The 55,547-nt window shown below is 56.8% G+C and carries 60 protein-coding genes and 1 tRNA gene (1 of these 61 cut by a window edge); 38 read left to right on the top strand and 23 right to left on the bottom strand.

Annotated features, from left to right (window positions below):
- Both nifJ and SCD_RS11015 read left to right on the top strand, forming a co-directional pair.
- Window positions 1–1,937, top strand: partial view of a pyruvate:ferredoxin (flavodoxin) oxidoreductase gene (gene nifJ, locus SCD_RS11020; RefSeq protein ID WP_009205232.1) — the 3' portion only. 1,669 nt of this gene lie to the left of the window's left edge; 1,937 of the gene's 3,606 nt are visible here — the last part of the coding sequence; its start codon lies off the left edge, out of view; the stop codon is at window positions 1,935–1,937.
- A 285-nt stretch (window positions 1,938–2,222) separates the two neighbouring features.
- A complete protein-coding gene (locus SCD_RS11015; protein ID WP_009205231.1) occupies window positions 2,223–3,296 on the top strand; it encodes a mechanosensitive ion channel family protein in 1,074 nt (357 codons plus the stop codon).
- 93 nt (window positions 3,297–3,389) lie between these two features.
- Here SCD_RS11015 and SCD_RS11010 read toward each other — a convergent pair whose 3' ends face one another.
- Complete coding sequence (locus tag SCD_RS11010) at window positions 3,390–4,055, bottom strand: energy-coupling factor ABC transporter permease (protein ID WP_009205230.1); 666 nt, start codon at window positions 4,053–4,055, stop codon at window positions 3,390–3,392.
- Between the two features lie 51 nt (window positions 4,056–4,106).
- Here SCD_RS11010 and SCD_RS11005 point away from each other — a divergent pair, with 51 nt between their 5' ends.
- The 11 genes from SCD_RS11005 (at window position 4,107) to panD (ending at window position 13,499) form a co-directional block, all read left to right on the top strand.
- A complete protein-coding gene (locus SCD_RS11005) occupies window positions 4,107–4,772 on the top strand; it encodes a histidinol-phosphatase (RefSeq protein ID WP_009205229.1) in 666 nt (221 codons plus the stop codon).
- Window positions 4,773–4,781: 9 nt separating this feature from the next.
- Window positions 4,782–5,744 (top strand): FecCD family ABC transporter permease, encoded by a 963-nt coding sequence (locus SCD_RS11000; protein ID WP_009205228.1) that lies wholly within the window; start codon window positions 4,782–4,784, stop codon window positions 5,742–5,744.
- Window positions 5,744–6,502 carry an ABC transporter ATP-binding protein gene (locus tag SCD_RS10995; protein WP_009205227.1) on the top strand — a complete coding sequence of 253 codons (759 nt, stop codon included), beginning with the start codon at window positions 5,744–5,746 and terminating at the stop codon, window positions 6,500–6,502. Before SCD_RS11000 ends, SCD_RS10995 begins: the two co-directional genes overlap by 1 nt.
- Window positions 6,499–7,521: an MBL fold metallo-hydrolase gene (locus SCD_RS10990; protein WP_009205226.1), complete on the top strand. Its 1,023-nt coding sequence runs from the start codon at window positions 6,499–6,501 to the stop codon at window positions 7,519–7,521. The genes SCD_RS10995 and SCD_RS10990 overlap by 4 nt, the downstream gene beginning before the upstream one ends.
- A gap of 149 nt (window positions 7,522–7,670) precedes the next feature.
- A complete protein-coding gene (gene pcnB / locus SCD_RS10985) occupies window positions 7,671–9,044 on the top strand; it encodes a polynucleotide adenylyltransferase PcnB (RefSeq protein WP_009205225.1) in 1,374 nt (457 codons plus the stop codon).
- A 4-nt stretch (window positions 9,045–9,048) separates the two neighbouring features.
- Complete coding sequence (gene folK / locus SCD_RS10980; protein WP_009205224.1) at window positions 9,049–9,546, top strand: 2-amino-4-hydroxy-6-hydroxymethyldihydropteridine diphosphokinase; 498 nt, start codon at window positions 9,049–9,051, stop codon at window positions 9,544–9,546.
- Between the two features lie 6 nt (window positions 9,547–9,552).
- The gene (locus SCD_RS10975) at window positions 9,553–10,194 is read left to right on the top strand and encodes a deoxynucleoside kinase (protein ID WP_009205223.1); all 642 of its coding nucleotides are present in this window, start codon (window positions 9,553–9,555) and stop codon (window positions 10,192–10,194) included.
- 3 nt (window positions 10,195–10,197) lie between these two features.
- Entirely contained in the window at window positions 10,198–10,989 is a 792-nt protein-coding gene (panB, locus tag SCD_RS10970) for a 3-methyl-2-oxobutanoate hydroxymethyltransferase (protein WP_009205222.1), read from the top strand.
- Window positions 10,990–11,085: 96 nt separating this feature from the next.
- Complete coding sequence (locus SCD_RS17010) at window positions 11,086–12,213, top strand: methyl-accepting chemotaxis protein (RefSeq protein ID WP_009205221.1); 1,128 nt, start codon at window positions 11,086–11,088, stop codon at window positions 12,211–12,213.
- 22 nt (window positions 12,214–12,235) lie between these two features.
- A complete protein-coding gene (gene panC, locus SCD_RS10960; RefSeq protein ID WP_009205220.1) occupies window positions 12,236–13,081 on the top strand; it encodes a pantoate--beta-alanine ligase in 846 nt (281 codons plus the stop codon).
- A 37-nt stretch (window positions 13,082–13,118) separates the two neighbouring features.
- Window positions 13,119–13,499, top strand: coding sequence for an aspartate 1-decarboxylase (gene panD, locus SCD_RS10955; RefSeq protein ID WP_009205219.1), 381 nt, complete (start codon window positions 13,119–13,121; stop codon window positions 13,497–13,499).
- A 52-nt stretch (window positions 13,500–13,551) separates the two neighbouring features.
- Here panD and SCD_RS10950 read toward each other — a convergent pair.
- A tRNA-Leu gene (locus tag SCD_RS10950) sits at window positions 13,552–13,638 on the bottom strand.
- Window positions 13,639–13,719: 81 nt separating this feature from the next.
- Here SCD_RS10950 and queA point away from each other — a divergent pair.
- From queA to SCD_RS10905, 9 genes are all read left to right on the top strand, one after another.
- Window positions 13,720–14,748: a tRNA preQ1(34) S-adenosylmethionine ribosyltransferase-isomerase QueA gene (gene queA / locus SCD_RS10945; RefSeq protein WP_009205218.1), complete on the top strand. Its 1,029-nt coding sequence runs from the start codon at window positions 13,720–13,722 to the stop codon at window positions 14,746–14,748.
- A 107-nt stretch (window positions 14,749–14,855) separates the two neighbouring features.
- Window positions 14,856–15,272, top strand: a complete 417-nt coding sequence (locus SCD_RS10940) for an NfeD family protein (RefSeq protein ID WP_023506966.1) — start codon at window positions 14,856–14,858, stop codon at window positions 15,270–15,272.
- A 15-nt stretch (window positions 15,273–15,287) separates the two neighbouring features.
- Complete coding sequence (locus SCD_RS10935; RefSeq protein ID WP_009205216.1) at window positions 15,288–16,193, top strand: SPFH domain-containing protein; 906 nt, start codon at window positions 15,288–15,290, stop codon at window positions 16,191–16,193.
- A gap of 255 nt (window positions 16,194–16,448) precedes the next feature.
- Complete coding sequence (gene tgt, locus SCD_RS10930) at window positions 16,449–17,552, top strand: tRNA guanosine(34) transglycosylase Tgt (RefSeq protein WP_009205215.1); 1,104 nt, start codon at window positions 16,449–16,451, stop codon at window positions 17,550–17,552.
- A gap of 39 nt (window positions 17,553–17,591) precedes the next feature.
- On the top strand, window positions 17,592–17,918 hold the full coding sequence (gene yajC, locus SCD_RS10925; RefSeq protein ID WP_009205214.1) for a preprotein translocase subunit YajC: 327 nt from the start codon (window positions 17,592–17,594) through the stop codon (window positions 17,916–17,918).
- Window positions 17,919–18,019: 101 nt separating this feature from the next.
- The gene (gene secD / locus SCD_RS10920; protein ID WP_009205213.1) at window positions 18,020–19,837 is read left to right on the top strand and encodes a protein translocase subunit SecD; all 1,818 of its coding nucleotides are present in this window, start codon (window positions 18,020–18,022) and stop codon (window positions 19,835–19,837) included.
- Between the two features lie 85 nt (window positions 19,838–19,922).
- The gene (gene secF / locus SCD_RS10915) at window positions 19,923–20,861 is read left to right on the top strand and encodes a protein translocase subunit SecF (protein ID WP_041674010.1); all 939 of its coding nucleotides are present in this window, start codon (window positions 19,923–19,925) and stop codon (window positions 20,859–20,861) included.
- A complete protein-coding gene (locus SCD_RS10910; protein WP_009205211.1) occupies window positions 20,861–21,496 on the top strand; it encodes a DedA family protein in 636 nt (211 codons plus the stop codon). Before secF ends, SCD_RS10910 begins: the two co-directional genes overlap by 1 nt.
- A gap of 65 nt (window positions 21,497–21,561) precedes the next feature.
- Complete coding sequence (locus SCD_RS10905) at window positions 21,562–21,825, top strand: hypothetical protein (protein ID WP_148290773.1); 264 nt, start codon at window positions 21,562–21,564, stop codon at window positions 21,823–21,825.
- Window positions 21,826–21,933: 108 nt separating this feature from the next.
- Here the strand turns inward: SCD_RS10905 and purB are convergent, their stop codons facing one another.
- Window positions 21,934–23,304, bottom strand: a complete 1,371-nt coding sequence (gene purB, locus SCD_RS10900; RefSeq protein WP_009205209.1) for an adenylosuccinate lyase — start codon at window positions 23,302–23,304, stop codon at window positions 21,934–21,936.
- A 53-nt stretch (window positions 23,305–23,357) separates the two neighbouring features.
- Here purB and nfi point away from each other — a divergent pair, with 53 nt between their 5' ends.
- The gene (nfi, locus tag SCD_RS10895; protein WP_009205208.1) at window positions 23,358–24,029 is read left to right on the top strand and encodes a deoxyribonuclease V; all 672 of its coding nucleotides are present in this window, start codon (window positions 23,358–23,360) and stop codon (window positions 24,027–24,029) included.
- Between the two features lie 16 nt (window positions 24,030–24,045).
- Here the strand turns inward: nfi and SCD_RS15790 are convergent, their stop codons facing one another.
- The 5 genes from SCD_RS15790 to SCD_RS10870 form a co-directional block, all read right to left on the bottom strand.
- Window positions 24,046–24,393 (bottom strand): general secretion pathway protein GspB, encoded by a 348-nt coding sequence (locus SCD_RS15790; protein ID WP_161626934.1) that lies wholly within the window; start codon window positions 24,391–24,393, stop codon window positions 24,046–24,048.
- Between the two features lie 356 nt (window positions 24,394–24,749).
- Window positions 24,750–26,360 carry an ExeA family protein gene (locus SCD_RS10885; RefSeq protein WP_009205206.1) on the bottom strand — a complete coding sequence of 537 codons (1,611 nt, stop codon included), beginning with the start codon at window positions 26,358–26,360 and terminating at the stop codon, window positions 24,750–24,752.
- Between the two features lie 53 nt (window positions 26,361–26,413).
- Window positions 26,414–26,830: a DUF2784 domain-containing protein gene (locus tag SCD_RS10880; RefSeq protein ID WP_009205205.1), complete on the bottom strand. Its 417-nt coding sequence runs from the start codon at window positions 26,828–26,830 to the stop codon at window positions 26,414–26,416.
- A gap of 7 nt (window positions 26,831–26,837) precedes the next feature.
- Complete coding sequence (locus tag SCD_RS10875) at window positions 26,838–27,185, bottom strand: SpoIIAA family protein (protein WP_009205204.1); 348 nt, start codon at window positions 27,183–27,185, stop codon at window positions 26,838–26,840.
- 45 nt (window positions 27,186–27,230) lie between these two features.
- The gene (locus tag SCD_RS10870) at window positions 27,231–28,064 is read right to left on the bottom strand and encodes a DMT family transporter (protein WP_009205203.1); all 834 of its coding nucleotides are present in this window, start codon (window positions 28,062–28,064) and stop codon (window positions 27,231–27,233) included.
- Window positions 28,065–28,279: 215 nt separating this feature from the next.
- Between SCD_RS10870 and SCD_RS10865 the strand changes: the two genes are divergently transcribed.
- The 5 genes from SCD_RS10865 (at window position 28,280) to SCD_RS10845 (ending at window position 33,238) form a co-directional block, all read left to right on the top strand.
- Entirely contained in the window at window positions 28,280–28,528 is a 249-nt protein-coding gene (locus SCD_RS10865; protein ID WP_009205202.1) for an exodeoxyribonuclease VII small subunit, read from the top strand.
- Complete coding sequence (locus SCD_RS10860) at window positions 28,521–29,411, top strand: polyprenyl synthetase family protein (protein WP_009205201.1); 891 nt, start codon at window positions 28,521–28,523, stop codon at window positions 29,409–29,411. Before SCD_RS10865 ends, SCD_RS10860 begins: the two co-directional genes overlap by 8 nt.
- A 105-nt stretch (window positions 29,412–29,516) precedes the next feature.
- On the top strand, window positions 29,517–31,388 hold the full coding sequence (gene dxs, locus SCD_RS10855) for a 1-deoxy-D-xylulose-5-phosphate synthase (protein ID WP_009205200.1): 1,872 nt from the start codon (window positions 29,517–29,519) through the stop codon (window positions 31,386–31,388).
- A gap of 58 nt (window positions 31,389–31,446) precedes the next feature.
- Window positions 31,447–32,289 carry a GTP cyclohydrolase FolE2 gene (gene folE2, locus SCD_RS10850; protein ID WP_009205199.1) on the top strand — a complete coding sequence of 281 codons (843 nt, stop codon included), beginning with the start codon at window positions 31,447–31,449 and terminating at the stop codon, window positions 32,287–32,289.
- Between the two features lie 22 nt (window positions 32,290–32,311).
- Window positions 32,312–33,238 (top strand): tetratricopeptide repeat protein, encoded by a 927-nt coding sequence (locus SCD_RS10845; protein WP_332370303.1) that lies wholly within the window; start codon window positions 32,312–32,314, stop codon window positions 33,236–33,238.
- Window positions 33,239–33,312: 74 nt separating this feature from the next.
- On the opposite strand, the gene SCD_RS10840 is transcribed toward SCD_RS10845, so the two are convergent.
- A complete protein-coding gene (locus tag SCD_RS10840) occupies window positions 33,313–33,963 on the bottom strand; it encodes a retropepsin-like aspartic protease family protein (protein ID WP_009205197.1) in 651 nt (216 codons plus the stop codon).
- A gap of 26 nt (window positions 33,964–33,989) precedes the next feature.
- Here SCD_RS10840 and SCD_RS10835 point away from each other — a divergent pair, with 26 nt between their 5' ends.
- On the top strand, window positions 33,990–34,697 hold the full coding sequence (locus SCD_RS10835; protein WP_023506960.1) for a type 1 glutamine amidotransferase: 708 nt from the start codon (window positions 33,990–33,992) through the stop codon (window positions 34,695–34,697).
- Window positions 34,698–34,750: 53 nt separating this feature from the next.
- On the opposite strand, the gene SCD_RS10830 is transcribed toward SCD_RS10835, so the two are convergent.
- The 10 genes from SCD_RS10830 to SCD_RS10780 form a co-directional block, all read right to left on the bottom strand.
- Complete coding sequence (locus tag SCD_RS10830) at window positions 34,751–35,788, bottom strand: FAD-binding oxidoreductase (protein ID WP_009205195.1); 1,038 nt, start codon at window positions 35,786–35,788, stop codon at window positions 34,751–34,753.
- A gap of 256 nt (window positions 35,789–36,044) precedes the next feature.
- Window positions 36,045–36,530 (bottom strand): YajQ family cyclic di-GMP-binding protein, encoded by a 486-nt coding sequence (locus SCD_RS10825; protein WP_009205194.1) that lies wholly within the window; start codon window positions 36,528–36,530, stop codon window positions 36,045–36,047.
- A 12-nt stretch (window positions 36,531–36,542) separates the two neighbouring features.
- Window positions 36,543–36,878: a pyrimidine/purine nucleoside phosphorylase gene (gene ppnP, locus SCD_RS10820; protein ID WP_009205193.1), complete on the bottom strand. Its 336-nt coding sequence runs from the start codon at window positions 36,876–36,878 to the stop codon at window positions 36,543–36,545.
- 16 nt (window positions 36,879–36,894) lie between these two features.
- Complete coding sequence (locus SCD_RS10815) at window positions 36,895–38,118, bottom strand: argininosuccinate synthase (RefSeq protein ID WP_009205192.1); 1,224 nt, start codon at window positions 38,116–38,118, stop codon at window positions 36,895–36,897.
- Between the two features lie 86 nt (window positions 38,119–38,204).
- Window positions 38,205–39,122 (bottom strand): ornithine carbamoyltransferase, encoded by a 918-nt coding sequence (gene argF, locus SCD_RS10810; protein ID WP_009205191.1) that lies wholly within the window; start codon window positions 39,120–39,122, stop codon window positions 38,205–38,207.
- Window positions 39,123–39,141: 19 nt separating this feature from the next.
- Complete coding sequence (locus tag SCD_RS10805) at window positions 39,142–40,317, bottom strand: aspartate aminotransferase family protein (RefSeq protein ID WP_009205190.1); 1,176 nt, start codon at window positions 40,315–40,317, stop codon at window positions 39,142–39,144.
- Between the two features lie 269 nt (window positions 40,318–40,586).
- A complete protein-coding gene (gene rpsT, locus SCD_RS10800) occupies window positions 40,587–40,850 on the bottom strand; it encodes a 30S ribosomal protein S20 (protein WP_009205189.1) in 264 nt (87 codons plus the stop codon).
- Between the two features lie 343 nt (window positions 40,851–41,193).
- Complete coding sequence (locus SCD_RS10790) at window positions 41,194–41,475, bottom strand: nitroreductase family protein (RefSeq protein ID WP_009205187.1); 282 nt, start codon at window positions 41,473–41,475, stop codon at window positions 41,194–41,196.
- Between the two features lie 197 nt (window positions 41,476–41,672).
- Complete coding sequence (locus SCD_RS10785; protein ID WP_009205186.1) at window positions 41,673–41,876, bottom strand: cold-shock protein; 204 nt, start codon at window positions 41,874–41,876, stop codon at window positions 41,673–41,675.
- A 244-nt stretch (window positions 41,877–42,120) separates the two neighbouring features.
- Complete coding sequence (locus SCD_RS10780; protein WP_009205185.1) at window positions 42,121–42,633, bottom strand: hypothetical protein; 513 nt, start codon at window positions 42,631–42,633, stop codon at window positions 42,121–42,123.
- Between the two features lie 339 nt (window positions 42,634–42,972).
- On the opposite strand from SCD_RS10780, the gene SCD_RS10775 reads away from it, so the two are divergent.
- A complete protein-coding gene (locus tag SCD_RS10775; RefSeq protein ID WP_009205184.1) occupies window positions 42,973–43,191 on the top strand; it encodes a hypothetical protein in 219 nt (72 codons plus the stop codon).
- Window positions 43,192–43,242: 51 nt separating this feature from the next.
- Here SCD_RS10775 and SCD_RS10770 read toward each other — a convergent pair whose 3' ends face one another.
- Window positions 43,243–45,042 carry an ABCB family ABC transporter ATP-binding protein/permease gene (locus tag SCD_RS10770; RefSeq protein WP_041674006.1) on the bottom strand — a complete coding sequence of 600 codons (1,800 nt, stop codon included), beginning with the start codon at window positions 45,040–45,042 and terminating at the stop codon, window positions 43,243–43,245.
- Window positions 45,043–45,211: 169 nt separating this feature from the next.
- Between SCD_RS10770 and SCD_RS10765 the strand changes: the two genes are divergently transcribed.
- Complete coding sequence (locus tag SCD_RS10765; RefSeq protein WP_009205182.1) at window positions 45,212–45,487, top strand: hypothetical protein; 276 nt, start codon at window positions 45,212–45,214, stop codon at window positions 45,485–45,487.
- Between the two features lie 52 nt (window positions 45,488–45,539).
- On the opposite strand, the gene SCD_RS10760 is transcribed toward SCD_RS10765, so the two are convergent.
- Window positions 45,540–45,902 carry a translation initiation factor Sui1 gene (locus SCD_RS10760; RefSeq protein WP_009205181.1) on the bottom strand — a complete coding sequence of 121 codons (363 nt, stop codon included), beginning with the start codon at window positions 45,900–45,902 and terminating at the stop codon, window positions 45,540–45,542.
- Window positions 45,903–46,121: 219 nt separating this feature from the next.
- Between SCD_RS10760 and SCD_RS10755 the strand changes: the two genes are divergently transcribed.
- Window positions 46,122–46,598 carry a YbhB/YbcL family Raf kinase inhibitor-like protein gene (locus SCD_RS10755; RefSeq protein ID WP_009205180.1) on the top strand — a complete coding sequence of 159 codons (477 nt, stop codon included), beginning with the start codon at window positions 46,122–46,124 and terminating at the stop codon, window positions 46,596–46,598.
- A gap of 10 nt (window positions 46,599–46,608) precedes the next feature.
- Here the strand turns inward: SCD_RS10755 and SCD_RS16620 are convergent, their stop codons facing one another.
- Entirely contained in the window at window positions 46,609–46,779 is a 171-nt protein-coding gene (locus SCD_RS16620; RefSeq protein WP_009205179.1) for a hypothetical protein, read from the bottom strand.
- A gap of 379 nt (window positions 46,780–47,158) precedes the next feature.
- Here SCD_RS16620 and SCD_RS15785 point away from each other — a divergent pair, with 379 nt between their 5' ends.
- The 3 genes from SCD_RS15785 to SCD_RS10740 all read left to right on the top strand — a co-directional run bounded on the left by SCD_RS15785 (window position 47,159) and on the right by SCD_RS10740 (window position 52,349).
- On the top strand, window positions 47,159–50,872 hold the full coding sequence (locus tag SCD_RS15785) for a PAS domain S-box protein (protein ID WP_009205178.1): 3,714 nt from the start codon (window positions 47,159–47,161) through the stop codon (window positions 50,870–50,872).
- A 238-nt stretch (window positions 50,873–51,110) separates the two neighbouring features.
- On the top strand, window positions 51,111–52,046 hold the full coding sequence (locus SCD_RS10745) for a DnaJ C-terminal domain-containing protein (RefSeq protein WP_009205177.1): 936 nt from the start codon (window positions 51,111–51,113) through the stop codon (window positions 52,044–52,046).
- Window positions 52,047–52,049: 3 nt separating this feature from the next.
- Window positions 52,050–52,349, top strand: a complete 300-nt coding sequence (locus tag SCD_RS10740) for a chaperone modulator CbpM (protein WP_009205176.1) — start codon at window positions 52,050–52,052, stop codon at window positions 52,347–52,349.
- Between the two features lie 26 nt (window positions 52,350–52,375).
- On the opposite strand, the gene SCD_RS10735 is transcribed toward SCD_RS10740, so the two are convergent.
- On the bottom strand, window positions 52,376–52,963 hold the full coding sequence (locus SCD_RS10735; protein WP_009205175.1) for a hypothetical protein: 588 nt from the start codon (window positions 52,961–52,963) through the stop codon (window positions 52,376–52,378).
- A 140-nt stretch (window positions 52,964–53,103) separates the two neighbouring features.
- Between SCD_RS10735 and SCD_RS10730 the strand changes: the two genes are divergently transcribed.
- The 3 genes from SCD_RS10730 (at window position 53,104) to SCD_RS10720 (ending at window position 55,509) form a co-directional block, all read left to right on the top strand.
- A complete protein-coding gene (locus tag SCD_RS10730; RefSeq protein ID WP_009205174.1) occupies window positions 53,104–53,301 on the top strand; it encodes a hypothetical protein in 198 nt (65 codons plus the stop codon).
- 173 nt (window positions 53,302–53,474) lie between these two features.
- On the top strand, window positions 53,475–54,431 hold the full coding sequence (locus SCD_RS10725) for a hypothetical protein (protein WP_009205173.1): 957 nt from the start codon (window positions 53,475–53,477) through the stop codon (window positions 54,429–54,431).
- 142 nt (window positions 54,432–54,573) lie between these two features.
- Entirely contained in the window at window positions 54,574–55,509 is a 936-nt protein-coding gene (locus tag SCD_RS10720; protein ID WP_009205172.1) for a hydrogen peroxide-inducible genes activator, read from the top strand.
- Window positions 55,510–55,547 lie beyond the last annotated feature (38 nt).

Raw genomic sequence — 55,547 nt, 5'->3', positions numbered from 1 at the left:
ACGCCATCGCCAAGGCAACCGGCATGGGCAACCGCATCAACACCATCATGCAGACCTGCTTCTTCGCCATTTCCGGTGTGCTGCCGCGCGACTTGGCGATCGAGAAGATCAAGCATGCCGCCGAAAAATCGTACAGCAAGAAGGGCATGGAGGTGGTGGAAGCCAACTGGAAGGCGATCGACGAAACCATCGCCAACCTGCACCAGGTGGAAGTGCCGGCGCAGGCCACCAGTACCCACAAGATGCCGGAGACCGTGCCGGCCTTCGCTCCCGAGTTTGTCAAGAAGATCACTGCCGAAATCATGGCCGGCTATGGCGACCGACTGCCGGTCAGCGCGCTGCCCAACGATGGCACCTGGCCCACCGGCACTTCCCAGTGGGACAAGCGCAACCTGGCGCAGGAAATCCCGGTGTGGGACGAGGAATTGTGCATCTATTGCGGCAAGTGCCCATTCGTTTGTCCGCACACTGCCATCCGCTCCAAGGTTTTCCCGGCCAGCATGGCCAAGAACGCCCCTCCCACTTTCAAGCACATTCAGGTCAAGGGCAAGGAATTCGAGCAGGGTATGCACATCAGTTACCAGGTTGCGCCCGAAGACTGCACCGGTTGCACCTTGTGCGTGGATATTTGTCCGGCGGTTTCCAAGGTCGATGGCCACAAGGCGCTGGAAATGCGGCCGCAGGCTGCACTACGTGAACAGGAGCGCGAGAATTTCAAGTTCTTCCTGACGCTGCCGGAGTTCGATCGTACCAAGCTGCGCACCTCCACCATCAAGGGAGCGATGGTGATGGAGCCCTTGTTCGAATTCCCCACCGCCTGCATCGGTTGCGGAGAAACGCCCTACATCCGCCTCGCCAGCCAACTGTTCGGCGACCGCATGGTGATTGCCAACTCTACCGGTTGCTCCTCGATTTACGGCGGCAACTTGCCAACCACGCCCTACAGCCAGAACGCTGAAGGACGCGGCCCGGCCTGGGCGAACTCGCTGTTCGAAGATAACGCCGAATTCGGCCTGGGTTTCCGCGTCAGCATCGACAAGCATGCCGAGCATGCGGGTGAATTGCTGGAGAAGCTGAAGGGCCGTATCGACGGCGCGTTGGTGGATGCCATTCTTAATGCGGATCAGACCACGGAAGCCGGTATTTTCGCCCAGCGCGAGCGCGTCGAGCAGCTGCGCCAGGTTCTGGCCGGCATCGATGCAGCTGAGGCGCGGCAGCTGGAAAGCCTGGCCGATTACCTGGCGAAGAAAAGCGTGTGGATTATCGGCGGCGACGGCTGGGCCTACGACATTGGCTTCGGCGGTCTGGATCATGTCATCGCCACCGGTCGCAACGTCAATATCCTGGTGCTGGATACCGAGGTCTATTCCAACACCGGCGGCCAAGCCTCCAAGGCCACACCTCGCGGCGCCATGGCCAAGTTCGCCGCCGGCGGCAAGCACACCGGTAAGAAGGATCTGGCGCAGATCGCCATGAGCTACGGCCACGTCTACGTCGCCCATGTCGCCTATGGCGCGAAGGACATTCACACCCTGAAGACCTTCCTCGAAGCGGAATCCTTCGACGGACCGTCGCTGATCATTGCCTACAGTCCTTGCGGCGAGCACGGTTACGATCTGAGCAAGCAGCACCAGCAGCAGGAACTGGCGGTGAGCTCAGGTCATTGGCCGCTGTTCACCTTCGATCCGCGGCGCGAACAGGAAGGCAAGAATCCGCTCAAGCTGGATTCGCAGAGGCCGTCTGTGTCCTACCGCGAGTTCGTCCAGAACGAGCCGCGCTTCCGCGGACTGGTGAAGGAAATGGATAGTGACGGCGGGGAAGTGCTGGCGTTTTACGAGAATGAACTGCAGAAGCGCTTCGCTTTTTATGAGCAGATGGCGGGCGTTTCCAGCAAGGGGGCCGAAACTGGCGTAAAGAAGGAACCAACTGAAACCTGATTGGTCTCAGTTAGTGTGTTTCCTCCCCTTGGCCGTGCCGGCATTTTTGGCGCGGCTTTTTTTTGGGAGATTTGTAATCCATTCGGAGAATCAGTGAATCGCAGGGTGATGTCCTGGAATTATGTCGCTCAAAACGGGTGTTCCAGATTTTGATCCGCCGAAATTCCTGCATGGAGGAAAATCCCACTAGCAGCATTCGATATGCAACAATAACTTTATCCGCTATTTATTCATGAGGCGGCATAGCGATTGGATTATAGGTAATTTCTACTGATGGAGTGGCATATGGACGTCTGGCTGGAATTGCTCTCGGCTTTGCATTCGCATATTCCCGTCCTGGTGGCAGTAGCGGTTGTCGCGCTACTGCTGTGGGGCATGAACTGGCTCCTGCTCGACCGCCACCCTGAATTGGGGGCGGAGTTGCGGTTGCCGCGCCAGCTCATCATGCTGCTGCTTACTCTGGCTGGCGTGCTGGTAGTGCTTCTGCTTATCCCGATGTCGGATACGACACGAGGCCAGGTGCTGAGCCTGGTCGGTCTGGTTCTGACCGGCGTTGTCGCGCTTTCTTCAACCACATTTGTTTCGAACGCCATGGCTGGCCTTATGTTGCGAACGGTGGGCAGCTTTCGCTCAGGGGACTTTGTCCGTGTCGGAGAACAGTTTGGCCGGGTGACGGAAAGAGGGTTGTTTCATACCGAAATCCAGACGGAAGATCGCGAACTGACAAGCTTGCCGAATCTGTACCTGGTCAACAATCCGGTGACGGTCGTTCGTACCTCCGGCACCATCGTTTCCGCCACGCTGTCGCTGGGCTACGATATCTCCCGCATACGCATTGAGGCATTGCTGAAAAAAGCGGCGGAAGATGCCGGGCTGGAAGAGCCCTTCGTCCAGATCAGGAATCTGGGAGATTTCTCGGTTTCATATCGAATTGCGGGGTTTCTTGCCGAGGTCAAGCAACTCCTGACGGTAAGGTCGAACCTGCAAAAAGGCATACTGGACGAACTGCACGGTAATGGCATCGAGATCGTTTCCCCTGCGTTCATGAACCAGAGGCGGTTGCCGGAGGGGCGCGTGATGATTCCACAGGAGGATCATGCGGAAAGAATAACGCATGAAGCGGCCGCGGAGGAAGAGCCGGAAACCCTGATTTTTGACAAGGCGGATGAAGCGGAAAAACTGGAAATGGAGAAAAACGAGCCGCTGCACCTCAAGCAGCGTCTTGAGGAACTCGAGGCGCTCAAGGAGGCGGCGGCGGAAACCGAACATCCCCAAATTGCAGCTGAAATCGATGCAACCAGGCAACGCCTGGAAGCGCTTACTATCCAGTTGGACAAAAACCCAAAAAAGTCAGTTTAGCCGCTGAATAATTGCTTTAAGGCGGGGTTAATTGATGCTCACATCAGCCGGCAACCTTACAGCAGCAAATACCCAATGGTTATTGCGCGCCATTTATTTTCGCCTCAAATAGCGCGCATCGTCGAAGGTGCTGAGCCAGAGCGGGCTGTAAACCGCCATCAGGGTGATGGCCATGCCGGTGGTGACTGCCTCGGACCAGGCTATCAGGATGAAGTAGGGCAGGTAGTCGTGGTAGAGGTAGGCGGGCGGGTAGGCACCAGACAGTTGCAGCAGCAGTGTTCCGCCCAGGCCCGCAGCTGCCATTGCCAGTGCGCCGCCGAAAAAAGCGTTGAGAAAAATGTAGACGAAAAGATGGTTGGGCAGCTTACGGTCTGCCAGCCAGTAAATGCCGTAGCTCACGGCCACAGGCAAGGCGCCCATGATGAGGCCGTTCCAGCCGTATCCTTGCCATCCGCTCATGCCCGCCAGGGTGACGGCAGTCAGGACGATGCTGAGTCCGATCAAGGCCAGTCGCGGGCCGAACATCAGCGTCATGGCGGTAGTGCCGAGCAGGTGAAAGTTCAGCCCCGGCTTGATCCCGGTCTTGACGCTCCAGAGCGCCATGAGAAGTACGCAGGCTCCCAGCCACACATTCAGCGGGCTGGCATCCCTGAGTTTGCGCCAGGGTGCGGTCAGGATTGCCCAGAGCAAGATCAGTGCGTAGAGCCCCTGTCCGGTCCAGTACCAGCCTGAAGGCAGGAGATTGTCAGGTAAATTCATCTTGTTATTTTAAGCTATACTCCGCCTTATTTTAGTTTGTGGAGATTGATTTTGCGACTGGTACTATTTGATCTGGACAATACGCTGCTTTCCGGGGACAGCGATTTCGAGTGGGCGCAGTTCCTGATAGAGCGCGGCGTGCTCGACCGCGAGGTGTACGAGGCGCGCAATCAGGCGTTCTACGATCAGTACAAGGCTGGCACGCTGGATATCCACGAGTTCCTCGATTTTCAGCTCAAGCCGCTGTCCCGCCACACGCGGACTCAGCTGGATAGTTGGCATGGCCAGTTCATGCGCGAAAAGATTTTGCCGATCATTAACCAGAAGGCACGCGATCTGGTCGACCGGAGCCTGCGCGAGGCGGATCTGGTGGCGATCATCACCGCCACCAACAGCTTCGTTACGATGCCGATCGCCAGAGCGTTCGGGGTCGAGCACCTGATTGCGACGGAACCGGAACAGAACGGTGGTGAATTCACCGGCAAGGTGGACGGCACGCCTTGCTTCCGCGAGGGGAAAATCACCCGGCTCGAAGCCTGGTTGAAACAGCGCGGAGTGGATTGGGGCGGCGTGAAAGAGAGCTGGTTCTACAGCGATTCCCTCAATGATCTGCCGCTGCTGGAGCGGGTCAGCAACCCGGTGGCGGTGGACCCCGATCCTACCCTGAAGGCGCATGCCGAGAACAGCGGCTGGCCGATCATTTCCCTGCGGAATTAAGCTGCACTCGTGTCGCGTCCCTTCCTGCTGACCCTGTTCCTGATCCTGACGCCACTCAGTCTGCTGGCTGGCGTCGCTTTTGGCAGCGTCGACCTGTCCCTGGGTGAGGTGATGTGCGCGCTTGCCGGCAAGGAAGCTGGACTGGCGACGGATATCGTGTGGCAGCTGCGCCTGCCGCGCGTGGCCAGCGCCTTCGCCTGCGGCGGCCTGCTGGCTTTGGCCGGCGCGCTGTTGCAGGCGTTGCTGCGCAACCCTCTGGCCGATCCTTACGTCCTGGGCATTTCCGGCGGGTCGGCCGTGGCGGCTCTGGCGGCGATGCTGTTTGGCCTGGCAGCTGCGGCGGTAAACCTTGCCGCTCTCGGCGGGGCGCTGGCCGCGGTCGGACTGGTGTTTGCCCTGGGCTTTGGCCGTGGAGGGAACATGGTGCGCCTGCTGCTTACCGGCGTGGTGCTGTCGGCGGGGTTCAGTGCGCTGATCAGCCTGCTGCTCACCCTGGCGCCGGGGGCTCAGGTGCGCGGCATGCTGTTCTGGCTGATGGGTGATCTTTCCCAGGCGCAGGCTCCGGGCCTGGCCTTGGGCGTACTGATAGCGGCGCTGGCACTTGCCTGGTGGCAGGCAAATAGCCTGGACATCCTTGGCCTTGGCGAACTCAAGGCCCGGTCACTGGGTGTGGCGGTGAGGCCGCTGCAGTTAGGTATATATTTTACCGCCTCCGCCGCCACTGCGGCGGTGGTGGTTGAGGCCGGAGCGATCGGCTTCGTTGGCCTGATCGTGCCGCACTTCGTTCGCCTGCTTGGCGTCAGCGGCCATCGCTGGCTGTTGCCGCTGGCCGTGCTGGCCGGCGGCAGCTTCCTGACCCTGGCCGATACTCTGGCGCGCACGGCCATTGCACCGCAACAGCTGCCGGTAGGGGTGCTTACCGCACTGCTCGGCGTACCGTTGCTGCTGTTTCTGCTGACGCGGAGAACCTGATGCTGCGCGCCGAAGGCCTGAACCTGTCTGTCCCTGGCAAAGTCCTGTGCCGCGACCTGAGTATCGCGATCAAACCCGGCGAATGCTGGGGTATTCTGGGGCGCAACGGCAGCGGCAAAACCACCCTGCTGCACGCCTTGAGCGGGCTGCGAGCACCCGATGCCGGCCTGGTTACCTGGGACAGCAAACCTCTGCCGGATTATCCCCGTCGCGAACTGGCCCGGCAGATCGGCGTGCTCCCCCAGGACGAAGGCCACGAATTCTGGGGGACGGCGCTGGAATACGTGCTGCTCGGGCGTTATCCCCATAGTCGCGGTTTCGGCATCACGGACGGTGACGAGGAAGCTGCGCTGGCAGCGCTGCAACAGATGGGCATGGCCGATATGTCGCACCGAACACTGATTACCCTTTCCGGCGGAGAGAGGCAGCGTGTGAGGGTTGCCATGCTGCTGGCCCAGGCGCCTCAGCATTACTGCCTCGACGAGCCCCTGCAGCATCTGGATCTGGGTCACCAGGCGGAGGCATTGCGGCTGCTGCAGCGCCTTGCCGTTGAGGAAGGCAAGGCGGTGCTGATGGTGCTGCACGAGACGCTGTGGGCCGGACGTTATTGCGATCACATCCTGATGTTGTATGATGGGGGAAGAGTGTTGGCCGGCAGCGCTGCCGAGCTGATGACACTAAAGAATCTGGAGGAGCTCTACCAGTGCGGATTGCGGGAAATCGAAACGGAGGTTGGCAGTTATTTTCTGCCGGCATGAGGTTAGCCGTCTGCAGTCTGTTTGCCTTATCGTTCGCCTCACATGCCGACCGTTTGCCCCAGCAGGCGGTGGATACTGTAGAAGTCCCTGAAATTATCATCTCCGGCAGGGATTCCGACAGCAAGCCTTTGCCCTATTATCGCATTGCTCCTGACGTTTATTTCCTCTACGCCAATATAGCCGAGGTCGATGGCAAGAACCGCGGTTTCAACGGCAACGCCGGCTTCGTCGTGACCGACGAGGGGGTGGTGGTGATCGATAGCCTGGGAACGCCCAAGCTGGGTCGGCGGCTGATTGTCACGGTGCGCAAGGTGACAGACAAGCCGATCAGGTATTTGATTCTCACCCACAACCATCCCGACCATTCCTATGGCGCGGTGGCATTTCGGCGGCTTCCCGGCATCAGGATCGTCGGCCACGTGGGTACGCTGGAATATCTTGGTTCAGACAATCTGCCGGCTTCGGTTGCCTTTCGCCGCCGCATCCTGGGCGCGGACATGAAGGGATTCGAGGGCGTAGAGCCCGACATCCTGGTGGGCGGCGAGATCTATAGCCACTATGATTTCACTTTGGGCGGCAAAACCTTCGCCGTGTATAATGCCGACCACCACCATTCGTTCGGCGATCTCGTGGTGCATCAGGTGGAAGACCGGGTTCTGTGGATTTCCGACCTCGCCTTCAACAACCGTTCCACTTTCATGGGCGATGGACATTCAGGTGCCGCTCTGGAGGCGATAGACTGGATGCGGAAAACTTTTCCGGATACTCGGCTGATGATTCCGGGCCATGGCAGCGCCCAGACACCGCCGTTCCCGATGGTGGAAAAGACTTACAGCTACATCCAGCGACTGCGCGATGAAATGGGCGCCGCTGTGGAGGCGGGGCAGGATCTCGAAAGCGCGGTGCGCCTGTCCGATTTTGCGGACTGGCACGCAACTCCGCTTTACCATGAGAACCATAAAAAAAATGCCAATTTCATTTACCGCGAGATGGAACAAGAAATCTATTTCGGCAAATAAATAAAGGGTGAGGCGTGAGGGGTTAGAGGGTGAGGCGTGAGGGGGTTAGGGGTAAAATCGGAGTCGGCACCGCTTTTGACTTTTCCCCTCACGCCTCACCTCTTACCCCTCACCTCTTAACTCCTAGCCACCCAGAGACTACTTAAAGAATGATCCGTAAACTTATCAGCCGCGTTTTCCAGAAAAAATCACCAAAAAATGGTGAGCCACGCATCTTTAAACTGAAATCTCACGGCATCACCGCCGACCAGCTCACTCCGTGTGCGCTGAAGACGGTGAAGGCGCTGCAGCAGGCAGGCTTCAAGGCCTTCGTTGTGGGTGGCGCGGTGCGTGACCTGCTACTGGGCAGGGAACCCAAGGATTTCGACGTAGCCACCGATGCCGATCCGGACGAAGTGCGTCATCTGTTCCGGCGTTCCCGCATCATCGGGCGGCGCTTCCGCATCGTCCATGTGATGTGCGGACCCGAAACCATCGAGGTGTCCACCTTTCGCACCGTCGCTGTCGCCACCAACAACGACAGCGATGATCGCCAGACCGATCAGCAAAGTGGGCGCATCCTGCGCGACAACGTATTCGGTTCCCAGGTGGAGGACGCGATGCGCCGCGATTTTACGATCAACGCGCTGTATTACGACCCCGTAAGCCAGGAAATCTGGGATTACCACAATGGCGTGGCCGATCTCAAAGCCGGGGTGATGCGCATCATCGGCGACCCGGCCCAGCGTTACCGCGAGGACCCGGTGCGGATGCTGCGCGCCGTGCGTTTTGCCGCCAAACTCGGGCTGAAACTGGACCCGGCGGCGATCAAGCCGATCCGGGAACTGGCCGAGTTGCTGGAGGATGTTCCAGCGGCGCGGCTGTTCGACGAAATGCTCAAGCTGCTTTTTTCTGGTCATGCGGTACAAAGTATCCTGCTGCTGCGCAAGAAGGGTCTGCATCATGGCTTATTGCCGATGCTGGACGTGATCCTGGAGCAGCCGATGGGCGAACGCTTCGTCATGCTGGCGCTGGCCAAAACCGACCAGCGCATCGAGGAAGGGAAGCCGGTTTCGCCTGCCTATCTGTTCGCGGCTCTGCTCTGGCATGAAGTGCTGGTTGCCTGGCAGCAATCCCAGGCTGAAGGGGAAAAGCCGGTTCCGGCACTGCACCTGGCGATGGATGTGGTGTTGGCGGCGCAGAGCGAGAAACTGGCGATCCCCCACCGTTACGATGCGGTGATGAAGGAAATCTGGACTATGCAGCCGCGCTTCCTGCAGCGCGCCGGCCAGCGTCCGTTTCGCCTGCTCGAACACCCGCGCTTTCGCGCCGCGTACGATTTCCTGATGATGCGTTGCGAGAGTGGCGAGGTCGATGCCGAGGTTGGCCGCTGGTGGGATGATTTTCAGGACGCTGGTGATCACAAACGCGGCGAGATGCTGATCAAGGACGAAGCCCCCGCTGCCAAGAAGCGACGGCGCCGTCGCAAGCCCAAGGCTGCCGGAGAGGCAGGAGAAGTATCAATCGCTGAGCCGCAGGACTAAGTTTATGTTGCATTCGCTTTTCAAGCGCGCCTATATTGGCCTCGGCAGCAACCTGTCCGACCCCGGCGCGCAGATCCTCAAGGCTTGCGATGAACTCGGTAATCTGCCGCAGACCCGGCTGCTGTCGTGTTCCTCACTCTACCGCAGCGAACCGGTGGGCTACGCCGATCAGCCGGACTTCATCAATGCCGTGGCCGAGATCGAAACCGGCCTTGCGCCGCATGCGTTGCTCGAAGCGCTGCTCGACATGGAACATCGCCACGGGCGGGTGCGCGAATTCCGCAATGCGCCGCGCATCCTCGACCTGGATATCCTGCTCTACGACGACCTGAGCTGTCACGAACACGGGCTGACCTTGCCGCATCCGCGCATGCACGAGCGTGCCTTCGTGCTCCAGCCTTTGCATGAAATCGCGCCAAGTCGCATCATAGGTGGGTATGGATCGGTGGGCGAGTGTCTGGAAAAGTGTGCCGGCCAGCGTGTAGAACGGATGGAGGAATAAACCAGGATGCTGTTCGAAAAATACCATTATGTAGTGATTGCCGGGCCGATCGGGGTTGGCAAGACCAGTCTGGCTCAACTTCTTTCAGAGCGTTTTCAATCTGCTCTGATGCTCGAGAATGCGGACGCAAATCCTTTTTTGCCGCGCTTCTATCAAGATGCGGAACGCTATGCTCTGCCTACTCAACTGTCTTTCCTGCTTCAGCGCGCATCCCAGGTTCAGGAGCTGAAGCGGATGGGTGCGTTCGGCGGTGCTGCCGTGGCTGATTTCATGCTCGACAAGGACTTGTTGTTTGCAAAACTCAATCTGAGCGAAGAGGAATATCATCTTTACCGGCAGATTTACGACAACTTGCAGTTGCAGACACCCAGGCCCGATCTGGTGATCTATCTGCAGGTGCCGCCGGAAGTGCTGGCCGAGCGCGTTCGGCGTCGCGGGGTGGAGTACGAAAGCACGGTCTCGGTGGAGTATCTGACGCGGGTAGCGGACAGCTACAGCGAGTATTTCTATCATTACGAAGCTTCGCCACTGTTGATCATCAACAGCGAGAACCTCAATTACGTCGACCAGTCGCAGGATTTGGAGCTGCTGATCGAGCGTGTTGGCCAAATGCGTGGCGGCCGCGAATTTTTCAACTGGGCAGGGTAGCCGATGAGAGTTACCTTGAGCAATTTGCAGAAGATGGCCGGCAGCGGCGAGAAAATTGCCGTGCTCACCTGCTACGATGCGAGCTTTGCCACCCTGCTGGAAAATGCGGGCGTGGATGTGCTGCTGGTCGGAGATTCGCTCGGCATGGTAGTGCAGGGCGAGGAAACTACCCTGCCGGTGAGCATGGACGACATGGTTTACCACACCCGCTGCGTCGGGCACGGAGCGAAGAAACCTTTTGTCGTCGCCGACATGCCCTTCGGCAGTTATCAGCAAGGACCAGCCCAAGCCATGCGTAATGCCGCCAAACTGATGGCGGCAGGCGCACAGATGGTCAAGCTGGAAGGCGGCGCGGCGATGGCGAAGACAGTGGCCTTTCTGGTAGAGCGCGGCATCCCGGTGTGCGGCCATGTCGGCCTCACGCCCCAGTCCGTGCACCAGCTCGGCGGCTACAAGGTGCAGGGCAAAGGCGACGCGGCGGCGCAGAAGGTGATCGAGGATGCGCTTGCATTACAGCAGGCCGGCGCTGGCCTGCTGGTGCTGGAGGCGATTCCGGCGGCGCTGGCGCAGCAGGTGACGCAGCAACTGACGATCCCCACCATCGGCATCGGTGCCGGCCCGGATTGCGCCGGCCAGGTGCTGGTGCTGTATGACCTGCTCGGCATTTATCCCGGCAAGCCACCCAGATTTGCCAAAAATTTCCTGGCCGGTACCGACAGCATCCAGGAGGCGGTCAAGAATTATGTTCGAGCTGTAAAGGATGGGCTGTTCCCAGCATCAGAGCATTGTTTCTAAGTGGTTTTTTCTGCTGTTGACGACAACAACATTCAACGCCGTATAGTTGTGCAGTAGATGCCTTGTTGAGAAAAAACAAATAAGGAGGGACGTATCATGTTTTGCGGAAAATATAAGGCGGAGTTGGCTGGGTTGATTACCAGAAATCGGCTTCTGGAAGTGGAAAGCAATCACCTGAAGGCGCAGGTTGAAAGTATGCAGGCTGAAAATGCCGCTTTGCAACAGGACCTCGCGGAAAAATCCCTGCAGGGTGATATGAGAGAGTTATTTCAGTACCTGGGCCTGTACGGTCAGAGCGCTATGGATGTCCAGAAAACCATGGCGGCGCTGGCGATGGCAATGAAGGACGAGAAAGAGCGAACGGTGACAGCAGTTGCACAGCTGAGCGCCAATTCGGCCGCTCTGGGCCGGATTGCCAGCAATATGCACGAAATGTCGGCACGTACCCAGGAAACTGCGCGCAATGTCGAAAGCCTGAATGAGCGTGCCAGCCAGATCGGCGGCATCGTCAACCTGATCAAGGAAATTGCCGACCAGACCAATTTGCTGGCACTCAATGCCGCCATTGAAGCTGCGCGTGCTGGTGAACAGGGGCGCGGCTTTGCGGTGGTGGCTGATGAGGTGCGCAAACTGGCTGAGCGCACCACCAAGGCCACCAGCGAGATTTCCACCCTGGTGGTAGCGATCCAGACCGAAACTTCTCAGGCCAAAGCCCAGATCGAGCTAAGTCCGCGCCAGGCCGAGGCATTCATGCAAGATGTCAACGATGCCTCCGGCAATATGCAAAACCTGATGAACCTGACTCACGACATGGAAGCCGCCATCGCTGCCAGCGCGCTGCGCAGCTTTACCGAGGTGGCCAAGATCGATCACCTGGTCTACAAGTTCGAAATTTACAAGGTGTTTCTCGGTATTTCCAGCAAGCAGCCGGGCGAGTTCGCGCCGCATACTGGTTGCCGGCTCGGAAAGTGGTATTACGAGGGCGATGGACATGGCTGTTTCTCCAAGCTTGAGGGCTACAAGGAGATTGAACCGCCGCACAAGGCATTTCATGCCCAAGGTCTGGCCGCAGTTGAACATTATTATGCTGGCGAGATCCAAAAAGGTCTGGAGAAGGTCAAGGCAATGGAAGACTCCAGTGTGCATGTTCTCCATGAACTCAGCCACCTGGCCGAAAGCGGCAAGAATAATGCCGCTCTATTGTGTGCACCCGGGAGCCTCTGACCGGTTATCAGGAAACCCGTGCATGCAGATTGTAGCGGCTGTTCAGACTATACGGGAACGACTGAAATCCGAGCCTTCAGTCGCTTTCGTGCCCACCATGGGCAACCTGCACCAGGGGCATCTGGCTCTGGTTCGGCAGGCGCGCGAGCATGGTCGTTGCGTGGTGGTGAGCCTCTTCGTCAATCCCCTGCAGTTCGGTCCGAACGAAGATTTTTCCAGCTATCCGCGCACTTTCGATCAGGACTGCGCCAAGCTTGAAGGTCTGGCTGATATTGTTTTCGCGCCTGCGGTGGAAGACTTATACCCCGAGCTGCAGCAGATTTACGTCGAACCGTCGCCGCTGGCGGACGAACTGTGCGGCGCCTTTCGCCCCGGTCATTTTCGCGGCGTGGCGACGGTGGTGCTGAAGCTGTTCAACATTGTCCAGCCGCAGGCGGCGGTGTTCGGCAAGAAGGATTACCAGCAGTTGCACGTGATTCGCGCCATGGTGCGGCAGCTCAATTTGCCGGTAGAGATCGTAGCGGGGGAAACCCTGCGTGCAGAGGACAACCTCGCTCTCAGCTCGCGCAACGCCTATCTCAGTGCGAAAGATCGCACCGATGCGGTGCGGCTGTACCGGAACCTTGCTTTAATCCGGGAGTCTATTGTTGCGGGTAACCGCGATTTTCTGGCTCTGGAATGCGCCGCCATTGCCGACCTGAAAGCTCACGGCTGGCGTGTCGACTATGTTTCGGTACGGGCCGCCAAATCCTTGGAACCGGCGAAGGCCGGCGATATGAGTCTGGTGGTGCTGGCAGCGGCATGGTTGGGTAAGACCCGATTGATCGATAACCTGGAAATTTGTCTCAATGCGGACAAAGACTTATAATGCCAGTCCTTTTTCACCGACTATGGGGTGAGTCTTCATGCAAAGATTGATGCTCAAATCCAAGCTGCACCGTGTCACCGTCACGCATTCCGAACTTCATTACGAAGGTTCGTGCGCGATTGACGAAAATTTGCTGGAGGCTGCGGACATCCGCGAATACCAGCAGATCGACATCTACAACGTGAGCAATGGTGAGCGTTTCACCACTTATGCCATCAAGGCGCAGCGCGGTTCGGGCATTATTTCCGTGAACGGCGCTGCGGCGCACAAGGCCAATCCCGGCGACCTCGTCATCATCGCTACCTATGCCATGTACAACGAGCTGGAATTGCAGAAGTTCGAGCCCGAACTGGTGTATGTGGATGCGGACAACCGCATCGTCGACCAGCGGCGGCAGATTCCGGTTCAGGCGGCATAACCGGTGCCAGGCAGAAATACGAAAGGGCAGCTGAGGCTGCCCTTTGTTTGTGTGGTGCCGGGAGCCGGAATCGAACCGGCACGCTATTGCTAGCGCGGGATTTTGAGTCCCGTGCGTCTACCAGTTCCGCCATCCCGGCTAGAAGTCCGGATGAAACATCCGGACTGTCTGGAAGTCGCGAATTATCAACCAAAAACATTTTCCCGGCAAGTTTCTTCGTATGAAAACCAGTGATTTCGATTTCGATCTACCCCCCGAACTGATCGCCCAGTTTCCCACCCAAGAGCGCAGTCAGAGCCGTTTGCTTCATCTCAACGGCGTGAGTGGCGCGCTGGCGGATGGCCGGTTCTGCGATTTGACGCAATTGCTCAAGCCCGGCGATTTGCTGGTGTTCAACGACACGCGCGTGATCAAGGCCAGGCTGTTCGGTGTGAAGGATAGTGGTGGCAAACTGGAGGTGCTGATCGAGCGGGTGCTGGACGAGCATCATGCGCTCGCCCAGATCCGCGCCAGTCATGCGCCCAAGCTTGATTCTGGCCTGCTGCTGGCGGGCGTGATCGCGGCGACGGTGGAGGAGCGGCAAGGCGAACTCTACCGTCTGCACTTTGCCGGGGAAACACCGCTGCTGGAACTGCTGGAACAGTATGGCAGCCTGCCGCTGCCGCCTTACATCACCCATGCTCCTGAAGCGCTGGACGAATCCCGCTATCAGACCGTTTACGCACGCCAGCCCGGCGCAGTGGCCGCGCCTACAGCGGGCCTGCATTTCGATCCAGCGATGCTGGAAAGCCTGGAAAAAATGGGGGTAAAAATTGCCTATGTCACGCTGCATGTCGGCGCAGGGACTTTTCAGCCAGTGCGCGTGGAAAACATCGCCGAGCACCATATGCACAGCGAGTGGTACACCGTGCCGCAACGCACTGTGGATCTGATCCGGCAAGCCAGGACGGCGGGTGGGCGCGTTATGGCCGTGGGCACTACCTCATTGCGGGCGCTGGAATCTGCGGCGGCGAGCGGCGAGCTGGAAGCCGGGAGCAGCGAGACGAATATCTTTATTTTTCCCGGCTATCGCTTCAGGGTCGTGGAGAGGCTGTTGACCAATTTCCATCTGCCGAAATCCACCCTGCTGATGCTGGTGTCGGCTTTCGGTGGCATGGAAAACATCCGCTGTGCTTACCGTCATGCGGTGGAGCAGCGTTACCGTTTTTTCAGTTATGGCGATGCCATGCTGATTGAGAGGAAAGAGTAGCCCCGAGTTTAAAATTTCTGAGTCCAAAGCATTATCGCGTCGCGATACGACGAACTCAGGACTCATTAATCTGTTAGGATTTGGGCTGGAAAAAACAGGTGGAAGAAATGGCGCCTTATATTTACTGGTTTTTGTTAGCCCTGGTTTTGCTGGCGCTGGAGATGGCGACCGGTACGTTTTATATGCTGGTGTTGGGCCTTGCGTTGGGCGTTGGCGGTATTGTGGCGTTACTTGGAATGAGCCTGCCACTGCAACTCACGCTTTGTGCGGTGACCGGTATAGTCGGCACGGTGATTCTGCGTCGTTCGAAATTCGGGCGTCCCGATGCGGCATTGAATCAGGGCCTGGATATCGGTCAACCGGTTCAGGTCGTGGTCTGGAAAGAGGACGGCACTGCACGTGTGCATTACCGTGGCGCAGAATGGGACGCCGAGCCCGAGTCCACCGATACGCCGCGCGACCAGACGCTCTACATCAAGACGATGCGCGGATCGATTCTGATTCTGACGCACCTCAAACTGTAACAATTAGGGGATAACATGGAAATCGCAATTTTCATTCTGCTGGCAGCCGTCATTTTTGTCATCAAGGCGGTCAAGGTGGTGCCGCAGCAATACGCGCTAGTGGTCGAACGTCTTGGCAAATACCATTCCACCCTTGCGCCGGGGCTGAATATTGTGGTGCCGTTCATCGATCGCGTGGCCTACAAGCACATGCTCAAGGAAGTCCCGCTCGATGTGCCCAGCCAGATATGCATCACCAGGGACAACACACAGTTGCAGGTGGACGGCATCCTGTATTTCCAGGTGACCGAGCCCAAGCTGGCCTCTTACGGCACCAGCAATTACGTCGTCGCCATTACCCAGCTCGCACAGACCACGCTACGCTCGGTGATCGGCAAGATGGAGCTCGACAAGACTTTCGAGGAACGCGAACATATCAACAGTGCCGTGGTTGCCGCGCTGGACGAGGCGGCTTCCAGTTGGGGCGTGAAGGTGCTGCGCTACGAGATCAAGGATTTGACGCCGCCCAAGGAGATCCTCCATGCCATGCAGGCGCAGATCACCGCCGAGCGTGAAAAGCGTGCGCTGATCGCTGCCTCCGAAGGGCGTAAGCAGGAGCAGATCAACATCGCCACCGGCGAGCGGGAGGCATTCATCCAGCGGTCGGAGGGCGAAAAACAGGCAGCTATCAACAATGCTCAAGGCCAGGCCGAGGCCATCAAGGCCGTGGCCGATGCCAACGCTCAGGCAATCCGCATGGTGGCTCAAGCGATCGAATCTCCCGGCGGGATGAATGCGGTCAACCTCAAGGTGGCGGAAAAATATGTGGAAGCCTTTGCTAATGTCGCCAAGGAAGGCAACACCTTGATCCTGCCGGGAAATATGGCGGAGATGGGTTCGATGGTGGCGGCGGCAATGAGCGTGGTCAAGGCTCAAAAATAAAAAAGGCATAATCCTAGAAACCTCAGTTGACCGCTCGACTGGATATTTACCACTGTGATTCCAATAAACTTGTTCATGATTCATTGTTTCACCCGGTTGGTGAATCCGCTACGGGGCGGATTGCACAATTTTTGCAGCGCATGGCTGCGTTACAACTCCTTGGAATGGAACAACCATTCCGCGTCGTTGCGCCTTGCCCTGCACCCCAAAAACCGCACACTCCACCCCGTCCAACTGAGGTTTCTAGGATAGTGAATGAAGTTTGATTTGCATGCTACCGACGGCCCTGCCCGTCGCGGCACCCTGACCCTGGCCCATGGCACAGTCGAAACCCCGGCTTTCATGCCGGTGGGCACCTATGGCACAGTGAAGGCGATGTCTCCCGCCGAGCTGAAGGAAATCGGCGCCCATATCGTGCTCGGTAATACCTTTCACCTGTGGCTGCGCCCCGGTCTGGAGGTGATAGAAGCGCATGGCGGGCTACACCGCTTCATGGGCTGGGACGGGCCGATTCTCACGGATAGTGGTGGTTTTCAGGTGTTCAGCCTGGGCGAACTGCGCAAGATCACGGAAGAGGGTGTGAAGTTTCAGTCACCGGTCAACGGCGACCGCTGCTTCCTGACGCCGGAAGAGTCGATGCGGATACAGAAGGTGCTGAATTCCGACATCGTGATGATCTTCGACGAATGCACGCCTCATCCCGCCGATTTGCAGCAGGCCGGGGATTCGATGCGTCTTTCCCTGCGTTGGGCGGAGCGTTCGAAGCGTGCTCACGAGGGCAATCCCAATGCGCTGTTCGGCATTGTCCAGGGCGGCATGCACGAGAGTCTGCGTGATGAATCTCTGGCCGGGTTGGTGAATATCGGCTTCGACGGTTATGCCATCGGCGGATTGTCGGTGGGCGAGCCGAAGGAGGATATGCTGCGTATTCTCGACCACGTTGGGCCGCAGATGCCGGCGGAAAAGCCGCGCTACCTGATGGGGGTGGGCACGCCGGAGGACCTCGTGGATGCGGTGTCGCGCGGGGTAGACATGTTCGACTGCGTGATGCCGACGCGCAATGCTCGCAACGGCTGGCTGTTTACCCGCTTCGGCACGGTCAGGATCAAGAATGCACAATACCGGCTGGACATGAGGCCGCTGGACGAGGCATGCGGCTGCTATACCTGCCGCAATTTCACCCGCGCCTACCTGCACCACCTGCACCGCATCGGCGAAATCCTCGGCGCACGCTTGAACACCATCCACAACCTGTACTACTACCAGGAGTTGATGCAGGGCATCCGCCGTGCCATCGAGGAAGGACGTTTTGCCGACTTCGTGCGCGAGTTTAAGCAAGCGCGGGTGGCGGGGTCGTGATAAAATGCTCCGTTATTTTTTCATGATGGAGAACTTAATATGCTGATTAGTCTTGCACATGCCGCCGATGCCGCGCCGGCCGATATGATGGGTAGCCTGTCGCAGTTCCTGCCCCTGATCGTGATTTTCGCGCTGTTCTACTTCATGATGATCCGCCCGCAGATGAAGCGCGCCAAGGAACAGAAGAACATGATCGAGTCGTTGCAAAAGGGTGACGAAGTGGTTACCTCCGGCGGCGAACTGGGCAAGGTGGCGAAAGTTAGTGCAGCCTATGTCGGTCTGGAAGTCGCCCCGAATGTGGTGATTCATGTGCAAAAATCGGCGATTACGACCCTGCTGCCGAAGGGCACGATCAAGGACATTTAAGTTGCGAGTGAGGAGTTAAGAGTGAGCGGCAACACCGGTGACGGTGTTGCTTTTGACTTTTTTCCTCACCCCTTACCCATCACCCCTCACGGAATTTACTCATGAACCGCTATCCCCTGTGGAAATATATTCTCATCGCCGCAGCAATGCTGTTTGGCCTGATTTACACTCTGCCCAATTTCTTCGGTGAATCGCCTGCGGTCCAGGTTTCGCCATTGCGCGGCATGACCAAGGTAGATCAGGGACTGATGAAGCAGGTCGAGGAGGTGTTGAAGCAAAATAATCTCGCCTTCCAGGGTATCGCATTCGATTCTTCCGGTGTGAAGGTGCGCTTTGCCGATGCCGACACCCAGATCAAGGCCAAGGATATTCTCCAGTCAAATCTCGGAGAGAATTTCGTAGTGGCGCTGAATCTGCTGTCGAGCTCGCCCAAGTGGCTTTCCAGCATGGGCGCACTGCCGATGTACCTCGGTCTGGACTTGCGCGGCGGGGTGCACTTCCTGCTGCAGGTGGACATGAAGGGGGCGATAACCAAGGCGCTCGACCGCTATAACGGCGATATCCGCACCAGTTTGCGCGAGAAAAGAATCGCTTATGCGGGCATCTCCCGGCAGGATCAGGCGGTGGAGATCAAGTTCCGCGATGCCGAATCACGCCAGAAGGCAATGGATGAACTGCAGAAGACTTCACCTGATCTGCTGTTGAAGGAAGTTGATGCGGGCGCCGAATTTAAGCTGGTGGCCACCCTCAAACTGGGGGCGCAGAAGCGCATCCAGGAATTCGCCTTGCAGCAGAACATCACCACTCTTCGCAATCGTATCAACGAACTCGGCGTGGCTGAGCCGATCATCCAGCAGCAGGGTATAGACCGCGTCGTAGTGCAGTTGCCCGGCGTGCAGGATACTGCCAAGGCCAAGGACATTCTCGGTCGTACCGCCACCCTGGAAATCCGCATGGTGGACGAGGAACATGATGTGACGGCCGCAGTGCAGAGCGGCCAGATTCCCTTCGGCAGCGAGCTTTACACCGAGCGCAAGGGCCTGCCGTTGTTGGTGAAGAAGGGCGTGGTGCTGACCGGTGATTACATCAGCGACGCGCAACCCGGCTTTGAAGGGCAAAGTGGTGAGCCAGCTGTGCATATCAACCTGGATGGCCGCGGCGCGCGCATCTTCAAGCAGCTGACCCGCGATAACGTGGGCAAGCGTATGGCGATCCTGCTGATTGAAAAAGGCAAGGGCGAAGTCATCACCGCGCCGGTGATCCGCGAGGAAATCGGCGGCGGCCGGGTGCAGATTTCCGGTCGCATGACCACCATGGAAGCCAGCGACGTTTCGCTGTTGCTGCGTGCGGGTGCTTTGGCGGCGCCGATGGAGATTATCGAGGAACGCACCGTCGGTCCGAGCATGGGTGCGGAAAATATTGCCAAGGGCTTCAATTCCAATATCTATGGTTTTGTCGCCATCGCCGCCTTCATGATGTTCTACTATCGTTTTTTCGGCGTGGTTTCGACGACGGCGCTGGCCGTCAACGTGCTGCTGCTGGTGGCGATACTGTCGTTGCTGCAGGCCACGCTGACCCTGCCTGGCATGGCGGGTATCGCACTGACAGTGGGTATGGCGATCGACTCCAACGTACTGATCAACGAGCGCATCCGTGAGGAAATCAGGAATGGTTTATCGCCACAGGCGGCAATTCATTCTGGTTACGAGCGGGCATTTGCCACCATTCTTGATTCTAATATCACCACTTTGATCGCCGGTGTGGCGTTGTTCTGGCTGGGGTCCGGTCCGGTGCGCGGGTTTGCGGTGGTGTTGTGCCTCGGCATCCTGACCTCGATGTTCAGCGCCGTGGTGGTGTCGCGCGGCATGGTCAACCTGACCTACGGACGCAAGGCGAGGCTGGAGAAGGTTTCGATCTAAACAAGCGCCTTTTACCATTGTCCCCTCTCCCACGAGTGGGAGAGGGGACTAAAAAGTAGTTGGGTATTTTCAAGGAATCAACATGCTGGAATTTTTTCATATCAAACGCGACATCCCGTTCATGAGCTATGCGCGGGTGACGACATTTATCTCGCTGGTGACGTTCATCGCGGCGGTGGCGGCGCTGGGGCTGAAGGGTCTTAACCTGGGTGTGGACTTCACCGGCGGTACGGTAATGGAGGTGAGCTACAGCCACCAGGCGGATGTTCCCAAGATTCGCGATACCCTGACCAAAATCGGCATGCACGATGCGGCGGTGCAAAATTTCGGCACGGCGCGCGACGTCATGATTCGCTTGCCACTCAAGCCTGATGTCAGTACCGCCAAGCTTTCCGATCAGGTGTTCCATGCATTGCAGGGTGCGGACAACTCCGTCACGCTGAAGCGCGTCGAATTCGTTGGTCCCCAGGTAGGCAAGGAACTGTATGAGAACGGCGCGCTGGCGCTGCTGGTGGTCTCCCTCGGCATCATGGCCTACCTCGCCATGCGTTTTGAGTGGCGCTTCTCGGTGGCGGCGATCATCGCCAACATGCACGACGTGGTGATCATTCTCGGTTTCTTCGCCTTCTTCCAGTGGGAATTCTCCCTCACCGTGCTGGCCGGCATCCTGGCCGTGCTCGGTTACTCGGTCAACGAATCCGTGGTGGTGTTCGACCGGGTGCGCGAAAACTTCCGCAAGATGCGCAAGGCTTCGGTGCCAGAGGTGATTGACAACGCCATTACCCGCACCATGTCGCGTACCATCATCACCCACACCATGACCGAGCTGATGGTACTGTCGATGCTGTTCTTCGGCGGCGAGGCACTGTACTACTTTGCGCTGGCTCTGACCATCGGCATCGTCTTCGGCATCTACTCCTCGGTGCTGGTGGCTAGCCCGATCGTGATGTGGCTGGGCGTGTCGCGCGAGGATTTCCTCAAGCCGGAGAAGAAGGAAGGCGAAGAGGCGGAAGCGCTGCCCTGATGGAGCTTCTGGCCTCTTTTATCGATCTGGTACTTCACCTCGATAAACACCTGCTTGCACTGGTTCAGGACTACGGTACCTGGGTTTACCTGATTCTGTTCCTGATTATTTTCTGCGAAACCGGTCTGGTGGTGACGCCCTTTCTGCCGGGCGATTCCTTGCTGTTTGTTGCCGGTGCCCTGACCGCGACCGGTGCGATGGAACTTCAGGTGCTGGCAGGTTTGCTGATCGCCGCCTCGTTCATGGGCGACAACACCAATTACTGGATCGGCCGCTATGTCGGGCCGAAGGTGTTCAGCAGGGAGCGTTCGCGCCTGCTCAATCCCAAACACCTGGAGCAGACTCACCGATTTTATGAAAAACACGGTGGCAAGGCCATCATTCTGGCGCGCTTCTTCCCCATTATTCGCACTTTTGCTCCCTTCGTCGCCGGCATCGGTCGCATGGATTACCGCCATTTCCTGCCTTACAGTCTTGTGGGTGGTGTGGCTTGGGTCGGCTCGCTGCTACTGGCCGGCTACTTCTTCGGCAATATCCCGTTCATCAAGCAGAACCTGACGCTGGTGATATTCGGCATTATTTTCCTGTCGATTCTGCCAGGAATTATCGGTTACCTGCGCCACCGCATCCCATAGCCATGGAACCCCTGCTCGACGATGCCACGGTTAGTAGTTTCCTCCCGCCGACCCGGCGCATTATCATGCACATCGCTGTAATCGCCGCAATCTCGTTGATCGGCGGTCCTTTGCTCGGTCTCTACGTGTTCAACGCGCCGCGCGGCGAGATGCTCACGCTGTCGCTCCGAACCGGGCTGGGTTGGGGACTGTCCTTTGCTTTCGTCGCCGCCTTCATCTATACCGCCTGGCTGATCAGAACCGCCTGGAAGGGGTATTACAAGCACGTGGCGGCACGGAAGATGGACGAGTTCTATCGCGCCATCGAGGGCGAGCAGACGAAGGATTAAACCGGGATTGCCTGGGGAGGATTTCGTGGTTGCTGTGGGGCAGGCTTTAGCCTGCATGTACGGCTGAAACCGCACCCACAGGATTTGCACTTAACTAGACAATCTGAATTAAATCCTCGTCGCCAGTTCCGCCGCCATGCCGGTGTAGTTGTGCGGAGTCATCTGCAGCAGCCGCTGTTTCGCTTCCTCCGGTATGGCGAGTTTGGCGATGAAGGCATGCAGCGTTTCCTTGGTGATGCCGCCTTTGCCGCGGGTGAGTTCCTTGAGCTGCTCGTAGGGGTTCTCCACGCCGTAGCGGCGCATCACGGTCTGGATCGGTTCCGCCAGTACTTCCCAGTTGTGATCCAGGTAGTCATTCAGGCGTTGCGGGTTGGCTTCCAGCTTGTTGAGGCCGCGCAGGCAGGAATCGTAACCGAGTAGAGTGTAGCCCAGACCCACGCCCATGTTGCGCAGCACGGTGGAGTCCGTGAGGTCGCGCTGCCAGCGGGAAATCGGCAGCTTTTCGGAGAGGTGCCGCAGCAGGGCGTTGGCCAGCCCAAGGTTGCCTTCCGAGTTTTCGAAATCAATCGGATTGACCTTGTGCGGCATGGTGGAGGAACCCACTTCGCCGGCCTTCACCTTCTGCTTGAAGTAGCCCATCGAAATGTAGCCCCAGATGTCGCGGTCGAGGTCGATCAGGATGGTGTTGGTGCGGGCGTAGGCATCGAACAGCTCGGCCATGCAGTCGTGCGGTTCGATCTGGATGGTGTAGGGGTTGAAATCCAGCCCCAGTCCTTCGACAAAATGCTTCGCGAAGCGCTCCCAGTCGAAATCGGGATAGGCCGACAGATGGGCATTGTAGTTGCCCACCGCACCATTGGTCTTGCCCAGGATGGCGACCTCAATCAGGCGCTTTTGCTGGCGCTGCAGGCGGTAGGCCACGTTGGCCAGCTCCTTGCCGACCGTGGTGGGCGAGGCGGGCTGTCCATGGGTGTGGGCCAGCATCGGCATGTTTGCGAGTTCATGGGCGAACTCGATAAGCCGGGCGACGACCTTGGCAAGACCGGGCAGCATCGCCGCTTCGCGCGCATCCTTCAGCATCAGGCCGTGTGACAGGTTGTTGATGTCTTCCGAGGTGCAGGCGAAATGGATGAATTCACTCACCTTCATCACTTCTGCATTGTCGGCCAGCCGAGCTTTCATCCAGTATTCGACCGCCTTGACGTCGTGGTTGGTGACCTTCTCGATATCCTTGACCGCCTGGGCATCGACTTCCGAAAAATTGTTTGCCAGTGCGTCCAGCTGCGCGAAGGTTTCAGTGGAGAAGGTCGGGACTTCGGCGATGGCGGGCTCGCGCGAGAGCGCCTTGAGCCATTCGATTTCCACCTTGACGCGATAGCGGATCAGCGCGAACTCGCTGAAATAGGCGCGCAGGTCGGCCACCTTGTTGTGATAGCGCCCATCCAGAGGGGATAATGCGGTAAGCGTGGAGAGATTCATAAGCCGGCCTGTACTGTAGGTATTTGGAATGCCCGTATTTTACCGCAAACATCATGAAAATAGTTCAAAGGCACCCTTGGGATATCAGTCCGACTGAGGCGATTGCCATCCAGCAGCAACTGCGCGGCGAGGTGGAGAGGGAAGACCGGCTCGGCCCGGTGCGCCATGTGGCAGGGGTGGACGTGGGTTTCGAGGAAGGCGGCGGGATCACTCGCGCTGCGGTGGCGGTGCTAGCCTTTCCTACGCTCGAACTGGTAGAACATGCCATTTTTCGCATTCCTACCCGTTTTCCCTATGTGCCGGGGCTGCTGTCTTTCCGTGAAGTGCCTGCGGTGATCGGTGCGCTGGAGAGGCTGACCGTCATTCCCGACCTGCTGCTGTGCGACGGTCAGGGTATTGCTCATCCGCGCCGTTTTGGCATCGCCAGCCATCTCGGCTTGCTGAGTGGCATTCCTTCCATCGGCGTGGCCAAAACCCGGTTGATCGGCGAGCAGGTCGAACCGCCCGACCGGCGCGGTGCATTCGTGCCGCTGCGCTATCACGGCGAAACCATAGGCGCAATATTGCGCAGCCGACCCGGCGTGAAGCCGCTCTACATCTCCATTGGTCACCGCATCAGCCTGGCGACGGCGCTCGACTTTGTGATGGCCTGCGTCACCCGTTACCGCCTGCCGGAGACGACGCGCTGGGCGCATCGTCTGGCTTCCGGGCCAGCGGTCGAATGAGGTAGTGGATCGGTTGCTACTGAACACCGCGCTGGAAACGATATCCCTTGTAGCTGAAAATCAGGCCATCCTTGGTGATTTGCTCCAGCCTGAGGCCGGGCGTCAGGGATTCGCCTTCCCGCAGCATCCGGTCATTGATGCTGACGAGGCGATCCCTGGGTTTGCTCGAATAGGCATGGAGCGGAATCGTCATGGCTGGAATCTCCTGCTGGATAGGGAGAGGCAGTTCGGCCATGGGTACTACTTTCTGTTCCCGTGCAGCGTCGGCGGGCTTTTCCGGCCCGGAAGCCGGGTGGGTGGCAACGTCTCTGGGCGGAGTGTCGTGCGTCTCGGTTCTGGCGGGTGCGGACGCGTCTGGTTTCATGGTGGTAACCATGGGAGCCGGCTGCACGGTGGGTGCTGAATTCGGTGCCGGTAATTCCTGCACCATCTGTCTGACCATGGGCTCGGGCACGAGTGCCGGCGCGGTTTGGTGTGGTCGATAGGGGTGATTTTGCGGCGAAGTTTTCAGTTTCAGGAGCCGGTTGTTCCGCCTGCCACGGCCGCAGCCAGCCGATCAGGATGCCGGCGGCGAGCAGAATCGCGGCAAGCAGGCCGTAATACAAAAACACGGGTTGTTTGGGCGCAGCTACCGGTGCCTGTGCGGGTGGCAATGTGGGTGTAGCCCCGAGCTGACGCTGTTGGTCGGATTTTTTGAGCGCTTCCAGGATATACGACATGTTATTTTCCCCCTTGCCTGCGGGAAAGTTTCGGCGCCGTTCGGTCCGCCGCACTGCTCAGGCTCATCAGGGTTTGAGGCCCAACGGCACCGTCAGGTGTGAGTCCCTCAATGAGTTGAAACTGTTTGACCTGACTCACCATGGCTTCATCAAATACCGGGTCTGTGGTGGTTTCCGTCGTCTTGCCATGGACTTGCGCGAGTTGCTTGCTCAGCCATTCCACATCCGGCCCGTGCTCCCCCGGCCGGATATTTTTGCGTGCAACCGGCGGCATCCGCCACAGTATGGTGTAGTGCCCCGACCATTGTGTCGCCAAGCCACTCAGGGCGACTGAGCTGGTTGCGGTGCCAACGGTGAAGGTGGCGGATTTATCATCAAGTTGGGTCAAGGTTGCATAGAATTCCTGGCCCTGGTTGTCGCGCATATGCAGAACTGCAGGCCGGTTCAGTTGACGCAGTTCATCCAGCCCACCGCGCGTGGTTCGACAACGCAAACCCATGCTTTCGGCTTGCCGGCATGCGTCCTCCCCCTGATAGTCGGCACCCCATGCCTGGAACAGTGCGGCGTAAGCCAACGCCTTGCTGCGCGAGAGCGGCTCCGCTGCCGGCCATTCCAGGATAACCGGCAATGCCGTTTCCGGCTTGGCGACCTGGATTTGGCTTTCGGATTTTGCCTGATCCGCAGCTTTCGTCTGTGCTTCGTCTTTCGCAATGGGCTGGTATAGCGCCACTGCCAGCACGCTGCCGGCCACCAAAGCCAAACCTGCCAGGAGGGGGCGCATCATGATGCGGCGTTGCGTCGTCGGCTGGTGGAGCACCTCGCGCGCCGCCTGCGTGAGGGTTGCAGCATCGACCCGCTCCTTGCCTTGCACATAGGCGCCCAGCAGTGCCCGGTCGCAGAGTACGTTGATGATCCGGGGAATGCCGCCGCTCAGGCGGTACAACTTTCCCATCAGCGCAGCCGGGAACAGCTGGCGCTGCGTGCCCGAAACTTCAAGGCGATGCCGCACGTAGGCAGCAACTTCCTGCTTGGTCAGCGGCCCCAGGTGATAGCGCGCGATAATCCGTTGTGCAAGCTGCCGCAGTTCCGGCTGTGCCAGCATTGTCGCCAGCTCGGGCTGACCCAGCAGGATGATCTGCAATAGTTTGCGCTGGCTGGTTTCCAGGTTGGTGAGCAGTCTCATCTGCTCCAGTACGTCGGCAGAGAGGTTTTGCGCCTCGTCGATGATCAGTACGGTGTGCCTGCCCCTGGCATGGGCGTCAAGCAGGTAGGCGTTGATGCAGTCGACGAACACCTTGACGCTGGTGTTGCCGGTCGGAAAGGCGATGCCGAATTCGGCGCAGATAGTCGAGAGTAGCTCTGCTACCGTCAGCTTGGGATTAAATATGTAGGCGACATCGCAGGATTCGGGTATCTGTTCGAGCAGGCAGCGGCATACCGTGGTTTTGCCGGCCCCCACCTCGCCGGTGAGCAACACAAACCCGCCGCCGCCATTCACGCCATAGAGCAGATGCGCAAGCGCCTCCTGGTGACGCTGACTCATGTAGAGATAACGTGGGTCCGGCGCGATGGAGAACGGCGCTTCGGCGAGGTTAAAATAACTCTGGTACATGGGCGGTCTGGGAGTGAAGATATCGAGCCATTATAACGGCATGTTCCTCACACTCAAGGAGTAGGCTTCTTCGGTGGAAGATTCTGGCGCAGGTTAAGGTCATGGTGCTGTGGGCGGATAAGCCAGAAAGTGGCGAGAACGGCTAGGGCGAACAGCGCATATGCTAGTGTGAATGCCCATTCTGGCAGGTCATAGAAGGTCAGGCGGCCGACCCAGCGCTGCATGAAGCTGGTCCCGCCCGAACTGGTTTTGCGCAGAAAATCTTCCCATATGGTCAGCGGGCAGGCCATGCCGACGAGAGATTCAGCCATTACAAAGAGGATGGCGGCAAGATGTGCGACGCGGAAGCGGCGGTTGCGCACCCAGTTCCAGCCAAGTGCGGCGCCGGCCCAGATGGCGAACAAACCACCCACCACGAATAGCACGAACAGAAAGTGGACGATCAGGACTGCGTCGGCCAGCAGCGCCATGAGCAAACTAAACGCTGGCAACCCAATCGCTGGCCAGGTTGTAGTCGTCGAACACCCGGGTTTCAGCAGGTGTGAACAGGCTGGTCAGCCAGGTACTCCAGGTGATCCATTGGCTATCGGTGACCACGGCGATTTTCCACAGGTCGAAGCGGTGTTCGCGGGTAAACTTGATTTCTTCCCAGGCAACATCCACGGTGAACCTGGCCATGTCGCGCAGATCGATCAGCAGGTTGACCCGACCCTCGAACTTGATCTTGTACATAACGGCGTCTTCCAGCTCCTTGAAGTCGGCAAGGGTGAACTGGCCCAGCACGCCGACGTTGACGAGGTGGCTGCGGAGTTCGATGGTGATCATGGTTTACTCTTCTAGAGGTGGTGTTCTTTCACTATAGCAAACCGGCTATGTAACAGGAAGACGGGGTGCTACGCGGGAGGCGAGAACACCGCTCAAGATAATCAGGACTATCCCCAGCCAACTGGTCAGGGACAGTATTTCCTGCCACAGCAGGATGCCCCAAAGACTGGCGAAGATGACCGTACTGTAGGCCAGGCTGCCGACCACCAGCGTGTCGCCCTCGCGATAGGCGCGGGTCATGGCGAGCTGTGCCAGGGTGGCGGTAGTGCCAAGACCAAGCAGGAGCAAAAAATTTCGCGGTGAAACGGGGTGAAAAGCGTGAATTCCCATCCAGACGCCGCCGCCGAAGGTGCAGATCAGGGTGAAATAGAATACAACCCGCCATTCCGGTTCGCCGAGCCGTCCCAGTTGCTTGACGTTGAGATAGGCGATGGCGGCGAGAAAGCCGGAGGCCAACCCCATCAGTCCTGCAATCAGTTGTTCCTGGTGCAGGGTGGGCCGCAGCAGCAGCACCACGCCGGAAAATCCGAGCAGGATGGCCAGCAATAGCGGCAGGTGCGGGCGCTCTTTCAGGATCAGCACGCTGAGAAAGGCAAGGAACAGCGGCGCGGTGTAATTGAGTGTTACCGCAGTAGCCAGCGGTAGCTGGGTGATGGCGTAAAAGAACAGCATCAGCGCGGCGAAGCCGGACAGTCCGCGCCAAAGGTGCGCTTTCCAGTGAGGTGTAGCGATGCTCATGCCCCGGATTTTGATGATCAGGGTAATGATCAGCAAGCCGAACAGTGAGCGGTAGAACACCAGTTCAGCGCTGGAAAAAAATTCCGAGCCAATTTTGACGAATACCCCCATGCAGCCGAACAGGATGCCGGCTACGAGCATCCATGTGGATTTTAGTTGTGGGAATTTGGGCATGGATTATGTTGTGAAGTGGTTGTGCAATGCATGGCGGGGTAGTTTATCCCGGATTTGCCTTCAGGCTGGAGGTTAAAGGAGAGAGCCGCTTTCCGTCTGTGCGTAGTGGCTGAAAGCCGCGCGGAGATTGACCGGAGACCGCAATATGCGGTATTTTAACTCTTTTTAGAGTGCGGCAAGTAATGAGCAAAGCTTCAAAATCACCGACCTTCGAAAGCGCACTCGCCGAGTTGGAAAATATCGTCGCCACCATGGAAGCGGGCCAGTTGCCGCTGGAACAGCTTCTGTCGGCCTATAAGCGCGGTGCGGAGCTGCTTCAGTTCTGTCAGCAGGCGTTGCAGGATGCGCAGCAGCAGGTGCGTATTCTGGAAGCGGGCAGCTTGCAGAATTTCGTTAGCGATGCGGATAAAGCCAGTGCAGACAATGATTGATTTTCAGGCATGGGCAGTTGCCAAGCAGCAGCGCATGGAAGATGTATTGTCCGATGTGCTGCCCCAGTCATCGATTGCTCCGCAGCGCCTGCATCAGGCGATGCGTTATGTCGTGCTTGGAGGCGGTAAGCGCATCCGGCCTTTGCTGGCCTTCGCCGCCGGTGAGGTGGTCGGCGCCGGTCCGCAGTGCGTCGATGCGGCTGCGGCTGCGGTTGAACTGATCCACGCCTATTCTCTGGTGCACGACGACCTGCCATGCATGGACGATGACAGTTTGCGGCGCGGCAAGCCTACCTGTCACCACGAATATGACGAGGCCACTGCATTGCTGGTGGGCGATAGTCTGCAAACCCTGGCGTTTCAGGTTCTGGCAGACCGACCATTGGCAGACGCTCCCGCAGTACAGCTGGAAATGATGAAGATTCTGGCGGTGGCTGCCGGTTCGCGCGGCATGGCCGGCGGCCAGGCGATTGACGGCGAAAGCGTCGGCAAGACGCTATCCCTGCCGGAGCTGGAATTCATGCACATCCACAAGACCGGAGCGCTGATCCGGGCCTCGGTGCAACTGGGCGCGTTGTGTGGCAAGGGTCTTGAAAATAGCGAAATGGAGCATTTGCTGCACTACGCGAAATGTATCGGGCTGGCCTTCCAGGTGGTGGACGACGTGCTCGACGCTGAATCCAACACGGCTACGCTGGGCAAGACAGCCGGCAAGGATGCCGAAGCTAACAAACCGACCTACGTTTCTATTCTAGGTGCGAATGCGGCGCGTGCTTTTGCTGCTGATTTGCACCGGGATGCGTTACAGTCGCTTGAAGTGTTCGGCGCACGGGCGGAAAGATTACGCCAGATCGCCGATTTCATCGTCAAGCGGCAATTTTGAACAAGGTTTAAGTTATTTACCGCCGAGGACGCGGAGGTCGCAGAGGAAAGCCATGAAAACTTTCACTTCCGTATCCTCCCCGTCCTCCGAGGTTGAAGGATTTTTGTGCCAGGTAAGTACTCCCTTCTTGAAGCCATCAACGACCCCGCAGAGTTGCGCGCCCTCGAGCGCAGGCAACTGCCTCAACTCGCCGAGGAGTTGCGCACCTTTCTGATCGAAAGCGTGAGCAAGTCCGGTGGCCATCTGGCCTCCAATCTGGGTGCGGTGGAACTGACCATCGCCCTGCATTACGTGTTCAACACGCCGGACGACCGGCTGGTGTGGGATGTCGGCCACCAGACTTATACGCACAAGATTTTGACCGGGCGGCGAGAGGCCATGGCCACCTTGCGCCAGCTAGGCGGTATCGCCGGTTTTCCCAAGCGCGCCGAGAGCGAATACGACGCTTTCGGTGCCGGCCATTCCAGCACCTCGATAAGCGCCGCACTCGGCATGGCGGTTGCGGCTCAGGCGGAGGGCAGCGATCGGCGCGCGGTGGCGATCATCGGCGACGGCGCGATGACCGGGGGTATGGCGTTCGAGGCGCTCAACAATGCCGGGGCGATGGATGCCAATCTTCTGGTGGTGCTGAATGACAACGATATGTCGATCTCGGAAAACGTCGGCGCGCTCAACAACTATCTCGCCAAACTGATGTCGGGGCGTTTTTATTCCGCAATGCGCAAGGGAGGCGAGAAGGTGCTGGGGGCTGTACCGCCGATTCTGGAACTGGCCAAGCGCGCCGAAGAGCACATGAAGGGTATGGTCATTCCCGGCACCCTGTTCGAGGAGTTCGGCTTCAACTACATCGGCCCGATCGATGGTCATGACCTTGACGTGCTGGTGACCACGCTGAGCAACCTGAAACATCTCCAGGGGCCGCAGTTGCTGCACATCGCTACGCAAAAGGGAAAGGGCTACAAGCTGGCCGAAGAGGATCCCTGTCTTTACCACGGAGTGGCCAAATTCAACCCCGAGGACGGGGTAAGCGATGCCAAGCCGGGCGGCAAGCTGACTTACACCCAGGTATTCGGCGACTGGTTGTGCGACATGGCGGCGCAGGACAAGCGCCTGGTCGGCATTACCCCGGCAATGTGCGAAGGCTCCGGCATGGTGCGCTTCGCCCGGGAATACCCCAAGCGTTATTTCGATGTCGGCATCGCCGAGCAACACGCGCTGACTTTTGCCGCCGGCATCGCCTGCGAAGGGATGAAGCCGGTAGTGGCGATCTATTCGACCTTTCTGCAGCGTGCGTACGACCAGTTGATCCATGACATCGCGCTGCAAGGGCTGCCCATCGTGCTGGCGATAGACCGTGCCGGTCTGGTAGGCGCCGACGGGCCGACCCATGCCGGTAGTTTCGACCTGTCCTTTTTGCGTTGTGTGCCTAACCTGCTGGTGATGGCGCCATCGGATGAGAACGAATGCCGTCAGATGCTCTACACGGCATTCATGCACAACGGTCCGTCGGCGGTACGCTATCCGCGCGGCAGCGGCATGGGCGTCGCCATTCAGCAGGAAATGCAGGCATTGCCGATAGGCAAGGGTGAAGTCCGGCGCGAGGGCGAAAAGATCGCCATTCTCGCTTTCGGCAGCATGCTTGCGCCCGCTCTGGCGGCGGCCGAAGAACTCAAGGCTACGGTCGCCAATATGCGCTTCGTCAAGCCGCTGGACGAGGAGTTGACGCTACGCCTGGCGCAAACCCATGACCTGCTCGTCACGGTCGAAGAAAATGCGGTGATGGGCGGTGCGGGCAGCGCTGTGCTTGAGTTTCTGGAGAGCAAGGGCGTGACGGTGCAGGTGCTGCAACTCGGCCTGCCCGACCGTTTCGTCGAACATGGCGATCCCGTCAAATTATTGGCTTCTTGCGGCTTGGACCAGGACGGCATTGTTCGCGCGGTGCAAGGCCGGTTACACAGTACCCAAGTAACTGAGTAGTTTACTCAACTATTATCAGATGTTATACTTGGTCTAAATCAATTCAAGGAATAAATTCATGAGCGAATGTGATGTGACTTGCGATGTGAACGCCCCCGTCTGTGACAAAGACGCCATCGCCGATGTGCAGAACTATGCGGATTCCCGCCAGATTGCCATCGACAAGGTGGGTATTAAATCCATTCGACATCCGGTCAGGGTGGCGGACAAGAGCGAGGGTGTGCAGCACACTATCGCGATGTTCAACATGAACGTCTATCTGCCGCATAATTTCAAAGGCACGCACATGTCGCGCTTCGTTGAGATTCTGAACAGCGACGCCAATGAGCGCGAGATTTCTGTGGAATCGTTCGAGGCTATGCTGCGCGAGATGGTGCAGCGGCTGGAGGCCGAATCCGGCCACGTCGAGATGAGCTTTCCCTACTTCATTAACAAGACGGCCCCGGTTTCCGGCGTGCAGAGCCTGCTCGACTATGATGTCACTTTCGTCGGCGAGATCGTCAAGGGTAAGTACCAGCTCACTATGAAAGTGGTGATTCCGGTCACCAGCCTGTGCCCGTGCTCAAAAAAGATTTCCGATTACGGTGCCCATAATCAGCGTTCCCACGTCACCGTGGCGGTGCGTACCAATGAAATGGTGTGGATCGAGGATGTCGTGCGGATGGTGGAAGATCAGGCGTCATGCGAGCTCTACGGCCTGCTCAAGCGGCCGGATGAAAAATTTGTCACCGAGCGCGCCTACGATAATCCCAAGTTCGTTGAGGATATGGTGCGGGATGTGGCGGCGGCGCTGAATGCCGACAAGCGTATCGATGCTTATGTGGTTGAGGCTGAGAACTTCGAGTCCATACACAATCACTCGGCTTATGCGTTGATCGAACGGGACAAGACCGCAAGCTGAACAAAAAAGTAGGGTGCGCTCCATGCACTGTCTAGTGCGTGGGCCGCGCCCTTCGTATCTTCTTCACTCTCTATCCAATGGCATGGCGAAATCTCCCTATATAGCTGACGCGAACCCCGCCAACTTCCGCACCCTGGTTCTGGAAAATTCTGGAAAAGGCCCGGTACTGGTGTACTTTTGGTCGCCCCAAGCAGGGCCATGCATGATGCTGATGCCCAGACTGGTTCAGCTTGCGCATGAATATGCCGGAAAGTTTCTGCTGGTCCTGCTGGATACCGATCAGCACGGCAGGATGGCCAAAGAAGAGTACGGCGTCACCAGCGTGCCGACGGTCAAGTTTTTTCGGCAGGGGCAGGTGGCACATACCATCCATGGCGCAGAATCCGATGCTGAATTTCGTCGCGCTATCGACAAGTTCGTTGCTCGGCCAAGCGGGGCGTCCCAAGTTGTGTTGAGCGCTTTTCGCCAGCAGGGTAATTTGGAGAATGCCTGCAGCCTGCTGGCCAAGGCCGCTCTGGATGACCCCTACAACGCCCAGATTCCGGTCGACCTTGCCAAGCTGCTTCTGCTCAAGGGCGATTTCGCCCAGGCGGAGGATCTGCTGTTAGCACTGCCGGAAGAGGTGCGAGCCGATGTCGAAATCAGTACCTTGCTGACGCACGCAGGCTTTATTCGTATCGCTCAAGATGCGCCGGATATCGAAACGCTGGAACGGGAAATCGCTGCGGAACCGTACAACAGCCTGGCGCGCTATCAGTTGAGCGCGGTCAAGCTGATCGGCGATGATTGTGCCGGTGCGATGGAACAGTTGCTGGAGATCGTACGCCGCGACCGGACTTTCCACGACGATGCCGGCCGCAACGGACTGATTGCCATTTTTAATATGGTGGGCAGCGAGCACGAACTGGTCGGGCATTATCGGACTTTGCTGACTGAAGCTCTACGATGAATTCGACTCATTATTGAGTGTTTCACAGTTGAATTACCATTCCAGGTAGTGGCAGGGACGCGTCAGGATTCCACTCAATATTTCTTCAGCAGCGTCATGTTAGTTCCATCCTGCTTAATTTCCAGCCTTTTCAGGAAGCTCATGCCAAGTAGTACGAAAGGCATGCCGCTATCCTGCACCAGGCCGTCCACCTGATTTAGCGTGATATTGCCCACCCTCACCGTGTTGAGGGTGACGCGGTAGGCCGGAACCACACCGTTTGCGGTGGAAACCGCTGCGCGTTCGCCGTTGAGATAGGAAATCCCGAGCCGTTTCGCTTCATCTTTACTCATCGATACCATGGACGCCCCGGTGTCTACCATCATGCGCGTGCTGGTGCCGTTGATGTTGCCGGTGGTGACGAAATGGCCTCTCAAATCACCGGCCAGGACTGCACTCTGGTTGCCGCCGCCATCGGCGGAGGGGATCGAGGCGCTTTTGCCCATGCCTAAATTCTGGCGCTTGCCGTCGATTTCCAGCACCGCGGCTGTCGAGTCGGAGCTGATTAGTTTGACGCCTTCCGGCGAGGTTTCGCCAGCAGCCATTACACGATGTTTGCCGCCATTGATGCTGATCATGGCTTTGCCGTTGAACAGGCCGACCACGTTGACTTCGGTAGCATGGGCACTGCTTGTGAATAGAATAAACAGGCCGAGCAGGTTAGAATATCGCCATGCTAAATTCATCAGGACTCCTCTAGATCATGCAGATCATGAAACCGGTTGCGATTTTTCGTCATGCGCCCAGCGAAGGGCCAGGCTATTTTGCCACATTTCTCGATAGCCACAGCATACCCTGGCAACTGTTCAGGGTTGATGCCGGTGACGCCTTGCCGTCAGACGCCAGGTTGTTCAGCGGTTTGGTGTTTATGGGCGGGCCGATGAGCGTGAATGACGACTTGCCGTGGATACCCCATTCCATGGAGCTGATCCGGCAGGCGGCACAGGCCGATATTCCCCTGCTTGGGCACTGTCTGGGCGGGCAGTTGATGGCCAAGGCTCTGGGCGGGGCCGTAGGCAGGAATCCAGTCAAGGAAATCGGCTGGGGTGGGGTGGCGGTGGCGGACAATGCCACTGCCAAGTCCTGGTTCGGGGAGGTGAAAAATTTTGACGCCTTTCACTGGCATGGCGAGACCTTCACGATTCCTTCCGGCGCTATCGGCATCCTGGGCAACTCTCATTGCGTGAACCAGGCATTCGCCATGGGCAAGCATCTGGGCATGCAATGCCATATCGAAATGACCGAAGAGATGGTACGTGACTGGTGTGCGTTGGGTGAGGAAGAAATTGCTTCCGCCATTACCAGTCCGGCTGTGGAGAAGCAGACAGTGATTCTGGAAAATCTGGCGGAGCGTGTGAAGAGCCTGAATGTGACAGCGCAAAAAATCTATACAAAGTGGATTGAAGGGTTGGTGCGCTAGCTGGAATTATTTGTTTTGCCGGGTACGAGGAACGGCAGCTTGCGGGTGCTAGGCTAGAACCGCCTCATGACGTCCAAGTGCAGTTGCCCTTTCGGCAGGCCGTGCCGGTATAGCAGTTCGAGCATTCCCTCCGTGCTTGATTCCGGTGCCGTAATATAGATGTCGAAGCCGGAAAGATCAGGCTGATCGGCGACGATCGCTGCACCCACGGCTTCCATGTCTTTCAGGCCTATCTCCGGGTCGGGAGATGCTTCCCAGCTGGATACACCTGATAAACCATCTCCCGTCAGCGCCGTGTAACTGAAGTTGTCCAGGGCGTCGAGCCAGGAGCGGCAAAGGTTATTGAGATAGTGGTTGCCGGGCTGGTGCGCCATCCAATAGAGATGCATGGGCTGTTCAAGTTCCATGGCGATGGCGTGTTCGATAATGCTTTTGATCGGTGCGAAGCCGGTTTCGTAGGCGACGAAGATGATGGGTCGCTTTGAACTTTCGTCCAGCGAAAAGTTGCCCCATGGCCCCTCGATCGTCACCGTTTGAGATATTTTCAGGTGGGTGAAGATGTATTCCGAGAACTGATCGCCCGGTACCCGGCGGATATGAAATTGAAGGTGCATGGCGTTGCACGGACAGCTGCCAATGGACTTGTTGCGTGGCGGCATGCCCGCGATGGCGAGGCTGAGGTGCTGTCCGGCGAGGAAGCGCAAGGTCTGCGAACGCGGCGTACGCAGGTGCAGGATCATGGTGTCGTTCTGAATTCGCTCCATCTGCTCAACTTTGGTGGGGATCAGCTGGAGCGGGATATCTTCGATGCCACCCGCCTCCTTGACCTCTATTTCCAGGTCGGATTGCGCGGCGTTGACGCATAACAGCACATGGCCCTGGGCCTTCTGCGTGTCGGCGAAGTGGAAATCGTGTTGCTGGGTTTCGCGTACCTGGCCGGACAGGATTCTGCCACCACAGCCACCACAGGTACCATTGTTGCAGTTGTAGTTGAGTGCGATGCCGGAGCGGAGCGCGGCTTCAAGCACGGTTTCGTTTATCTCGGTGGTGAACTCTTTACCGCTGGGCAGGAGGCGAACTCGGTAACTCATATTGCACCGTTGAATAGTAGTGTAATTTAGTCAAGTATACACGATTCGGCCACTGGGGCCAGCTTGAGACGGTAGTTGCGTCAGAATTTCCCGGGTCGATGCAAGCCGGCTTCGACTTCTTCGCAGCCCTGGGCGAGAGGGGCGAGGACTTTTTCCATGTTACCCCCGTAAAAGACTAACCGCGGAGGTCGCAGAATACAGCAAGGCGGGAATAGGTTTTTCTCAGTATCCTCCGCGACCACTGCGGTGAAAAATTTCAGTCTCTGAAATTCTGGAACTGGAGCGGGAAGTCAGTGATGGATTTTTTGACCAGCGTGATGGTTTCCTGCAATAAATCCCGCTTCGCACCGGTGACTCGCACGGCTTCGCCCTGGATGCTGGCCTGGACCTTGAGTTTGGAATCCTTGATCAGTTTGACGATTTTCTTCGCCAGTTCGGTTTCTACACCGGTTTTGACGGTAACGGTCTGCTTGACCTTGTCGCCGCTGATTTTATCGACCTTGCCCTTGTCCAGGCAACTCACGTCGATGTTGCGCTTGCCGAAGGTCTGGTTGACGATGTCGAAGATCTGCTCCAGTTTGAAGTTGTCGTCGGCATAGATCGTCAGCACATACTCCGCCTGATCGACGCGTGAATCCGATCCCTTGAAATCGAAGCGACCGGTGATGACTTTGTTGATCTGGTCAACGGCGTTGCGTAAATCCTGTTTGTCTACTTCGGATACGATATCGAATGTCGGCATGGCTGACTCCCCTTAACCCGCGCAGCAGGTGGATTCGGTGATGAAATGGCAGACGTAATCCAGTAACTCCACGGTTTCGATGTCGAAGCTGGTGTTGCCCGGCACACTGAAGCTCTCGCCCGCCTTGTAGGTTTTCCAGTCCTTCTCGCCAGCCAGTTTTACCTTGCAGACACCGGCATTGATTTCCATCAGCTCGGGCAGGCCGGTATTGAAAGTGAGGTTGCTTGGAAAAATCACGCCGACAGTTTTCTTGCTGCCGTCAGGGAACATGACGGTGTGGGAAATGCACTTACCGTCGAAGTAGACGTTGGCTTTCTTGACGACGCTGACATTGTCGAACTGGGTCATGGCTTATTCCTAATAATTAACGATTCTGCAACTTCGCCGCGATGCGTAACCGCAGCGCGTTGAGCTTGATGAAGCCGCCCGCATCAGCCTGATTATAGGCGCCGGCATCGTCCTCGAAGGTGGCAATATTCGAGTCGAACAGCGAGTCGGTCTTGGAATCACGGCCGACTACGATGACGTTGCCCTTGTAAAGTTTGACCCGTACCCAGCCGTTGACGTGCTTCTGTGTGTCGTCGATCAGTACCTGTAGGGCGCGGCGCTCGGGTGCCCACCAGTAACCGTTGTAGATCATGCTGGCGTAGCGTGGCATTAAATCATCCTTCAGGTGCGCCACTTCGCGGTCCAGGGTGATGGATTCGATGGCACGGTGGGCCTTGAGCATGATGGTGCCGCCGGGAGTCTCATAGCAGCCGCGTGATTTCATGCCGACGTAGCGATTTTCTACCAAGTCGAGGCGGCCGATGCCATGCTTGCCGCCGAGGCGGTTGAGTTCGGCCAGCATTTCAGCGGCCGACAGTTTCTTGCCATTGAGCGCGACCGGATCGCCATTGGCGTATTCGATATCCAGATATTCCGCCTGATCGGGCGCCTTTTCAGGCGATACTGTCCAGCGCCACATGTCTTCCTCGGCCTCGGCAGCGGGGTTTTCCAGGTGACGGCCTTCGTAACTGATGTGCAGCAGGTTGGCGTCCATGCTGTAGGGGCTGCCGCCCGCCTTGTGCTTCATTTCCACCGGAATGCCATGTTTTTCCGCGTAAGCCAGCAGCTTCTCGCGTGAGAGCAGATCCCACTCGCGCCACGGCGCAATGACCTTGATTTCCGGGTTGAGGGCGTAGGCGCCAAGCTCGAAGCGCACCTGGTCGTTGCCTTTGCCGGTGGCGCCATGCGAGATCGCGACTGCGCCGGTTTCCTTCGCAATCTCGATCAGCCGCTTGGCGATCAGCGGACGGGCAATCGAAGTGCCGAGCAGGTATTCACCTTCATAAACCGTGTTGGCGCGGAACATCGGGAACACGAAATCGCGGACGAATTCCTCGCGCAGATCGTCGATGTAGATTTGTTCCGGCTTGATGCCGAACTGTAGCGCCTTGTTGCGCGCTGGTTCGAGTTCTTCACCCTGGCCGATGTCGGCGGTGAAGGTGACCACATCGCATTGGTAGGTGTCTTGCAGCCACTTCAGGATTACTGAGGTATCCAGTCCGCCAGAGTAGGCGAGGACGACTTTGTTGATGTTGCTCATTTAAAACTCCAGTGAGGAGTGAGGAGTGAGGAGTAAGGAGAATTCGTGAGGGTTTTACTCCTCACTCCTCACTCTTGCCTCCTCACTTAATTGATTTTTCCCAGCAGCAAATATTCCATCAGTGCCTTCTGCGTATGCAGCCGGTTTTCTGCTTCGTCCCACACTACGCTTTGTGGACCGTCTATCACTTCGGCGGCAACTTCTTCGCCGCGATGGGCGGGCAGGCAGTGCATGAACACGGCGTCCTTGTTGGCAACGCGCATCATGTCACCATCCACTTGCCAGTCGGCGAAGTCACGCATACGTTCTTCGTTTTCTGCCTCGAAACCCATGCTGGTCCACACATCGGTGGTGACGAGATCGGCATCGCGCGCGGCTTCCATCGGATCGCGGAATTCTTCGTAATGGTCGGTACCGTACAGTCCGGCGCGCTCCGGCTCGACTTCATAGCCGGGAGGGGTCGAAACGTGGACGTTGAAGTCCAGCACCTCGGCTGCTTGCAGCCAAGTGTTGCAGACGTTGTTGGAGTCGCCGATCCAGGCCACCGTCTTGCCCTTGATGCTGCCGCGCTGCTCGATGTAGGTGTAGATGTCGGCCAGGATCTGGCACGGGTGGTATTCGTTGGTCAGGCCGTTGATCACTGGCACGCGCGAATTGGCGGCGAAGCGTTCGATGATTTCCTGCTCGAAGGTGCGGATCATTACGATGTCGCTCATGCGCGAGATAACCTGGGCCGCATCTTCCACCGGTTCGCCGCGACCCAGTTGGGAGTCGCGGGTGTTGAGGTAGATGGCACTGCCGCCGAGTTGCTGCATGCCGGCTTCGAACGACAGCCGGGTGCGCGTGCTCGCCTTCTCGAAAATCATCACCAGCGTGCGGTCATGCAGCGGGTGGTAGGTCTGATAGGCCTTGAACTGTTCCTTGATCCGGCGCGTGCGTTCGAACAGGTGCTCGTACTCGTCGCGGTTCAGGTCGTTGAATTGCAGGAAATGTTTGATCTGCATAGATGCCACCAGTGGCGCATTATTTCTGCGCTAGAAAATCCTTGATCAGCGGCGCGAGCATGTCCACCACTTGCTGTGCCTCGTCGCGCTTCATGACCAGCGGCGGCAACAGACGTACCACGCTGTCCGCCGTAACGTTGATAATCAGGCCTTGAGCCAGCGCCAGCTTGACCAGATCGCCACAGGGACGGTCCAGTTCGACGCCGATCATCAGCCCGGCGCCACGTATCTGGACAACGCCGGCTGTGCCTGCCAATTGATTGCTCAAGCCGTCACGGATGAACGCGCCGATTTCAGCGGCCTGTTGGCACAGGTTCTGTTCCTCGACCGCTTCCAGCGTCGCCAGCGCCGCAGCGCAGGCAAGCGGGTTGCCGCCGAAGGTAGAGCCATGGTTGCCGGGTTTGAAAACTTCGGCTGCCGCACCCTTCGCCAGGCAGGCACCGATCGGCACGCCCGAACCAAGACCTTTGGCCAGCGCCATGACATCAGGAATGATACCGGTCTGCTGGAAAGCGAACATCGAGCCGGTGCGGCCGATGCCGGTTTGTACCTCGTCCAGCATCAACAGCCAGCCGTGGCTGTCGCAGATGCGGCGCAGCTCTTGCAGGTAGGCGGGCAGCGGTATCTGGATGCCGCCTTCGCCCTGTACCGGTTCGACCAGAATGGCGACGACGCTCTGGTTATGCTCGGCGATCAGCTTGATCGAGGCGATATCGTTGTAGGGTACGCGCACGAAGCCGCTTACCAGCGGCTCGAATCCGGCCTGCACCTTGCGGTTGCCTGTGGCGGTCAGGGTCGCCATGGTGCGGCCGTGGAAGCTCTTTTCCATCACGATGATGGCGGGGCTGTCGATGCCCTTGTTGTGTCCATAAAGGCGGGCCAGCTTGATCGCGGCTTCGTTGGCTTCGGCGCCGGAGTTGCACAGGAATACTTTGTCCATGCCGGCCAATTGCGCCAGCTTCGTGCCCAGCTGCTCCTGTTTGGGAATCTGGTACAGGTTGGAGGTGTGGATCAGCGTCTTCGCCTGCTCGCAGATTGCCTGGGCCAGTTTCGGGTGAGCATGCCCCAAGCCGTTGACGGCGACACCGGCGACTGCATCCAGATAACGTTTGCCTTGTTCGTCCCAAAGCCACACGCCTTCACCGCGGGTAAAGGCGACGGGCAATCTGGCATAGGTGTTCATTAAATGTGACATATTTAGATGAGCTGTTGCTGCTTTTTAGAGTTGAACAAATAGCCGAGCTAAAAATATAAATGCACACGGCGGCATCAGCCGCCGTGTATTTGGTGCGCTCGAAAGCGTTATATTTAGCCAAACAACGGATACTTGCAAGAGAAATTTGCCCTTCAAGCCAACCTCAAGGGGTGGCAATCGGGTGCAATCAATCCAAAACAAACGCCCGGCTAGCTAAAGGCTGCCGGGCAAGCAAAACGGGCGCGCGGCAGCTGCTGCTGCGGCGAGTCTCAGGCCATCGCTTTGACGGCTGAGTTCAAACGGCTCTTGTGACGTGATGCTTTGTTCTTGTGCACGATTTTCTTGTCGGCGATGCTGTCGATCACGCTAACCGACTCCAGGTAAACCGCCTTGGCAGCTTCCTTGTCGCCAGCTTCAACAGCCTTGATCACTTTTTTGACCGCGGTGCGGAACTCGGAACGCTGGCTGGTGTTGCGCTCGCGTTGCTTGTCGGACTGTCTAGCACGCTTTCTGGCTTGTGCGGTGTTTGCCATTGATGAAACTCCTTGGATATTACTCTGCGGGGCAGACGAAACGCGCAATAATACTTTTCTTTCGTTGTGTTGGCAAGGGTGGCGACAGCTTTCTTGATGCAGGTCATGTGGAATCAATAGGTTATCTACTAGTTGTCAGACCTGGAGCGTCACCGATCGCTGTTCTCTTTGTTATCCTGACCGCGGTACATGCGGTTGGCCGGCTCGCCTGGCAGATCCGCGCGCTCGCGTTCCACTCGCTCACGCTGCGGAGTTGCCTCGGGATCTGAGCGCGTCCAGCCTGGTGCGGGGAAGTAGCTAAACAACGTTACAGCGCAGATACAGTTGACGTTAAGACAGGCTGCTATTGCACATACTTCGCCGGGTAGCCGACTGATTGCGCAAGGATGATTTGCTGATGACTACCCAGCCCCATCACTGCACCAAGCGCTGCGCGATCGATCGACCCGCGTACTACCGTAGCCAGCCCTGCCGAAGTGCAGAAGAAATACACATTCTGGGCAATGAAGCCGGTGTCGGTTGCGCTGTAAAGTGCTTTCTGTTCAGCCCCAGCGTCGGTCTCCTGCGCCCAGCCGTTCCCCGTCACACTCATCATGAATAACCCCGTATATATCCATTTTTCCATAGCCAATTTCTCCTTGGCAGAACGGCAGCAACGATAGTAACTATAGACGCACACGGGCGGGGAGCAAGGCGGAGTTTTCCTTCCGGCACGTTTGAGAGGGGGGAAGCTAGATCAACATAGGTTGTCGCCTGAAACTCCGTGGCGCAGGCGTAAAAAAGCCCCGGCATGCCGGGGCTTTTCCTTAAACTACTGCAGGTTTACGCAGCTTGAATGTTTGAAGCCTGTTTGCCTTTAGGGCCGGCAGTCACTTCAAAACTGACACGCTGGTTTTCTTGCAAGGATTTGAAACCCCCTGCCTGAATCGCAGAGAAATGCGCGAACAAATCTTCGCTGCCATCATCCGGGGTAATAAAGCCAAAACCTTTTGCATCGTTAAACCATTTCACAGTACCTGTTGCCATTTGTTCACCTCAATATCAAGTTAATCCGGCTAAAAATAGCCGGGTGAAGACGGGCAAATGCCCAGCCTATCGAACATCAAGGAAAAAAACAGACCAACAATGAGGTACCGCAATTGAAACTTGAATTCCACAGACTTGCTCTAAGACTACAGCAAAAACGGTTAAGTTCAATTTATTTTTTTCTGCGACCGTGGCACATGCCATCTACGCCCCCGGCGTTGCTACCGCCGTGGACCCCTGTGCGTCAGCGCGAGCACCAGCAGCTTTGATCGCACAACCCCATCTGGCTTTCGGTCTGACTCAGGGTTGATCGCACCTTTTCGGTGCTGGCATCGAACAGCACATCGAAGCGAGCCGGCTCATTCCACTCATCGCAATAACGCCATTCCCAAACCAGCTCGTCGCGCGCCTTGAAATAAACTGTCCATCCCGGCCACGACGGCCCCAAAATGCGCAGCACCTGCTCCTTGTTCATGCCGGCCTGGATGCGGGCGAAAGCGCTTCGCTCCATCACGTTCTCGATGCGTTGCAGCCCGCCATCCGCCCCGATGAACGCCATATAGCTGTGAACGCCCGTCTGTCCTCGCGGATAAGCCAGCTGCAGGGCACCGTCCGACTCCTGCCAGCGCATCGCCGGTTGCCCCATCACGCGCAACACATCCTCCAGCCTCGCCTCGCCAGGCTTGAGGCCGTTACTGCTGTAGGCCGCACAGCCAGCCAGTAGCAACACCGCCAGAATCATCGTCAAGTGTTTCATATTTGACCATTATGGCGGAAAAATATTTCCTTGGCCGAGCTTCTGGTCGACGTTCCATAAAGGGTGAAGCATCCGCGCATGATTTAACCAAGGTTGGCCGCATCGGGCAGCGTCGTAAAACGGCACTTTGTGTCGGAACTTTTTACATTTTCAATTGATATGCGCACCAATTAAATTGATTGGTGAGGTGTGAGCGATGCTTAACGCATTGATATTAAATTTGTTTTAGTTTGTGCTCTTGCATATGGCATGGATAATGCTTTTTATAAAATGCAAGACAGCTGATTCACATTCGGCAGAGAGAAGTCTCAATAAAAACTGAACAGAAGGAGGTGTGTCATGGCTATCACGACGAACATGAGCGACTACGAAATCGGAACCGATTCGATAGAGGCGGAGTACGGCGATGAAATCATGTGCGCTGGATGGAACCCTGATGTTGGCCTGGCGTGTCAGAATCAACTTGAACCGTCCGGCACAGATATGGCTATGCCAGCCGATCTTACGACGGAAATTTCGGAGTTATTCCTGAAAAAGATGTATGCCTGCCAGGAATAAATCGCAGCGGTTTTAAAAGTGGTTAACTGTTTAGATCCTGCTCATCGAAACTTACGCGGTTTCTTCTTCCGCCTGCTGTTGCAGCGCCCACATGTGTGCGTATAAACCGTCTTTTGCCAGAAGTTCCGGATGCCGACCACGCTCGACTATGCGGCCGGCATCCATGACCAGGATCTCATCGGCTTCGACCACGGTCGAGAGCCGGTGCGCGATGATCAGGCTGGTGCGGCTACGGGCGATTTCCAGCAGCTCGGCCTGAATGGCTTTTTCGGTTTTGGTGTCGAGCGCGGAAGTGGCTTCGTCCAGAATCAGAATCACCGGATTTTTCAACAAGGTGCGGGCGATGGCGACGCGCTGTTTTTCTCCACCGGAAAGTTTCAGGCCGCGTTCTCCGACCACGGTGTCCCAGCCCTGCGGCAGAATTTCGATAAAATTCAGAATATGCGCGGCGCGGGCGGCGGCGATAACCTCATCGCGCGTGGCATCGGGGCGGCCATAGGCGATGTTGTAGTAAATGCTGTCGTTGAACAGCACAGTGTCCTGCGGTACCACGCCGATGGCTGCACGCAGGCTGTCCTGACTGATGTGGCGGATGTCCTGGCCATCGATCCGGATGCCGCCTTGGTTAACGTCATAAAAGCGGAACAGTAACCGCGCCAGGGTGGATTTTCCCGCGCCACTCGCGCCCACGGCGGCCACGGTTTTTCCGGCCGGGATGGTAAAGCTGAGATCATGCAGAATCGGGCGGTCGGCATTGTAGGCGAAGCTGACGTGCTCGAATTTTACTTCACCGCCCGCCACTGCCAGCGGGCGTGCATCCGGCGCATCTTCCACTTCCTTCGGACTATGCAGCAGGGTAAACATGCGTTCCACATCCGTCATGGACTGCTTGATCTGGCGGTACATGACCCCGAGGAAGCTCAGGGGCTGGAACATCTGTAGCAGAAAGGCGTTGACCATGACCAGATCGCCCAGTGTGAGCGTGCCTTCCACGACGCCGTTCGCCGCACGAATAACCATCAGCGTGACTCCGATGGCGATGGTGCCGGCCTGCGCAGCATTCAGCAGGCCGAGCGAACGCTGGGACTGCAATGCCACTTCCTCCCAATCTGCCAGACTGGTGTCGTAACGTGCGGCCTCATAGCGCTCGTTGCCGAAGTATTTCACCGTTTCATAGTTCAGCAGGCTGTCGATGGCGCGGCCATAGGCTTCGGAATCCAGTGTATTGGCACGGCGTACAAATTGCGTGCGCCAGTCGGTAATGGTGACGGTAAAACCGATATATGCCGCCAGCGTCACCAGCGTAATCAGTCCGAACACCCAGTCCAGCTTGACGAACAGAATTACGGACACCATCAGGATTTCCAGCACGGTAGGCGTGATGCGGAACAGCAAAAATCCCACCAGGCTGGATATCGCCTTGGTGCCGCGCTCGATATCGCGGGTGATGCTGCCGGTCTGGCGTTCCAGATGAAAGCGCAGCGACAGCGCATGCAAGTGCTGAAACACTGCCATGCCTACCCGGCGCATGGCACGTTGCGTGACCTTGCCGAACACCACGTCGCGCAGGTCGGCAAAAGTGGTGCTGGCAAAGCGCAACAGGCCATAAGCGATGATCAGCGTCAGCGGCAAAATCAGATCGGCGTGCGATTTGTCCAGCGCATCGATAATCTCCTTCAACACCAGCGGCACCGTCACCGAAGCCAGCTTTGCGCCGATCAGCAAGACCAGAGCCAGCAAGACCCGTCCGCGAAATTCCCACAGATAGGGGAACAGGCGGCCGATAGAGCGCAAATCGGTCTGGCCGGGCTGTGGTGTTGTGCTGGAATGGGAATGTTCGGGTATAGGCATCGGTTCTTCGGGATCTTGGTTAGCCAGTTTTATTGCTTTCATCCCTCACACGAAAACAAATACTGGGGAGTCATTATTTCATACAGTGCAAAATCTGCTTAACTTTGCTTTACCTTGCTGCCGCAGGGGATAATAATTCGAGCAAGGTCGCATATTAAGGAGCCCTGCCATGAGCCACAAGCATATTAACCTGCTACGCGCCATATTTCATGATCCGGTCAGCGGCAACATCCACTGGCGAGAAATTGAATCCTTGCTGCACCACTTGGGCGCGAGTGTCGCCTCCGCGCACGGCGCACGCTTTCACGCGACGCTAAATGGTTGCGAGGAATTCCTGCACCACCCTCATCAAAGTAATGTCTGCGACAAAATGCTGATCAAGCAACTGCGCGAATTCCTTGCCCGGGCGGGGGTGACGCCATCGACTTACGAGAACGACGCATAACCCCTGCGGCAATGCGGTCGAATTGTAATGTGGTGCAGAGGTGGCAGGGCCACTACCCACCGGCTCGCTTAACGACCCACCCCTGCATCTTGAGGGTTTCTATCACCCGTTCACAGTGATCGCCCTGAATTTCTATCACCCCATCTTTCACCGTGCCCCCGGAGCCACACGCTGTTTTGAGTTGTTTGCCCAGTTGGGCGAGCGCAAGAGCATCAAGCGTGAGCCCCTTGATCAGGGTAACGCCTTTCCCTTTTCGGCCTTTGGTTTCTCTGGATACGTGCACAATACCGTCAGACACAGGGATAGCCTTATTCCGGCTGCAAACACACTCGGCAAGAGGTTTTCGGCACTCAGGACACATTTTCCCGTGCTCGGTGGAATAGACGAGCCCGCCTGTTGCTTTATTGTTTTTCATGAATTTCCGATGGCATTGTTTTCTTTACATGCCGCTATTGTAGCGCCGCCGTTGCGACAACTCATTGTCTTAATGCTGCTATATTGAAGCGAGGGGCTTATTTTCAAGAGTGAAAATGAATCGATTTATTCGCGATTATTCCATCCGGCGGTGCGTGGCTGTGGTAGTGCTGTAGTGTCAGTTCAGCCCGTCATGGCGGGTGACAGAACACAGGAGAGCATGAACATGATTTTGACATCCACGGTATTTTTTCAGGGAGGCACGATCCCGCAGCGCTATACCTGCGATGGGTCGGATATCTCGCCGCCATTGGCCTGGTCCGGTCTGCCGGACGGAACGAAAAGCCTGGTGCTGATCGTGGATGACCCCGATGCGCCCGATCCGGCTGCGCCCAAAATGACCTGGGTGCATTGGGTGCTGTATAACCTGCCGCCGATTGCAGGTGAATTGCCTGAGGCCATCCCGGCAAAGGTGTTGCCGCCGGGGACGTTGCATGGGATGAACGACTGGAAGCGCACGGGTTATGGCGGGCCATGCCCGCCCGTGGGATGCCATCGCTATTTCTTCAAACTGTATGCGCTGGATGCCGTTCTGCCGGATTTAGGCGGACCGGCCAAAGCGGTGGTGGAAAAGGCAATGCAGGGGCATATTCTCGGCCATGCGGAATTGATGGGTCAATATCATCGCAATCGATAGCTTTAATGGTCTACCCTTTATCGGCGTTGTGCTCCAGCGTGATGCCGACCAACTCGATGATGACGCCCAAAGCGAGCAACAGGGCACCCGGCCAGACTTCCGGGGCAAGAAACATCAGGATTGCGCCCAGCACCACCATGACTAGTGCGCCGGTTCTGCGGATGCGTGTTTTTTTGATCATGTCGGATCACCTTCGGCCATTTTTAATAAGTATAGAGGTTGCGCAAATGGTGCGTAAATTTAGACCCGGGTATTTCATGAATTGACGCGCGTTCGCGCTGTTTTTTTGCCCACAAGGAGTGTCTCCATGGTTCTTCCAGCCTCATGTCGGCGAGACGCTTGCCAGTACTGTTGCCATGCCCAATGTTCTTAGCCCTCACTTGAATGTATATTGGGGCTTTACATGAATTATTGCTGGAGCTCGTAATAAACCAAATTCATGCTGAGACATAATCTTGCTAGCGATAAGTGTTTTTACACGACGAATATTCTGATCAAATAGTAAGCTAGGAAAAACCTATAATTTCTGTGAGTTGCAGCAAAACGGGCATACGGCAAAAATGGACAATGGAAACAAGTTCAGGGCATTTCTGGAGGAAGCACCCGATGCATTCTTCGCGGTTGATCTTGACGGAAGGTTTGTCGATGTCAACAACCAGGCGTGCAATAGCCTGGGGTATTCGCGTGAAGAATTATTGGAGATGTCTGTCCAGGATGTAGAGCAGGACTTCGATCTGGCTGCTGCCAAAACGGATTGGGAGAAGGCTCAGCCTGGAGAATCAATTTTAGTGTTTGGCCGTCACCGGCGCAAAGATGGCACGATTTTCCCTGTAGAAGTCCATATCTGTGCGAGCTTAATTGATGGCAATAAGATCATTTTTGGGCTCGTGCGAGATATTACGGAACGCAAACAGGCAGAAACGCGGCATGAGAGGCTGAAGAAACTCTATAGAGCACTTGGCGAAATCAACCAGGCCATCGTACGGATGGATGATGAATCCAGGCTGTTTCCTCTGGTATGTCGCATGGCAGTGGACTTCGGTGGCTTGAAGATGGCCTGGGTCGGCAAGCTCAACGAAAAAAACACCTTGATTGAGCCAGTGGTGAGCTATGGGAAGGGCGTGGAATATCTTGAACATATTCAAATATCAGCGTGCGAAGATGTACCCGAGGGGCGCGGACCTACCGCCATCGCTTTCCGCGAATTTCGTAAGGTCATCATCAACGATTTCATGATGAGCAATATGACTGCGCCGTGGCATGAATACGCGGTGCAATATGGCTGGGGTTCAAGCGCAACTTTCCCTGTGCCCCGCGCGGGCAGGCCGTTCGCTGTGTTTACCGTGTACCAAGAAAATAAGGGTGCTTTTGATGATGAAATAATCAGCCTGCTTGATCAGTTGTCGCGGGATATCTCGTTTGCGCTGGACAATTTTGACCGGGAAAATGAGCGCAAATTGGCAGGAGAGATTTTACGCATCAGTGAAGAGAAATTTTCAAAAACGTTTCACAACTCCCCTAATCCAATTTCAATCACAAAAATTTCAGATGGCAAGATCGTTGAGGTTAATGATGCATGGTGCCGTATCGCCGGCTATACCCGCGAAGAGGCCATTGGCCACGAAACGGTTGAATTAGGTATTTGGGCAACCCCGGACGATCGTGCCAATTTTATCGGTGAGCTGGCGAAAAATGGCCGGGTTGTCGATTTGGAGTTAGTGTTTAAAACCAGAACGGATGAAGTAACTTGTCTTGTATCTGCGGAAAACGTTGAAATTCAAAATGAGCAGTGCCTCGTACTGGTGGCCCAGGACATTACTAGTCGCAAGCAAGCCGAGTCTGCGCTTATGCTGGCTAATGAGCGGCTATCACTTGCGCTACGTGCTGCGGGTGCCGGCACATGGGACTGGGACATGGTAACCGGCAAGCTGGTATGGACGAATGAGCTTTTCCAGTTATTTGGATTGGATCCAGAGAAAGCTGAGGCCACCTTCGACAGTTGGCGAGGCGTGCTGCATCCCGATGATTTGCAACCGGCAGAAGATCGTATTACGGATGCAATTCGTGATCGCACAGCACTTTTTAGCGAATACCGAATCATTCTTGGGGACGGTGAGGTGCGCTGGATTCAGGCGCTAGGCAACGCGATCTACGATGGTCATGGAATTGCAGTACGCCTGTCGGGCATTTGTATCGACGTCACCGAGCAGAAGAAAACAGAGGAAAAACTCCAACTCTCCGCTCGCGTGTTTGCCGAGGCTCACGAAGGTATCGTGATCACTGATGCCAGCGCCAATATCATTAACGTCAATCCGGCATTTTGCGAGATCACGGGTTATGGACGCGAAGAAGCCATTGGCCAGAATCTGCGCATTTTCAATTCAGGCAGGCAATCCCCTGAATTTTACACTTTGATGATGCAATCCCTCGCCGAGGAAGGCTATTGGCAAGGAGAGATGTGGAACCGCAAGAATAACGGCGTGGTGTACGCGGCGCATCTCACCATCTCCATCCTGCGTGACAAACTCGGCAACGCCGTAAATTATGTCGGCCTGTTCTCCGACATCACTCAGGCCAAGCAGCAGCAGCAAACGCTGGAACTGATGGCGCATTATGATGCCCTTACACAACTGCCTAATCGGGTTTTGTTTGCAGATCGCTTTAAACAGGCTATTAATCACTGCAAACGCGATAAATCCCTGCTGGGGGTGTGCTACCTCGATCTGGATGATTTCAAACTGATCAACGATACCTATGGCCATGAAGCAGGCGACCAGATGCTGATCGAACTGGCTCGGCGCATCAAGTCATCTATGCGCGAGGAGGATACGATATCAAGGCAGGGCGGGGATGAGTTTGCGATTTTGCTGGGGGGGTTGGATACAGTCGAGCAATGCTTCAACATGCTTGAGAGAATTCACCAGGCCATCGCCCAGCCTTATTCTATTGATGGACATGTCATCACCCTTGGCGCCAGTAGCGGGGTGACGATCTACCCATTGGACGAGGCCGAGCCGGACACGTTATTGCGCCACGCCGACCAAGCCATGTACGAGGCTAAGCTGGATGGGGGCAACCATTTCCAGTTGTTCGATCCCGAACATGACCTGCAGGTGCAAAGTTATCGTAACCAATTGCACATTATCGAAGAAGCCTTTGCCCGCCGTGAATTCTGCCTGTACTACCAGCCAAAGGTGAATATGAGGAACGGGGAAGTGGTTGGTGCGGAAGCTCTGATCCGATGGGATCACCCTGAACGTGGAATTTTGCCACCTTCCGATTTTTTGCCAGTGATCGAAGGCACAACTTTGGAAATCAAGGTCGGCCACTGGGTGATCGAAGAGGCATTGCGGCAAATGACAGCGTGGAAAAAAACCGGCCTGGAGATCAAGGTAAGCATCAACGTCTCGCCGCGTCACCTGCAAGGGGAAGATTTCTTCATGTATCTTGAGGCAGCACTTGCACAATTTCCGGACATACCCCCTCAGCATCTGGAGCTGGAAGTGCTTGAGAGCAGCGCAATGGAAGACCTGTCGCTGGTAAGCAGGGTGATCAGCGAGTGTCATCACCGACTCGGGATAAAATTTGCATTGGATGACTTTGGCACAGGCTATTCTTCTTTGACACATATCCGGAATCTGGATGTATCCATCGTCAAGGTGGACCAGAGTTTCGTGCGTGACATGATCGCTGATCCAGACGACTATGCCATCGTGGAATCGGTGCTTGCGCTGAGCAAGGCGTTCAGGCGTGAGGTCATCGCCGAGGGAGTGGAAACCAAGGAACATGGCCTGATACTTTTGAATATGGGGTGTACGTTTGCCCAGGGCTATGCCATTGCTCGCCCAATGCCACCTGATTCCATGCCAACCTGGCTGCAACACTACGAAATGCCAGAGGAATGGAAAGCCAGTGCCAGTGTGCCGATTTCGCCAAGAGACGCACAGGTGCAATTGCTTCGACTCGAATCCATTCATTGGCTGGAACGGGTAGAAAAATGCCTGTTTTCGAGTGATGAATCAGATCTGCGCTGGCCCATCATGGTAAAAGAGAAGTGCCACTGCGGCCGCTGGGTAGAGCACGCCAGTCAGGGAAATGATTTCGATCCCGAGTGGCTCAAGCGATTAGATCAATCCCACACAGAGCTACATCGCATCGGCAATGAATTAATGCACCTTTACCAGGCCAGTGAGATCAGTCCGGCACGCAGTGGAATTGACCGTCTGCATACCGCATACCAGGCGATAGAGGAACTTCTGGGGCAACTTCCCTGATAGACAATGGAGTAGCCAGGGCTTCTCCTGACTTTGCCAAAGTTACTCCAGCACGGCATTCTTGCGATGAACTTTGAAATGGGTGGACAGTGGCGCGGGACGATGGCTATCGTAGTAACTTTCAGCGGGTTTATGCTTGCCTGCGCCGAATGCCGATATGACTCTTACTGAACTCAAAAGCAGCTGGTGGCATCTGTAGGAAATGTAAGGCGGACTATTTCTTTTTCCGGGGATGCAAATGGAATTCAAGGATTATTATCAGATCATGGGGGTGGCGCGCGAGGCTTCCCAGGACGAAATCAAGCGTGCGTATCGCCAGCTGGCGCGCAAGTATCATCCGGACGTCAGTAAGGAGCCGGATGCCGAGGTGCGTTTTAAGGAAGTCGGCGAAGCCTATGAGGTGCTCAAGGATCCGGAGAAGAGGACCGCGTATGATCAGCTTGGCTCGAGTTGGAAATCAGGTCAGGATTTCCGCCCCCCGCCCGACTGGAACGCCGGTTTTGAGTTTTCCGGCGGTGTTGGCGGGGACGGTGCGGCGGACTTCAGCGATTTTTTTTCGTCCCTGTTCTCCGGCGCGGCCCGCCAGCGCGGTGCTGGTAGCCACAGAGCACGTGGCGAGGATCATCACGCCAAAATCCTCATTGACCTGGAAGATGTCTTTTCCGGCGCTACCCGCGCCCTCGACTTGCGTGCGCCGCAACTCGACTCGCAGGGCCGCATGGTGGTGACAAGCCGCACGCTGAACGTCAGCATCCCCAAAGGCATCCGCGCCGGACAGCACATCCGGCTCGCCGGTCAGGGCACGCCGGGCATGGGTGGCGGAACGGCGGGAGATCTCTTTCTGGAGGTGGATTTCAAGCCCCATTCCCTTTATCGGGTAGATGGCCGTGACCTCTATCTCGACCTGCCGCTTGCGCCGTGGGAAGCGGCGCTGGGGGCAACGGTTACAACGCCCACCCCAGGCGGGAGCGTGCAGGTCAAGGTGCTGCCGGACACTCAGGCAGGGCGCAAGCTCAGGCTCAAGGGCCGGGGCATTCCGGGGAATCCGCCGGGCGATCTCTATCTGGTGCTGCAAGTGGTGCTGCCCAGCGCCGACAGCGAACGGGCCAGGGAAATTTACCTGACCATGGCGCAGGAGCTGGCTTTCAACCCGCGCCGGACATTGGGGGTATAGAACATGGATGAAATACTGACCGGCGTGGTGGTGGACGAAACCGGCCTTACCCTGGCCGAATTCGCCTGCGCCTGTGGCACCGACGCAACGTGGGTACTGGAGCTGGTGGCTGAAGAGGTTCTGCATCCGGCAGGCGGCGACCCTGAAGGGTGGCGTTTCGGCGGCCAGGAACTCAACCGTGCTCGCCGTTTTCAGCGATTGCAGCGCGATCTGGGGGCGGATCTGGATGCCGCAGCCGTGATCATCGAACTGCTTGACGAGATCGATCGCCTCAAAGGGCGGTTGCGTCGTGCGGGGATCTAATGAGCACGTGTAGATAGTGTCCCTGTCTATTTTTCCTTGCCGAGCCTGGTGCGGAATTCCTCGAGCTTGGCCTCATAGTCCGCAGCTTCCCCGTAATTCAGGAAACGGAGATAACTCGAATGGGTGCCGAGTATCTTGCGCGCATGCTTGATCGGGCAAAAGTACTCCTCGGTTTTAGCCACAATCGCATATACGTAGGCAATGAGCCCGCTTCCATAGGCACAATAAGTACAGTGGAATTTTTCAATGAAATTGAGATATTCGAGTTGTTGCCGATCGAACACGATATATTCGGCACGGCGCACCTTCGCAATGCCGTAAATCGGAAAACAGGTCACCTGATAGAAGCTGACGAACAGGTCGAGAATGGCCAGCGGAATAATCATGCCGTAGATGATCGGCCCGGTAATCAGGTTCTGTGGACGGTTGGTCACCAGCCAGTGAAAAAATCCCTTTTTGAGTCTGCTGTGCGCTTGCTTGATGGATTGTTCGAACTCGATACGCTTTCCCTTGATCTGGTATAGCACATTGTTTTCCTGTTCGTGGAGCGCGACGCGCAGTTCGTCTTCAATGGCGGTCATCTGGGCAAGCAAATGGCGAATTCGATCATTCATGAATATATCTGTCCCTCATACAATTTTCAGCGGTCAGCGTTTCAGGTGCAGGGCTACGTAGCGACTGCCGCAATTGTACTCCGGGTTGGTTATGGCTGCCCTCAGGCGATTTTGATCTCGACCCGGTTTGACTTGCCCGGATGCGCCTTGGGCAGGTCGATCAGGCGATAGCCCTTCTGACCGGCATGCCTGCGGGAGACGCCGATGCCTCCGGAAAATATCCGGAAGGCAGAGTCAATCGCCGGGTCGCGGCAAGGCTGGCGGAATTGTTTGAAATCAGGAAGTCAATTTTCTGGCAGGCTAAAGTAACTGCGAAAAAAAAGAATGTAGAGGAATAGGCCGCTTAGGCAAAATCACTCCAGCACGTTGTCCTGGTGATGAGTCTTGAACCTGAAAACCTCAGCTGACGGGTTCGCAGGTGCGAATTTATTAGCACCTGAAGATTCTTTGATTTTGTAATACTCTATACAGGATATGCTGAGGTTTTTCTGAAGATGACGATGGGTGGAAAATGGGGTATCTGAGAAATTTGCTCGGACTGGAGCGGCAAAAGGAATTGCCTGGCTTGGCATCGGCCATCGAGCGGGCAGTGAACCGGGTTGAACCCCATCTCAAACAAATAGGGGGTTACCCCAAGGCATTTCACAAGCCTGTCACCAGTGCTCTGGAATACTCGCGTAGCCTGGCAGCCCTCATTCCCGGTCCGGTTGAAATCAACCGCGCAGCCTATGCCCAGATTCCATTTGTTCATGCCTTGTTTCCTTCCGTTGATTTCATCCATGAGGGGCTGTGTTCCAGCCTGGCCATGCGCAATTTTCACGTACAGAATCCAGCGTCCAGAGAAGTTTATGCCTTAATGGGAATGCGGCGCTGGGAAAAAAATACCGTAGGCATGGAATTGCACGGGCAAGTATTGCGGAGAGATGTCCTGCAACACATCGTTTATTTCACGAACCATACTTTGGAAAATCCCTCCACCAGCATAGAAGAGACCCGTGAATTGATCTCCTGGAGTATTTTCGACAAATTGATCGACCTGGTCGCCAAAAGAATCGAAGCCCGCAAGCATGAAAAATCTGATCTTCTTCGGCAAAATGATTTGCTAATGGCTCGCCTGCATGAAGCTAACGAGCAGACTCGGCCAGCACTGGCAGAGGAAGTGGCTAACATGTTGACTAAAATACAGGAACACGTTGCCTTATTGGAGTTTCGTTATTATGTTCATGACTTCGAAGCGGTACTGCTAAACCCCGACCAACATCTTCGGCTGGAACGAACTTCCATGTACCTCGACGACATGGGGGTAAGGCGCGAACCGGGTGAAGGCGCAGGCAAGCCGGTGGAGTTCGACGACTTGATCGGTTTCGACCGGCGGCAATGGACAGTGACTCTGGTGCATTGCTCGGACTTCCATGTCGAACCCTATGCCGACATGTTGGACGCCGCCTATAGAAGGCTGTCCATATGATTTTTATTGGATCAGGCATTTTCAAGCAAGGCGGTTCCTCATCCACGCCTTCTCTCCCCTATCAATGCTAATCTATGCGCATCTTGTTTATCATTAAAGCGGTCGAGATGGAGTATTTTGATGATGCGCGCCGAATGCCGACATGACTCTTACTGAACTCAAATATATCGTCGCCGTCGCTCGTGAGCGGCATTTTGGCCGTGCAGCGGAAGCCTGTTTCGTCAGTCAGCCGACCTTGAGCGTGGCGGTGCGCAAGCTGGAAGAGGAACTTGGGGTGACCTTGTTCGAACGCGGCGCGAGCGAGATGTCGCTGACCCCTCTTGGCGAGCAGGTCGTGGCCCAGGCACATCGCGTGCTGGAGGAGGCGGAAGGGGTCAAGCGCGTCGCTTCGCAGAGCAAGGACCAGTTGGCGGGGCCGTTGCGCCTGGGCGCCATTTACACCATCGGGCCTTATCTCCTGCCTGGGCTGATTCCGATTCTGCGCGAACGGGCGCCCAGGATGCCGTTGCTGATCCAGGAAAAATACACCCACAAGTTGGCTGATCTTCTCAGGCGCGGCGAGCTGGATCTGGTGGTGTTGTCGCTCCCTTTTTCTGAACCCGGTATTGTCACCCAGGCCGTTTATGACGAGCCGTTTCGCATCGTTCTGCCGAGTGGGCATGCCTGGCTGAAAAACAAGGAAATCCCCTCCGCCTGGGTGGAAGAGGAGGACGTGCTGCTTCTGACCAGCGGCAACTGCTTTCGCGACCAGGTGCTACAAGCCTGCCCGATGCTCAACCGTGGCAGCAACAATATCCAGAAAACGCTGGAAGGCAGCTCTCTGGAAACCATTCGCTACATGGTGGCTTCCGGGGTGGGCATTACCGTGCTGCCTTCGACCTCGGCGGATTCAATCCCCGATCATAACAGTCTGCTTGCCGTGCGCCCGTTTACTGCCCCCGTCCCCAGTCGTCGCGTGGCGCTGGCGTGGCGCAAGAGTTTTCCTCGTCCACAGGCGGTAGAGGCGGTGTATCAGGCGATTCTTGCCTGCAATCTGCCGGGCGTGGGCAAGCTGGACGAGCGCGCTGTGGTGTCGTAAGTGGAGTCAGGACTTGGGGTGAGCACTACAAAGGCGGC

This window comes from Sulfuricella denitrificans skB26, assembly GCF_000297055.2.
GTDB classification, from domain to species: domain Bacteria; phylum Pseudomonadota; class Gammaproteobacteria; order Burkholderiales; family Sulfuricellaceae; genus Sulfuricella; species Sulfuricella denitrificans.
This window is presented reverse-complemented; position numbering and strand designations above follow the sequence as displayed.

Bases quoted from the DNA above. Each gene is read 5' to 3' on its own strand.
- SCD_RS11015 (WP_009205231.1), top strand. From the start codon at position 2,223: ATGGACGTCTGGCTGGAATTGCTCTCGGCTTTGCATTCGCATATTCCC.
- SCD_RS11010 (WP_009205230.1), bottom strand. From the start codon at position 4,055: ATGAATTTACCTGACAATCTCCTGCCTTCAGGCTGGTACTGGACCGGA.
- SCD_RS10995 (WP_009205227.1), top strand. From the start codon at position 5,744: ATGCTGCGCGCCGAAGGCCTGAACCTGTCTGTCCCTGGCAAAGTCCTG.
- SCD_RS10990 (WP_009205226.1), top strand. From the start codon at position 6,499: ATGAGGTTAGCCGTCTGCAGTCTGTTTGCCTTATCGTTCGCCTCACAT.
- pcnB (WP_009205225.1), top strand. From the start codon at position 7,671: ATGATCCGTAAACTTATCAGCCGCGTTTTCCAGAAAAAATCACCAAAA.
- folK (WP_009205224.1), top strand. From the start codon at position 9,049: ATGTTGCATTCGCTTTTCAAGCGCGCCTATATTGGCCTCGGCAGCAAC.
- SCD_RS10975 (WP_009205223.1), top strand. From the start codon at position 9,553: ATGCTGTTCGAAAAATACCATTATGTAGTGATTGCCGGGCCGATCGGG.
- panB (WP_009205222.1), top strand. From the start codon at position 10,198: ATGAGAGTTACCTTGAGCAATTTGCAGAAGATGGCCGGCAGCGGCGAG.
- SCD_RS17010 (WP_009205221.1), top strand. From the start codon at position 11,086: ATGTTTTGCGGAAAATATAAGGCGGAGTTGGCTGGGTTGATTACCAGA.
- panC (WP_009205220.1), top strand. From the start codon at position 12,236: ATGCAGATTGTAGCGGCTGTTCAGACTATACGGGAACGACTGAAATCC.
- panD (WP_009205219.1), top strand. From the start codon at position 13,119: ATGCAAAGATTGATGCTCAAATCCAAGCTGCACCGTGTCACCGTCACG.
- queA (WP_009205218.1), top strand. From the start codon at position 13,720: ATGAAAACCAGTGATTTCGATTTCGATCTACCCCCCGAACTGATCGCC.
- SCD_RS10940 (WP_023506966.1), top strand. From the start codon at position 14,856: ATGGCGCCTTATATTTACTGGTTTTTGTTAGCCCTGGTTTTGCTGGCG.
- SCD_RS10935 (WP_009205216.1), top strand. From the start codon at position 15,288: ATGGAAATCGCAATTTTCATTCTGCTGGCAGCCGTCATTTTTGTCATC.
- tgt (WP_009205215.1), top strand. From the start codon at position 16,449: ATGAAGTTTGATTTGCATGCTACCGACGGCCCTGCCCGTCGCGGCACC.
- yajC (WP_009205214.1), top strand. From the start codon at position 17,592: ATGCTGATTAGTCTTGCACATGCCGCCGATGCCGCGCCGGCCGATATG.
- secD (WP_009205213.1), top strand. From the start codon at position 18,020: ATGAACCGCTATCCCCTGTGGAAATATATTCTCATCGCCGCAGCAATG.
- SCD_RS10910 (WP_009205211.1), top strand. From the start codon at position 20,861: ATGGAGCTTCTGGCCTCTTTTATCGATCTGGTACTTCACCTCGATAAA.
- SCD_RS10905 (WP_148290773.1), top strand. From the start codon at position 21,562: ATGCACATCGCTGTAATCGCCGCAATCTCGTTGATCGGCGGTCCTTTG.
- purB (WP_009205209.1), bottom strand. From the start codon at position 23,304: ATGAATCTCTCCACGCTTACCGCATTATCCCCTCTGGATGGGCGCTAT.
- nfi (WP_009205208.1), top strand. From the start codon at position 23,358: ATGAAAATAGTTCAAAGGCACCCTTGGGATATCAGTCCGACTGAGGCG.
- SCD_RS15790 (WP_161626934.1), bottom strand. From the start codon at position 24,393: ATGAAACCAGACGCGTCCGCACCCGCCAGAACCGAGACGCACGACACT.
- SCD_RS10885 (WP_009205206.1), bottom strand. From the start codon at position 26,360: ATGTACCAGAGTTATTTTAACCTCGCCGAAGCGCCGTTCTCCATCGCG.
- SCD_RS10880 (WP_009205205.1), bottom strand. From the start codon at position 26,830: ATGGCGCTGCTGGCCGACGCAGTCCTGATCGTCCACTTTCTGTTCGTG.
- SCD_RS10875 (WP_009205204.1), bottom strand. From the start codon at position 27,185: ATGATCACCATCGAACTCCGCAGCCACCTCGTCAACGTCGGCGTGCTG.
- SCD_RS10870 (WP_009205203.1), bottom strand. From the start codon at position 28,064: ATGCTCGTAGCCGGCATCCTGTTCGGCTGCATGGGGGTATTCGTCAAA.
- SCD_RS10865 (WP_009205202.1), top strand. From the start codon at position 28,280: ATGAGCAAAGCTTCAAAATCACCGACCTTCGAAAGCGCACTCGCCGAG.
- SCD_RS10860 (WP_009205201.1), top strand. From the start codon at position 28,521: ATGATTGATTTTCAGGCATGGGCAGTTGCCAAGCAGCAGCGCATGGAA.
- folE2 (WP_009205199.1), top strand. From the start codon at position 31,447: ATGAGCGAATGTGATGTGACTTGCGATGTGAACGCCCCCGTCTGTGAC.
- SCD_RS10845 (WP_332370303.1), top strand. From the start codon at position 32,312: ATGCACTGTCTAGTGCGTGGGCCGCGCCCTTCGTATCTTCTTCACTCT.
- SCD_RS10840 (WP_009205197.1), bottom strand. From the start codon at position 33,963: ATGAATTTAGCATGGCGATATTCTAACCTGCTCGGCCTGTTTATTCTA.
- SCD_RS10835 (WP_023506960.1), top strand. From the start codon at position 33,990: ATGAAACCGGTTGCGATTTTTCGTCATGCGCCCAGCGAAGGGCCAGGC.
- SCD_RS10830 (WP_009205195.1), bottom strand. From the start codon at position 35,788: ATGAGTTACCGAGTTCGCCTCCTGCCCAGCGGTAAAGAGTTCACCACC.
- SCD_RS10825 (WP_009205194.1), bottom strand. From the start codon at position 36,530: ATGCCGACATTCGATATCGTATCCGAAGTAGACAAACAGGATTTACGC.
- ppnP (WP_009205193.1), bottom strand. From the start codon at position 36,878: ATGACCCAGTTCGACAATGTCAGCGTCGTCAAGAAAGCCAACGTCTAC.
- SCD_RS10815 (WP_009205192.1), bottom strand. From the start codon at position 38,118: ATGAGCAACATCAACAAAGTCGTCCTCGCCTACTCTGGCGGACTGGAT.
- argF (WP_009205191.1), bottom strand. From the start codon at position 39,122: ATGCAGATCAAACATTTCCTGCAATTCAACGACCTGAACCGCGACGAG.
- SCD_RS10805 (WP_009205190.1), bottom strand. From the start codon at position 40,317: ATGTCACATTTAATGAACACCTATGCCAGATTGCCCGTCGCCTTTACC.
- rpsT (WP_009205189.1), bottom strand. From the start codon at position 40,850: ATGGCAAACACCGCACAAGCCAGAAAGCGTGCTAGACAGTCCGACAAG.
- SCD_RS10790 (WP_009205187.1), bottom strand. From the start codon at position 41,475: ATGGAAAAATGGATATATACGGGGTTATTCATGATGAGTGTGACGGGG.
- SCD_RS10785 (WP_009205186.1), bottom strand. From the start codon at position 41,876: ATGGCAACAGGTACTGTGAAATGGTTTAACGATGCAAAAGGTTTTGGC.
- SCD_RS10780 (WP_009205185.1), bottom strand. From the start codon at position 42,633: ATGAAACACTTGACGATGATTCTGGCGGTGTTGCTACTGGCTGGCTGT.
- SCD_RS10775 (WP_009205184.1), top strand. From the start codon at position 42,973: ATGGCTATCACGACGAACATGAGCGACTACGAAATCGGAACCGATTCG.
- SCD_RS10770 (WP_041674006.1), bottom strand. From the start codon at position 45,042: ATGCCTATACCCGAACATTCCCATTCCAGCACAACACCACAGCCCGGC.
- SCD_RS10765 (WP_009205182.1), top strand. From the start codon at position 45,212: ATGAGCCACAAGCATATTAACCTGCTACGCGCCATATTTCATGATCCG.
- SCD_RS10760 (WP_009205181.1), bottom strand. From the start codon at position 45,902: ATGAAAAACAATAAAGCAACAGGCGGGCTCGTCTATTCCACCGAGCAC.
- SCD_RS10755 (WP_009205180.1), top strand. From the start codon at position 46,122: ATGAACATGATTTTGACATCCACGGTATTTTTTCAGGGAGGCACGATC.
- SCD_RS16620 (WP_009205179.1), bottom strand. From the start codon at position 46,779: ATGATCAAAAAAACACGCATCCGCAGAACCGGCGCACTAGTCATGGTG.
- SCD_RS15785 (WP_009205178.1), top strand. From the start codon at position 47,159: ATGGACAATGGAAACAAGTTCAGGGCATTTCTGGAGGAAGCACCCGAT.
- SCD_RS10745 (WP_009205177.1), top strand. From the start codon at position 51,111: ATGGAATTCAAGGATTATTATCAGATCATGGGGGTGGCGCGCGAGGCT.
- SCD_RS10740 (WP_009205176.1), top strand. From the start codon at position 52,050: ATGGATGAAATACTGACCGGCGTGGTGGTGGACGAAACCGGCCTTACC.
- SCD_RS10735 (WP_009205175.1), bottom strand. From the start codon at position 52,963: ATGAATGATCGAATTCGCCATTTGCTTGCCCAGATGACCGCCATTGAA.
- SCD_RS10730 (WP_009205174.1), top strand. From the start codon at position 53,104: ATGCGCCTTGGGCAGGTCGATCAGGCGATAGCCCTTCTGACCGGCATG.
- SCD_RS10725 (WP_009205173.1), top strand. From the start codon at position 53,475: ATGGGGTATCTGAGAAATTTGCTCGGACTGGAGCGGCAAAAGGAATTG.
- SCD_RS10720 (WP_009205172.1), top strand. From the start codon at position 54,574: ATGACTCTTACTGAACTCAAATATATCGTCGCCGTCGCTCGTGAGCGG.